This window comes from Cellulomonas algicola, assembly GCF_019024305.1.
Lineage (GTDB): Bacteria > Actinomycetota > Actinomycetes > Actinomycetales > Cellulomonadaceae > Cellulomonas > Cellulomonas algicola.
Map to the genome: position 1 here is coordinate 1 of NZ_JAHKSJ010000031.1, position 57671 is coordinate 57671.

At 74.6% G+C, this 57671-nt stretch carries 47 protein-coding genes (1 of these 47 running past the window's edge); 33 read left to right on the plus strand and 14 right to left on the minus strand.

The window, feature by feature from the left end:
* On the minus strand, window positions 1-1171 hold a 1171-nt coding region (locus KOV94_RS18405; RefSeq protein WP_218052828.1), incomplete at its 3' end, for a hypothetical protein.
* Window positions 1172-1328: 157 nt separating this feature from the next.
* On the opposite strand from KOV94_RS18405, the gene uvrC reads away from it, so the two are divergent.
* From uvrC to KOV94_RS18450, 9 genes are all read left to right on the plus strand, one after another.
* Complete coding sequence (gene uvrC, locus KOV94_RS18410) at window positions 1329-3425, plus strand: excinuclease ABC subunit UvrC (RefSeq protein WP_218052829.1); 2097 nt, start codon at window positions 1329-1331, stop codon at window positions 3423-3425.
* Window positions 3422-4366, plus strand: coding sequence for an RNase adapter RapZ (gene rapZ / locus KOV94_RS18415; RefSeq protein ID WP_124343933.1), 945 nt, complete (start codon window positions 3422-3424; stop codon window positions 4364-4366). The genes uvrC and rapZ overlap by 4 nt, the downstream gene beginning before the upstream one ends.
* Window positions 4363-5364, plus strand: coding sequence for a gluconeogenesis factor YvcK family protein (locus KOV94_RS18420; RefSeq protein WP_124343934.1), 1002 nt, complete (start codon window positions 4363-4365; stop codon window positions 5362-5364). The genes rapZ and KOV94_RS18420 overlap by 4 nt, the downstream gene beginning before the upstream one ends.
* 48 nt (window positions 5365-5412) lie before the next feature.
* Window positions 5413-6393, plus strand: coding sequence for a DNA-binding protein WhiA (gene whiA / locus KOV94_RS18425; RefSeq protein WP_124343935.1), 981 nt, complete (start codon window positions 5413-5415; stop codon window positions 6391-6393).
* A 238-nt stretch (window positions 6394-6631) separates the two neighbouring features.
* On the plus strand, window positions 6632-7636 hold the full coding sequence (gap, locus tag KOV94_RS18430) for a type I glyceraldehyde-3-phosphate dehydrogenase (RefSeq protein WP_124343936.1): 1005 nt from the start codon (window positions 6632-6634) through the stop codon (window positions 7634-7636).
* Between the two features lie 134 nt (window positions 7637-7770).
* The gene (locus KOV94_RS18435) at window positions 7771-8970 is read left to right on the plus strand and encodes a phosphoglycerate kinase (RefSeq protein WP_162351949.1); all 1200 of its coding nucleotides are present in this window, start codon (window positions 7771-7773) and stop codon (window positions 8968-8970) included.
* A gap of 2 nt (window positions 8971-8972) precedes the next feature.
* Window positions 8973-9767 (plus strand): triose-phosphate isomerase, encoded by a 795-nt coding sequence (tpiA, locus tag KOV94_RS18440; RefSeq protein WP_162351950.1) that lies wholly within the window; start codon window positions 8973-8975, stop codon window positions 9765-9767.
* A 172-nt stretch (window positions 9768-9939) separates the two neighbouring features.
* Window positions 9940-10185 carry a preprotein translocase subunit SecG gene (gene secG, locus KOV94_RS18445; protein ID WP_124342187.1) on the plus strand — a complete coding sequence of 82 codons (246 nt, stop codon included), beginning with the start codon at window positions 9940-9942 and terminating at the stop codon, window positions 10183-10185.
* Between the two features lie 12 nt (window positions 10186-10197).
* Complete coding sequence (locus KOV94_RS18450) at window positions 10198-10560, plus strand: RNA polymerase-binding protein RbpA (RefSeq protein ID WP_162351951.1); 363 nt, start codon at window positions 10198-10200, stop codon at window positions 10558-10560.
* 100 nt (window positions 10561-10660) lie between these two features.
* On the opposite strand, the gene pgl is transcribed toward KOV94_RS18450, so the two are convergent.
* From pgl to tkt, 5 genes are all read right to left on the minus strand, one after another.
* Window positions 10661-12118, minus strand: coding sequence for a 6-phosphogluconolactonase (gene pgl, locus KOV94_RS21375; protein WP_218052830.1), 1458 nt, complete (start codon window positions 12116-12118; stop codon window positions 10661-10663).
* On the minus strand, window positions 12115-13032 hold the full coding sequence (locus tag KOV94_RS18460; protein WP_218052850.1) for a glucose-6-phosphate dehydrogenase assembly protein OpcA: 918 nt from the start codon (window positions 13030-13032) through the stop codon (window positions 12115-12117). The genes pgl and KOV94_RS18460 overlap by 4 nt, the downstream gene beginning before the upstream one ends.
* Window positions 13029-14570 carry a glucose-6-phosphate dehydrogenase gene (zwf, locus tag KOV94_RS18465; protein ID WP_124342190.1) on the minus strand — a complete coding sequence of 514 codons (1542 nt, stop codon included), beginning with the start codon at window positions 14568-14570 and terminating at the stop codon, window positions 13029-13031. Before zwf ends, KOV94_RS18460 begins: the two co-directional genes overlap by 4 nt.
* Complete coding sequence (tal, locus tag KOV94_RS18470; protein WP_218052831.1) at window positions 14567-15709, minus strand: transaldolase; 1143 nt, start codon at window positions 15707-15709, stop codon at window positions 14567-14569. Before tal ends, zwf begins: the two co-directional genes overlap by 4 nt.
* 69 nt (window positions 15710-15778) lie before the next feature.
* Window positions 15779-17947, minus strand: a complete 2169-nt coding sequence (tkt, locus tag KOV94_RS18475) for a transketolase (protein ID WP_124342192.1) — start codon at window positions 17945-17947, stop codon at window positions 15779-15781.
* A gap of 418 nt (window positions 17948-18365) precedes the next feature.
* Here tkt and KOV94_RS18480 point away from each other — a divergent pair, with 418 nt between their 5' ends.
* From KOV94_RS18480 to der, 10 genes are all read left to right on the plus strand, one after another.
* Entirely contained in the window at window positions 18366-19280 is a 915-nt protein-coding gene (locus tag KOV94_RS18480; protein ID WP_124342193.1) for a heme o synthase, read from the plus strand.
* Between the two features lie 7 nt (window positions 19281-19287).
* A complete protein-coding gene (locus tag KOV94_RS18485; RefSeq protein WP_124342194.1) occupies window positions 19288-20250 on the plus strand; it encodes a tyrosine recombinase in 963 nt (320 codons plus the stop codon).
* Between the two features lie 73 nt (window positions 20251-20323).
* Complete coding sequence (locus KOV94_RS18490; protein WP_124342195.1) at window positions 20324-21190, plus strand: ParA family protein; 867 nt, start codon at window positions 20324-20326, stop codon at window positions 21188-21190.
* Complete coding sequence (locus KOV94_RS18495) at window positions 21174-22139, plus strand: segregation and condensation protein A (RefSeq protein ID WP_218052832.1); 966 nt, start codon at window positions 21174-21176, stop codon at window positions 22137-22139. Before KOV94_RS18490 ends, KOV94_RS18495 begins: the two co-directional genes overlap by 17 nt.
* Window positions 22132-22809, plus strand: a complete 678-nt coding sequence (gene scpB, locus KOV94_RS18500; protein ID WP_218052833.1) for an SMC-Scp complex subunit ScpB — start codon at window positions 22132-22134, stop codon at window positions 22807-22809. Before KOV94_RS18495 ends, scpB begins: the two co-directional genes overlap by 8 nt.
* A 206-nt stretch (window positions 22810-23015) precedes the next feature.
* Window positions 23016-23762: a pseudouridine synthase gene (locus KOV94_RS18505; protein WP_124342198.1), complete on the plus strand. Its 747-nt coding sequence runs from the start codon at window positions 23016-23018 to the stop codon at window positions 23760-23762.
* Window positions 23759-24868, plus strand: a complete 1110-nt coding sequence (locus tag KOV94_RS18510) for a prephenate dehydrogenase (protein ID WP_124342199.1) — start codon at window positions 23759-23761, stop codon at window positions 24866-24868. The genes KOV94_RS18505 and KOV94_RS18510 overlap by 4 nt, the downstream gene beginning before the upstream one ends.
* Window positions 24850-25578, plus strand: coding sequence for a (d)CMP kinase (gene cmk / locus KOV94_RS18515; protein ID WP_124342200.1), 729 nt, complete (start codon window positions 24850-24852; stop codon window positions 25576-25578). Before KOV94_RS18510 ends, cmk begins: the two co-directional genes overlap by 19 nt.
* The gene (locus KOV94_RS18520; RefSeq protein WP_308160651.1) at window positions 25575-26258 is read left to right on the plus strand and encodes a lysophospholipid acyltransferase family protein; all 684 of its coding nucleotides are present in this window, start codon (window positions 25575-25577) and stop codon (window positions 26256-26258) included. Before cmk ends, KOV94_RS18520 begins: the two co-directional genes overlap by 4 nt.
* Before the next feature lie 59 nt (window positions 26259-26317).
* A complete protein-coding gene (der, locus tag KOV94_RS18525) occupies window positions 26318-27823 on the plus strand; it encodes a ribosome biogenesis GTPase Der (protein ID WP_218052834.1) in 1506 nt (501 codons plus the stop codon).
* Between the two features lie 72 nt (window positions 27824-27895).
* On the opposite strand, the gene KOV94_RS18530 is transcribed toward der, so the two are convergent.
* Both KOV94_RS18530 and KOV94_RS18535 read right to left on the minus strand, forming a co-directional pair.
* Window positions 27896-29809 carry a DUF4914 family protein gene (locus KOV94_RS18530; RefSeq protein ID WP_218052835.1) on the minus strand — a complete coding sequence of 638 codons (1914 nt, stop codon included), beginning with the start codon at window positions 29807-29809 and terminating at the stop codon, window positions 27896-27898.
* A gap of 103 nt (window positions 29810-29912) precedes the next feature.
* A complete protein-coding gene (locus tag KOV94_RS18535; protein WP_218052836.1) occupies window positions 29913-33050 on the minus strand; it encodes a beta-phosphoglucomutase family hydrolase in 3138 nt (1045 codons plus the stop codon).
* A 179-nt stretch (window positions 33051-33229) separates the two neighbouring features.
* Between KOV94_RS18535 and KOV94_RS18540 the strand changes: the two genes are divergently transcribed.
* The 8 genes from KOV94_RS18540 (at window position 33230) to KOV94_RS18575 (ending at window position 41060) form a co-directional block, all read left to right on the plus strand.
* On the plus strand, window positions 33230-33874 hold the full coding sequence (locus KOV94_RS18540) for a type IV toxin-antitoxin system AbiEi family antitoxin (RefSeq protein WP_124342934.1): 645 nt from the start codon (window positions 33230-33232) through the stop codon (window positions 33872-33874).
* Window positions 33871-34629, plus strand: a complete 759-nt coding sequence (locus KOV94_RS18545) for a nucleotidyl transferase AbiEii/AbiGii toxin family protein (RefSeq protein ID WP_218052837.1) — start codon at window positions 33871-33873, stop codon at window positions 34627-34629. The genes KOV94_RS18540 and KOV94_RS18545 overlap by 4 nt, the downstream gene beginning before the upstream one ends.
* A 113-nt stretch (window positions 34630-34742) precedes the next feature.
* On the plus strand, window positions 34743-36221 hold the full coding sequence (locus KOV94_RS18550) for an NAD(P)/FAD-dependent oxidoreductase (protein WP_218052838.1): 1479 nt from the start codon (window positions 34743-34745) through the stop codon (window positions 36219-36221).
* The gene (locus KOV94_RS18555) at window positions 36218-36976 is read left to right on the plus strand and encodes an SDR family oxidoreductase (protein ID WP_124342931.1); all 759 of its coding nucleotides are present in this window, start codon (window positions 36218-36220) and stop codon (window positions 36974-36976) included. The genes KOV94_RS18550 and KOV94_RS18555 overlap by 4 nt, the downstream gene beginning before the upstream one ends.
* A 32-nt stretch (window positions 36977-37008) precedes the next feature.
* Complete coding sequence (sigJ, locus tag KOV94_RS18560; RefSeq protein ID WP_124342930.1) at window positions 37009-37932, plus strand: RNA polymerase sigma factor SigJ; 924 nt, start codon at window positions 37009-37011, stop codon at window positions 37930-37932.
* Window positions 37933-37987: 55 nt separating this feature from the next.
* Window positions 37988-39724, plus strand: coding sequence for a DUF885 domain-containing protein (locus KOV94_RS18565; protein ID WP_218052839.1), 1737 nt, complete (start codon window positions 37988-37990; stop codon window positions 39722-39724).
* Window positions 39721-40782, plus strand: coding sequence for a hypothetical protein (locus KOV94_RS18570; protein ID WP_308160653.1), 1062 nt, complete (start codon window positions 39721-39723; stop codon window positions 40780-40782). Before KOV94_RS18565 ends, KOV94_RS18570 begins: the two co-directional genes overlap by 4 nt.
* A gap of 110 nt (window positions 40783-40892) precedes the next feature.
* Window positions 40893-41060: a hypothetical protein gene (locus KOV94_RS18575; RefSeq protein WP_160142880.1), complete on the plus strand. Its 168-nt coding sequence runs from the start codon at window positions 40893-40895 to the stop codon at window positions 41058-41060.
* 5 nt (window positions 41061-41065) lie between these two features.
* Here the strand turns inward: KOV94_RS18575 and KOV94_RS18580 are convergent, their stop codons facing one another.
* The 4 genes from KOV94_RS18580 to KOV94_RS18595 are packed head-to-tail and all read right to left on the minus strand — an operon-like array spanning window position 41066 to window position 48570.
* Entirely contained in the window at window positions 41066-43801 is a 2736-nt protein-coding gene (locus tag KOV94_RS18580) for an FtsX-like permease family protein (RefSeq protein ID WP_218052840.1), read from the minus strand.
* A complete protein-coding gene (locus KOV94_RS18585) occupies window positions 43798-46968 on the minus strand; it encodes an FtsX-like permease family protein (RefSeq protein WP_218052841.1) in 3171 nt (1056 codons plus the stop codon). The genes KOV94_RS18580 and KOV94_RS18585 overlap by 4 nt, the downstream gene beginning before the upstream one ends.
* Window positions 46961-47662 (minus strand): ABC transporter ATP-binding protein, encoded by a 702-nt coding sequence (locus KOV94_RS18590; RefSeq protein WP_124344161.1) that lies wholly within the window; start codon window positions 47660-47662, stop codon window positions 46961-46963. The genes KOV94_RS18585 and KOV94_RS18590 overlap by 8 nt, the downstream gene beginning before the upstream one ends.
* The gene (locus KOV94_RS18595) at window positions 47659-48570 is read right to left on the minus strand and encodes an ABC transporter ATP-binding protein (RefSeq protein ID WP_218052842.1); all 912 of its coding nucleotides are present in this window, start codon (window positions 48568-48570) and stop codon (window positions 47659-47661) included. Before KOV94_RS18595 ends, KOV94_RS18590 begins: the two co-directional genes overlap by 4 nt.
* Before the next feature lie 337 nt (window positions 48571-48907).
* Here KOV94_RS18595 and KOV94_RS18600 point away from each other — a divergent pair, with 337 nt between their 5' ends.
* Window positions 48908-49093, plus strand: coding sequence for a hypothetical protein (locus KOV94_RS18600; protein ID WP_124344159.1), 186 nt, complete (start codon window positions 48908-48910; stop codon window positions 49091-49093).
* 138 nt (window positions 49094-49231) lie between these two features.
* Window positions 49232-50074, plus strand: a complete 843-nt coding sequence (locus KOV94_RS18605; RefSeq protein ID WP_124344158.1) for an SDR family oxidoreductase — start codon at window positions 49232-49234, stop codon at window positions 50072-50074.
* An 83-nt stretch (window positions 50075-50157) separates the two neighbouring features.
* Here KOV94_RS18605 and KOV94_RS18610 read toward each other — a convergent pair whose 3' ends face one another.
* The gene (locus KOV94_RS18610) at window positions 50158-50370 is read right to left on the minus strand and encodes an alpha/beta fold hydrolase (RefSeq protein ID WP_218052843.1); all 213 of its coding nucleotides are present in this window, start codon (window positions 50368-50370) and stop codon (window positions 50158-50160) included.
* Between the two features lie 10 nt (window positions 50371-50380).
* On the minus strand, window positions 50381-51106 hold the full coding sequence (locus KOV94_RS18615; RefSeq protein WP_218052844.1) for a hypothetical protein: 726 nt from the start codon (window positions 51104-51106) through the stop codon (window positions 50381-50383).
* A gap of 197 nt (window positions 51107-51303) precedes the next feature.
* Between KOV94_RS18615 and KOV94_RS18620 the strand changes: the two genes are divergently transcribed.
* The 4 genes from KOV94_RS18620 to KOV94_RS18635 all read left to right on the plus strand — a co-directional run.
* Window positions 51304-52437 carry a hypothetical protein gene (locus KOV94_RS18620; protein ID WP_218052845.1) on the plus strand — a complete coding sequence of 378 codons (1134 nt, stop codon included), beginning with the start codon at window positions 51304-51306 and terminating at the stop codon, window positions 52435-52437.
* On the plus strand, window positions 52434-53339 hold the full coding sequence (locus tag KOV94_RS18625; protein WP_124341230.1) for an endonuclease/exonuclease/phosphatase family protein: 906 nt from the start codon (window positions 52434-52436) through the stop codon (window positions 53337-53339). Before KOV94_RS18620 ends, KOV94_RS18625 begins: the two co-directional genes overlap by 4 nt.
* Window positions 53340-53650: 311 nt before the next feature.
* Window positions 53651-56770 carry a hypothetical protein gene (locus KOV94_RS18630; protein WP_218052846.1) on the plus strand — a complete coding sequence of 1040 codons (3120 nt, stop codon included), beginning with the start codon at window positions 53651-53653 and terminating at the stop codon, window positions 56768-56770.
* A 492-nt stretch (window positions 56771-57262) separates the two neighbouring features.
* Window positions 57263-57671: the 5' portion of a DUF4236 domain-containing protein gene (locus tag KOV94_RS18635; RefSeq protein WP_218052847.1), read on the plus strand. Its footprint extends 593 nt past the window's final position; 409 of the gene's 1002 nt are visible here — the first part of the coding sequence; the start codon lies at window positions 57263-57265; the stop codon falls past the right edge of the window.

Sequence of the window (57671 nt, forward strand, 5' to 3'; positions counted from 1 at the left end):
ACGGTGCGGGCTGCGCGTGCTGTGCGGGCTGCGCGGACGGTGCGGGCTGCGCGTGCTGTGCGGGCTGCGCGGACGGTGCGGGCTGCGCGTGCTGTGCGGGCTGCGCGGACGGTGCGGACGGTGCGGACGGTGCGGGCTGCGCGTGCTGTGCGGACGGTGCGGACGGTGCTGACGGTGTGCCGGTCGGTGCGGGCCGGTCGCGCTCGGGGCCGTGACCCGCGGCGAGCAGCGACCGTCGCAGCAGCTCGAGCGACGGCGGCAGGTCGAGCGGCGGGACGGTTCCGGGCGGCGTGTGCTCGGGGAGCAGCGAGTGCGGGACGCGCTCGGGGTGCGCGGCGAGGTGCCGGCGCAGTGCGCGCACGCCGCGGGCGTACGCGCGCTCGATCCCGCGGGTCCGCAGCGGCAGGCCGGGCGGCCGCGCGGTGCCGTCGGCGTCGCGCAGGCCGTGCGCGGACACCCACAGGGCCTGCACGGCTCCGCCGTCGAGCGACGCGACGAGCTCGTCCCGGACGCCGAGCCAGGTGCGGAGGGCGGTCGTCGCGGCGGGCGAGAGCTCGAGCGCCCGGCCGTCGCTCGGGGCGCGCAGCGTGCGGGTCTCGAGCGTGAGGTCCCGCACGTCCATCGCGGCCAGGGCCGTGGGGCCGACGGGGTCGGCGGCCATGACGGCGAGCATCGCCAGGAGGCGGGCGCGAGTCGCCGTGGGCCGCGGTCGGTGGCCCTCGAAGGCGCGCAGGAGGTCCTCGACAGGCCGGCGCTCGATGACCGTGCGGAGCTGCGGGGTTCCGTGGGTGTGGTCGGGCGGGGGCAGGCCGACGTCGGCGGCGAGGGCCCGCAGCGCGGCGACGCGGGCACGAGCCGCGGCGGGAGACCGCCCCGCGGTGGGCCGCTCGGGGTCGGTGAGCCCGCCGTCCGCCGCCCACGGCAGGTACCAGCCGAGGAACGCGGGGGACAGCAGATCCGCGACGTCGACGCGTCGCTCGGCGGCATCGAGGGTGTCGGGCGCGGTGGCCGCGACGTCGTGGGGGAGGGGGGAGGGGCCGTGCACGCCGGCCAGAGCGGCGGCGGTGAGCGCGTGCCGGAGCGCCCAGCGGCGCTGGCGGTGGAGAGATCGCGACGCCCCGGCGTCCACGAGCCGTTCGAGGTGCCGGTCGACGGCGTCGGTCGCACGCATGAGTGATGATAACAGGCCATCGCGACGCAGCGCGGCCCCCACCCCCGCAGGGGAACCTCGCAATCGCGGTCCCACCCTCGGCGTCGTGGAGCCCTGACACACGGCTCCAGCAGGGCGGCGAGCGAGGGTGTCGGAACGAGCGCCTAGGCTCGACGGCATGGCCGATCCCGCCACGTACCGCCCCGCGCCGGGGGAGCTGCCGGACTCCCCGGGCGTCTACCGCTTCCGCGACGAGCACGGTCGCGTCATCTACGTCGGCAAGGCCAAGAGCCTGCGTTCCCGCCTGTCGAGCTACTTCCAGGACGTGCACAACCTGCACCCGCGGACGCAGCAGATGGTCACCACCGCGTCGTCCGTCGAGTGGACCGTCGTGCCGACCGAGGTCGCGGCGCTCGCGCTCGAGTACACGTGGATCAAGGAGTTCGACCCGCGGTTCAACGTGAAGTACCGGGACGACAAGTCGTACCCGTACCTCGCGGTCACCATGGCGGACCAGTTCCCGCGGGTGCAGGTCATGCGCGGCGCCAAGCGCAAGGGCACGCGTTACTTCGGCCCGTACGCGCACGCGTGGGCGATCCGGGAGACGGTCGACCTCTTGCTGCGCGTCTTCCCGGTGCGCACGTGCTCGGCGGGCGTCTTCAAGCGCGCCGCCCAGCAGGGACGGCCGTGCCTGCTGGGCTACATCGACAAGTGCTCCGCACCCTGCGTGGGGCGCATCTCGCCCGACGACCACCACGCGCTCGCGCAGGACTTCTGCGACTTCATGGCGGGGGACACCGCGAAGTTCACCAAGCGGCTGACGGCCCGCATGAAGGAGGCCGCCGCGGAGCTCGACTACGAGCAGGCGGCGCGGCTCCGCGACGACATCGCGACGCTGGAGAAGGCGACCGAGCGCAACGCCGTCGTCCTCAAGGACGGCACCGACGCGGACATCTTCGCCCTGGCCGGCGACGAGCTCGAGGCCGCCGTCCAGGTGTTCCACGTCCGCGACGGGCGCATCCGCGGCCAGCGCGGCTGGGTGGTCGAGAAGGTCGAGGACGTCACCGACGCCGAGCTCGTGGAGCACCTGCTGCAGCAGGTGTACGGCACCGAGGAGGACACGGGCACGGCCTCGGTGCCGCGCGAGGTCCTGGTCCCGGTGCTGCCGCCCGACGTCGAGCAGGTGCAGGACTGGCTGTCCGGCATGCGCGGGTCCCGCGTGCAGGTCCGCATCCCGCAGCGGGGAGACAAGCGCGAGCTCGCGGCCACCGTGCTGCGGAACGCCGAGCACGCGCTGGTGCTGCACCGGACGCGCCGGGCGGGCGACCTCACGACGCGCAGCCAGGCGCTGCGCGAGATCCAGGAGGCCCTCGACCTGGCGTCGGCGCCACTGCGGATCGAGTGCTTCGACGTGTCGCACAACCAGGGCACGTTCCAGTCCGCGTCGATGGTCGTGTTCGAGGACGGGCTCGCGCGCAAGAGCGAGTACCGCCTGTTCAACCTCCGCGGTCCGGACGGTGACGGCGCGCGCGACGACACGGCCGCGATGCACGAGGTCATCACGCGCCGGTTCCGCCGCTACCTCGCGGAGCGCTCCAACGCGGGCGACGTCGAGCTGGGGCTGGGGGAGGACGACGACGAGCCGCGTCGCTCGGGGCCGGTCGACGAGACGACGGGCCGCCCGCAGCGGTTCGCCTACCCGCCCAACCTGATCGTCGTCGACGGCGGACAGCCGCAGGTCGCCGCCGCCGCTGCCGCGATGGCCGAGCTCGGCATCGACGACGTCGCGCTCTGCGGCCTCGCGAAGCGCCTCGAGGAGGTGTGGCTGCCCGGCGAGGACTACCCCGTGATCCTCCAGCGGTCCTCGGAGGGCCTGTACCTGCTCCAGCGGCTCCGTGACGAGGCGCACCGGTTCGCGATCACCGCGCACCGCCGTCGTCGCTCCAAGGGCATGACGGTCTCCGTCCTCGACGACGTGCCCGGGCTCGGCCCCGCGCGACGGGCGGCGCTGCTGCGCCACTTCGGCAGTGTCAAGCGCCTGCGGGCGGCGTCGGTCGAGGAGATCGCGACCGTCCAGGGCATGGGCGAGCGGACCGCGGCGGCGGTCGTGGCGGCCCTGGCGGGCGACGCCGCGCAGACGGGAGCGCAGGGCGGGACCGTCGTCGTCCCAGCCGCCCCGAGCCCCGCGGACGACGCGTCGACGGTCGACGCGTCGGCCGACGCGAGCCCCGCGTCGGCCGAGGAGGCGTCCGGGTTTGGCATGCTGAGGTCATGACCGACGAGCCGTCGCCGATCACCGTCCCTGCCGGCATCCCGGCGCTCGAGGCAGCGGCGGAGGGGCCGCGCCTCGAGGCACCGCAGCTCCTCATCATCACGGGCATGTCCGGCGCCGGCCGGACACGTGCCGCCGCCGTCCTCGAGGACCTCGACTGGTACGTCGTCGACAACCTCCCGGCGCAGATGCTCACGCACCTCGTCGGCATGCTGACGAGCGGCCCGACGGGCCAGCGCGCCCAGCGGCTCGCGGCGGTGGTCGACGTGCGCGGGCGCGAGTTCTTCGCCGACGTCCGCGAGGTCCTCGACGGCCTGCGGGCCGCCGGTGTCGACCACCGGATCCTGTTCCTCGACGCGTCCGACGAGGTGCTCGTCCGCCGGTACGAGCAGGTCCGGCGCCCGCACCCGCTCCAGGGCGAGGGGCGCATCCTCGACGGCATCGCCGCGGAGCGCGCGGTCCTGGGCGACCTGCGTGAGCGCGCGGACACCGTGATCGACACCTCCGAGCTCAACGTGCACGACCTCGCACGCGAGGTCCGCTCGGTCGTCGTCGGCTCGACGGCGGACGTCCTGCGCGTCTCGGTGCTGTCGTTCGGGTTCAAGTACGGGATCCCGCTCGACGCGGACCACGTGGTCGACGTGCGGTTCCTCGCCAACCCGTACTGGGTCACGGAGCTGCGCCACCTGACCGGCCGGGACGCACCCGTACGTGACTACGTCCTCGGGCTCCCCGGTGCCGTGCAGTTCGTCGACCGGTACGTCGACGCGCTCGAGCCGGTGCTCGCGGGGTACCTCAACGAGGAGAAGCGCTACGTGACGATCGCGGTGGGCTGCACGGGCGGCAAGCATCGCTCGGTGGCGATCAGCGAGGCGGTCGCGGCACGCCTGCGCGAGCGGGGTCACCAGGTCGCGGTGTCGGCGCGGGACCTCGGCAAGGAATGAGCGTCCCGCCGTCCCAGCGTGCCGCCCGCGGGTCCGGTCCGGCCGTCGTCGCGCTCGGCGGCGGGCACGGGCTCTCCGCGACGCTGTCGGCGCTGCGGCTCATGACCGACCGCATCACCGCGGTCGTGACCGTCGCGGACGACGGGGGCTCGTCGGGGCGCCTGCGCGACGAGCTCGGCGTCCTGCCGCCGGGCGACCTGCGGATGGCGCTGGCCGCCCTGTGCGACGACTCCGAGTGGGGCCGGACGTGGCGCGACGTGCTCCAGCACCGGTTCGCGTCGCAGGGCCCGCTCGACCGGCACGCGGTCGGGAACCTGCTGATCGTCGCGCTGTGGGAGCTGCTCGACGACACCGTCGAGGGGCTCGACTGGGTCGGACGGCTGCTCGGGGCGCGCGGCCGGGTGCTGCCCATGGCGGCGGTCCCGCTGCAGATCGAGGCCGATGTGGTCCACGCCGACGGGACGGCGGACCGTGTGCGCGGCCAGGTGTCCGTCGCGACGACGGGCGGCCGCATCGAGCACCTGCGGCTCGAGCCGACCGACCCGCCCGCCTGCCCGGAGGCGGTCGCGGCGATCGAGGAGGCCGACTGGGTCGTCCTCGGCCCGGGCTCCTGGTACACGTCCGTGATGCCGCACCTCCTCGTCCCCGGGCTGCGGGACGCCCTGCAGCGGACCCAGGCGCGCACCATCGTCACGCTCAACCTGTCGCCCGAATCGGGGGAGACGGAGGGCATGCGCGCCGAGGAGCACCTCGAGGCGCTGCACGCGCACGCGCCCGGGCTCCGGGTGGACGCCGTGGTCGCGGACCCCGGGGCGGTCGACGACGTCGACGTGCTCAGCGACACGACCGAACGGCTCGGTGCGCAGCTGCTGCTGCGTCAGGTGGGACGCGGCGACGGCACGCCCATGCACGACCCCCTGCGCCTCGCGGCGGCCTTCCGGGACGTCGTCGAGGGCTTCCTCGGGGACGTCGGCACACGTGCGGGCGGCGCGGGCTGACCTCCCGGACCGGACCCGGACGCTCGTCCCAGATGGCAGGATGACGCCATGGCGTTGACGGCACAGGTCAAGGACGAGCTCGCGCGTCTGAAGGTGGACCGCACGTCCGTCCGCAAGGCCGAGGTCTCGGCGACGCTGCGGTTCGCGGGCGGGCTGCACATCATCTCGGGGCGGATCGTGATCGAGGCGGAGCTCGACACGGGCATCGCCGCACGGCGGCTGCGGCAGGCGATCTCCGAGGTCTACGGGCACGAGAGCGACATCATCGTCGTCTCGGGGGGCGGTCTCCGCCGGGGGAGCCGGTACGTGGTGCGCGTCGTCAAGGACGGCGAGTCGCTGGCCCGGCAGACGGGTCTGCTCGACAACCGCGGCCGCCCCGTGCGGGGTCTGCCGCCGCAGGTCGTGTCGGCGGGCGTCGCGGAGGCGGAGGCCGCGTGGCGCGGTGCGTTCCTCGCGCACGGCTCGCTCACGGAGCCCGGCCGGTCGTCGGCCCTCGAGGTGACGTGCCCCGGCCCGGAGGCCGCGCTCGCGCTCGTCGGTGCGGCACGTCGGCTCAGCGTCGCGGCGAAGGCGCGTGAGGTCCGCGGCGTCGACCGCGTGGTGATCCGCGACGGCGACGCGATCTCGGCGATGCTCGCCCGCCTGGGCGCGCACGAGACGATGCTGGTGTGGGAGGAGCGGCGCGTGCGCCGCGAGGTGCGCGGCACCGCCAACCGGCTCGCGAACTTCGACGACGCGAACCTGCGTCGCTCCGCGCGTGCCGCGGTCGCCGCCGGCGCCCGCGTCGAGCGCGCGTTCGAGATCCTCGGCGACGACCTGCCCGAGCACCTGCGCGAGGCCGGGGAGCTGCGCCTCGCGCACAAGGAGGCGTCGCTCGAGGAGCTCGGCAAGCTCGCCGAGCCGGCGCTCACCAAGGACGCCGTCGCGGGCCGGATCCGACGTCTGCTCGCGACGGCCGACAAGCGCGCCCAGGAGCTCGGGATCCCGGACACCGAGGCGGGGCTGAGCCCCGACCTGCTCGACCTCTGACGCGGTCCGTGGGCTGACCTGCGCGGACCCGCGCGCAGGCACCCGGACGGGTGTCCACCCTGGGACCTCCGACCCCCGTGGCCTCCGTCACGGGTATAGGGTTGCGTCATCCGATCGTCACACGACCGTCACGTGCTGCGCATGAGTCGGTCGAGGGCGAGCGGAACGCACATCGGCGTGCGTTGACCCCAACACCCATTGTGTGCGCCGACCTCGTCGGCGCTGCCGAGGAGGGCAAGTGACCATCAAGGTCGGCATCAACGGCTTCGGTCGTATCGGTCGCAACTTCTACCGGGCCATCGTCGCGTCGGGCGCGGACATCGAGATCGTCGGTGTCAACGACCTGACGGACAACAAGACGCTCGCCCACCTGCTCAAGTACGACACGGTCCTCGGCCGCTTCCCGCTGAGCGTGGAGTTCGACGACGAGAACATCATCGTCGACGGCAAGAAGATCCGCGCCCTCGAGGAGCGCGACCCGGCGAACCTCCCCTGGGCGGAGCTCGGCGCGGACATCGTCATCGAGTCGACCGGCTTCTTCACGGACGCCACCAAGGCGAAGGCGCACATCGACGCCGGTGCCAAGAAGGTCATCATCTCCGCCCCGGCGAAGAACGAGGACGGCACCTTCGTCGTCGGCGTGAACCACGAGCAGTACGACGCCGCGACGCAGCACATCATCTCGAACGCGTCGTGCACCACGAACTGCCTCGCCCCCGTCGCGAAGGCCCTCAACGACGCCATCGGCATCGAGCGCGGCCTCATGACGACGATCCACGCCTATACGGGTGACCAGAACCTGCAGGACGGCCCCCACCGCGACCTCCGTCGCGCCCGCGCCGCCGCGCAGAACATCGTCCCCACCTCGACCGGTGCGGCCAAGGCCGTCGCCCTCGTGCTCCCCGAGCTCAAGGGCAAGCTCGACGGCTTCGCGCTCCGCGTGCCGACGATCACCGGCTCGGCCACGGACCTGACCTTCACCGCCTCGCGCGAGGTCACGGTCGACGAGGTCAACGCCGCCGTCAAGGCTGCCGCCGAGGGCCCGCTCAAGGGTGTCCTGGAGTACGTCGAGGACGAGATCGTCTCGAGCGACATCGTCACGAACCCGCACCAGAGCATCTTCGACTCGAAGCTCACGAAGGTGATCGGCGACCAGGTCAAGATCATCGCCTGGTACGACAACGAGTGGGGCTACTCCAACTCGCTCGTCACCCTCACGCAGTACGTGGGCGACCGTCTCTGACGAACCCCGCTCAGCACACGTCATGCGTCCGCGTGCGCCCCGGCCACGGCCTCGGCGCACGCGGACGCTGTCGTGTGAGCACCCCTCGGACCCCCGACCGACGTGAGCCGGCCGGTTCTGCAAGGTAGGAGACCATGAAGACCATCGAGGACCTCGGCGACCTGCGCGGCAAGCGCGTGCTCGTCCGCTCCGACTTCAACGTGCCGCTCGACGGCACGACGATCACCGACGACGGCCGCGTCCGCGCGGCCCTCCCGACGCTGCAGGCGCTGCTCGGCGCCGGCGCGCGCGTGATCGTGACCGCGCACCTCGGCCGCCCGAAGGGCGCCCCGGAGGACAAGTACTCGCTCGCGCCCGTCGCCGCGCGCCTCGGCGAGCTGCTCGGCCAGCCCGTCGCGCTCGCGAAGGACACGGTCGGCGAGTCCGCGAAGGAGACCGTCGCCGCGCTCGAGGACGGCCAGATCGCGCTGCTCGAGAACATCCGCTTCGACGCGCGCGAGACGTCCAAGGTCGAGGAGGAGCGCGCGTCGCTCGCCGACGACCTGGCTGCCCTCGCCGACGTGTACGTCTCCGACGGCTTCGGCGTCGTGCACCGCAAGCAGGCGTCGGTCTACGACGTCGCGCTCAAGCTCCCGCACGCCGTCGGCAAGCTCGTGCTCAACGAGGTCGAGTCGCTCAAGAAGGCGACCGAGAACCCCGAGCGCCCCTACGTCGTCGTGCTCGGCGGCTCCAAGGTCTCCGACAAGCTCGGCGTCATCTCGAACCTGCTGACGAAGGCGGACCGCCTCGTCATCGGCGGCGGCATGCTGTTCACGTTCCTCGCCGCCAAGGGCTACTCGGTCGGCAACTCGCTGCTCGAGGCCGACCAGATCGACACCGTCAAGGGCTACCTCGCGCAGGCCGAGGACGCCGGTGTCGAGATCGTGCTCCCGGTCGACATCCGTGTCGCCGACGAGTTCAAGGCCGACTCCCCGTCGTCCGTCGTCGCGGCCGACGCCATCCCGGACGGCAAGATCGGCCTCGACATCGGCCCCGAGTCGGAGCAGCTGTTCGCGTCGAAGATCGTCGACGCCAAGACGGTCGTCTGGAACGGCCCGGCCGGCGTGTTCGAGTTCGAGGCGTTCGCGGGCGGCACGCGCGCCGTCGCGCAGGCGCTCGTCGACGCGGGCGCGAACGGTGCCTTCACGATCGTCGGCGGAGGCGACTCCGCCGCGGCCGTGCGCACGCTCGGCTTCGACGAGGCGGGCTTCGGCCACATCTCGACGGGCGGCGGCGCCAGCCTGGAGTTCCTCGAGGGCAAGACCCTCCCCGGTATCGCTGTCCTGGAGGACTGAGCATGACGCAGCGCACCCCGCTCATGGCGGGCAACTGGAAGATGAACCTGGACCACCACCAGGCGACGCACACGCTGCAGAAGCTCGCGTGGACGCTCAAGGACGCCAAGCACGACTACGCCACGGTCGAGGTCGCGGTCGTCCCGCCGTTCACGGACCTGCGCAGCGTGCAGACGCTCGTCGACGCCGACAAGCTGCAGATCGCCTACGGCGCGCAGGACCTGTCGGCGCACGAGTCCGGTGCGTACACCGGCGAGATCTCGCCGCTGTTCCTCACCAAGCTCGGCGTGACCTACGCGCTCGTCGGCCACTCGGAGCGGCGCGAGTACCACGCCGAGTCGGACCAGCTGATCAACGCGAAGGTCAAGTCCGCGCTCAAGGCCGGCCTCGTGCCGATCCTCTGCGTCGGCGAGGACCTCGAGACGCGTCGTGCCGCCGCGCACGTGCAGCACACGCTGCTGCAGCTCGAGGCCGCGCTGGCCGACGTCACGGCCGAGCAGGTCCGCACGCTCGTCATCGCGTACGAGCCCGTCTGGGCCATCGGCACGGGGGAGACGGCGACCCCCGAGGACGCCCAGGAGATGTCCGAGGCGATCCGCGGCCGGGTCGCGGAGCTGTACGACGCCGAGACGGCCCAGGCCGTGCGCGTCCTCTACGGGGGCTCCGTGAAGTCGTCCAACGTCGCGTCGATCATGGCGAAGCCCGACGTCGACGGCGCCCTCGTGGGCGGCGCGAGCCTCGACCCCGAGGAGTTCGCCAAGATCGTGCGCTTTCAGTCGCACGAGGTCGGGCTCTGACCTGACAGGCACCGGGGCCCCGTGCACGCGCTCGACGCGGCACGGGGCCCCACGTCTGTGGGCGGTGGTGGCTTTTCCCGCCACGAGTCGCCTACCCTGTACCGCGGTCCACCGCAGCGTCGCCGCCATCCGGCCGGTCGACGCGCCCGTCCAGTGAGGAACCGACTCCGCCGTGAACGCCCTGCGCATCACCCTCCAGGTGCTGCTGGTCCTGTCCAGCATCCTGCTCATCCCGCTGGTGCTCCTGCACAAGGGCAAGGGCGGCGGCCTGTCCGACATGTTCGGCGGCGGCATCTCGAGCAGCGCCGGCAGCTCGGGCGTCGCGGAGCGCAACCTCAACCGGATCACCATCGGTGTGGCCCTGTTCTGGACCGTCGTGATCGTGCTGCTCGGCCTCATCGAGCGCACGGCGAGCTGAGAGGGGCTGGCGATGGCGAGCGGGAGCGCGATCAGGGGGTCGCGAGTCGGAGCCGGCCCGATGGGCGAGGCCGAGCGGGGCGACGCCGCACCGCGGATCTGGATCTCCTACTGGTGCGCGAACGGCCACGAGACGCGGCCGAGCTTCGCGGAGGAGGCCGCCGAGGAGGCGCCCGCCACGTGGGACTGCCCGCGCTGCGGGTTCCCGGCCGGCCAGGACCAGGAGAACCCTCCGTCCCCCAGCAAGAACGAGCCGTACAAGACGCACCTCGCGTACGTGAAGGAGCGGCGGTCCGACGAGGACGGCGCCGCGATCCTCGACGAGGCGCTCGCCGCGCTCCGCGCCCGTCGCGGCGGCCGGATGACCGGCGCCTGACCGGACCGTTCCGCGCACGACGAAAGGGCCCTGCCGCTGAGCGGCGGGGCCCTTCGTCGTTCCCAGGATGCGGGTGGACGGACGTCGCGCTCGTGAGGTGCTAACGCTCCGTGCGGCGCAGGAGGGCGAAGCCGTCGTACCCCTTGGAGCCGACCGTCTGGAGCACCGTGGCCTCCCAGCGGGCGTCCTGCGCGACGCTCGCGACGAACCGCTGCACGCCCTGCACGCGCTCGTCGGGGTGGTGCGGGTCGACGACCGCGCCGCCGCGCACGACGTTGTCCACGACGACGAGCGCACCCGGCCGGACCAGGCCGGCGACGCCGTCGACGTACGCGGCGAGCGCCTGCTTGTCCGCGTCGACGAACACCAGGTCGAACGGCTCCACGCCGTCCGCCGCGAGCCGCTCGAGCGTCTCCGTCGCCGGCCCGACGAGCACGTCGATCCGCTCGTCGAGGCCCGCGCGCGCGAACGTCTCCGACGCCACACGGGCGTGCTCGGGCGAGATCTCCAGCGTGACGACCCGGCCGCCCTCGGGGAGGGCCCGTGCGAGCCAGAGCGTGCTGTAGCCGCCGAGCGTGCCCAGCTCGAGGACACGCCGCGCACCGATGCCCTGGGCGAGCAGGTGCAGGAGCTTGCCCTGCAGCGCCGACACCGCGATGTCGGGCAGGCCGGCCTCACGCGCGCTGCGCCCCGCGTCGACCAGCGCGACGTCCTGCGGCGCGAGCTGCTCGAACCAGGTGTCGACGGCCGTCCACCGGGCCACGGGGTCGACGCCCTCGTCGCTTGCCGCGGCCGCCGCGGGGGCTCCGGGGGCCGCGTCCTGCGTCGCCGCGGTGTCCACGAGCCACAGCGTGCGCTCCGTGCCGAGCGCGCCCGACGCGGGCGTCTCGCGCACTGGCGCACCTGCGAGGGCGGAGGCGACCGCGGGCGCCTTCTCGGCACCCGCGGCGACGACCCAGACCTCGCGCGACGCGCGGATCGCGTCGAACGTGAGCGACACGCGCAGGGGCGGCGGCTTGGGGGAGTCGTGCACCGCGACCGTCGCGACCCCGGTCACGGACACGGTGTCGTGCCCGGGGAACAACGACGCGACGTGGCCGTCCGGCCCCATCCCGAACAGCGTGACGTCGAACCGCGGCGCGACCAGCCCGGGCGGCGCGTGCTCGGCGAGCGTGCGCGCGTAGGCCGCGGCGGACGCCTCGGGCGTCGGCACGTCGTCGGACAGCGCCGGCATGGGATGGACGTTCTCCGCCGGCAGGGCGTCGAGACCGTCGAGCAGCGCCTCGCGTGCCTGCGTCTCGTTGCGGTCGGCGTCCCCGTCGGGCAGGAACCGCTCGTCACCCCACCACAGGTGCACGCCCGACCAGTCGACCGCGTCGCGCAGCGGGCTGTGCGCGACCGCCGCGAGCGACCTGATCCCGACCGTGCCGCCCGTGAGGACGACGTGGACGGGGGAGCGGTGCGACTGCAGGTCGAGCAGCCGGGTGAGCAGCCGTGCGGCGACGGCCTCCGCGAGGACCGTGGCGTCCGGGTGGACGACGACGTCGCGGCGGCTCACGCGTCGATCCTCGCGAGGCCCTTCTGCAGGACGTCGCCGTAGACCTCGTCCGGGTCGAGCCTGCGCAGCTCCTCCGCGAGGCACTCGCGCAGCTGGCGGATCGGCAGCGCGATCCGGTGCTCCGGCTGCTCGGGCTGGCGCAGGGCCGCCGTCTTGCCATCGGGGCGGTCGAGGACGATGTCGCCCGACGCGCGCTCGAGGCGGACCTGCGTGATCGCGGGTGCGTCGGCGAGGCGCTCGACCTCGACCGGGCAGCGCAGCGACTCCGCGAGCCACGCGGCCATCAGGTCGACCGACGGGTGCGTGCTCTCGCCGGTGACGACGGCCTTGCGGACGGCCTCGAACGGCGGCTGGTCGAGCGTCGCGGCGATGAGCCCGCGCCACAGCGTCGCGCGCGTCCACGCGAGGTCGGTGTCGCCCTCGGCGTAGACCTGCGAGAGCTTGCGCAGCTCCTTGCCCGGTCGTGCGCACTGCGACGAGTCGGTGATGCGGCGCTGCGCCATGCGGCCGAGCGGGTGCTCGGAGGGCACGTCGGGGATCTCGTACGGCCACCACGTGACGATCGGCGCGTCGGGCAGGAGGAGCGGCATGACGAGCGTGTCGAGGTGCCGGTCGATGGCCCCGGACGGGCGCAGGACGATGACCTCGCTCGCCCCCGCGTCACCGCCGAGGCGGATCTGCGCGTCCAGGCTCGACGTGCGGTCGTGCGTGTCCTTGGCGAGCACGATGACACGGCACGGGTGCTCGCGGCTCGCGTCGTTGGCCGCGTCGATCGCGTCCTCGGGGTCGTGCGTGCCCGCGTCGATGAGGAGCGTGAGCACGCGGCCGAGCGCGACGGCGCCGCCCTCGTCGCGTTCCTTGAGCAGGCGCTTGTTGATGTCGCGCGTGGTGGTGTCCGGCAGGTTGATGATCACGGTCGCCTCCACGCGCGTCCGTCACGCGCCATCATCTCGTCGGCCGACGCCGGCCCCCACGTGCCCGCCCGGTACTCGTCGGGCTTCCCGCCCTTCGAGGCCCAGTGGTCGATGATCGGGTCGAGGATCTTCCAGGACAGCTCGACCTCCTGGTGCTGCGGGAACAGCGGCGGGTCGCCGAGCAGGACGTCGAGGATGAGCCGCTCGTACGCCTCGGGGGAGGACTCGGTGAAGGCGTGCCCGTAGCCGAAGTCCATCGTGACGTCGCGGACCTCCATCGCGGTGCCCGGCACCTTGGCGCCGAACCGCAGCGTGACGCCCTCGTCGGGCTGCACGCGGATGACGAGCGCGTTGTTGCCCAGCTCGGACGTCGCGGTCGACTCGAACGGCAGGTGCGGCGCGCGCTTGAACACGACCGCGATCTCCGTGACGCGGCGGCCCAGGCGCTTGCCGGTCCGCAGGTAGAACGGGACGCCCGCCCAGCGGCGCGTGTCGATGTCGACGCGGATCGCGGCGTACGTCTCCGTCGTGGAGTTCGGGTTGAAACCCTCCTCCTCGGCGTAGCCGACGACCTTCTCGCCGCCCTGGTAGCCCGCGGTGTACTGGCCGCGCGCCGTGTGCTTGCCGATGTCCCGCGGGTTGCGCACGGCCGAGAGCACCTTGATCTTCTCGTTGCGCAGTCCCTCGGCGTCGAACGACACGGGCTCCTCCATCGCGGTGAGCGCGAGGAGCTGCAGCAGGTGGTTCTGGATGACGTCGCGCGCGGCGCCGATGCCGTCGTAGTAGCCGGCGCGGCCGCCGATGCCGATGTCCTCGGCCATCGTGATCTGGACGTGGTCGACGTAGTTGGCGTTCCAGATGGGCTCGAACAGCTGGTTCGCGAACCGCAGCGCGAGCAGGTTCTGGACCGTCTCCTTGCCGAGGTAGTGGTCGATCCGGAAGATGTCGTCCGGCCGGAACACGCTCGAGACGATGTCCTGCAGCTCGCGCGCGCTCGCCAGGTCGTGGCCGAACGGCTTCTCGATGACGACGCGTCGCCACGTGCCGTCCTTGGGCTGCGAGAGGCCCGAGCGCGCGAGCTGCTTGCAGACGACCGGGAACGAGCTCGGCGGGATCGACAGGTAGAACGCGTGGTTGCCGCCCGTGCCGCGGGACACGTCGAGCTCCTCGACGGTGTCGCTCAGCCGGTCGAACGCGTCGTCGTCGTCGAACGTGCCCTGCACGAAGCGGATGCCCTCGGACAGCTGACGCCACGTCGCCTCACGGAACGGCGTGCGCGCGTGCTCCTTGACGGAGTCGTGCACGATCTCCGCGAAGTCCTGCGTCGCCCAGTCCCGCCGGGCGAACCCGGTGAGGGCGAAGCCCGGGGGCAGCAGCCCCCGGTTCGTCAGGTCGTACACGGCGGGCATGAGCTTCTTGCGGGCGAGGTCGCCCGTCACGCCGAAGATGACGAGACCGGACGGGCCGGCGATGCGGGGGAGCCGCCGGTCGCGTGGGTCGCGCAGCGGGTTGTGGCCTGCGGCGATCTTCGCGCTCACCGGGCCTCACCGGCCGCGACCTGCGCCTGCGCCTCGGACAGGCCGGTACGCACGGTCGACAGCAGCTGCTCCCAGCTCGCCTCGAACTTCGACACGCCCTCCTCCTCGAGCTGGACGGTCACCTCGTCGAGGTCGACGCCCAGCTCGGCGAGCCGGTCGATGACCTCGGCGGACGCCGCACCCGTGCCCGTGACGGTGTCGTGCGCGTCGCCGCCGTGGTCCGCGACCGCGCGCAGCGTGGCCTCGGGCATGGTGTTGACGACGCCTGCGACGACGAGCTCGTCGACGTACAGCGTGTCGGGGTACGCCGTGTCCTTGACCCCGGTCGACGCCCACAGCGGTCGCTGCGGGTGCGCGCCGGCGGCCGCGAGGGACTGCCAGCGCTCACCGCCGGCGACCTCCTCGTAGACGCCGTACGCGAGCCGCGCGTTGGCGAGGGCGGCCTTGCCGCGCAGCTCCGCCGCCTCGGGCGTGCCGAGCTCGTCCAGCGTCGGGTCGATCGCCGCGTCGACGCGCGACACGAAGAACGACGCGACCGAGGCGATCGGCGCGAGGTCGTGCCCGTTCTCGCGCGCCTGCTCGAGGCCCGCGAGGAACGCGTCGAGCACGGCGCGGTAGCGGTCGAGGGAGAAGATCAGCGTCACGTTGACGCTGATCCCCTCCGCGAGGACAGCCGTGATGGCCGGCAGCCCCTCGACCGTCGCGGGGATCTTGATGAACACGTTGGGCCGGTCCACGGTCGACCAGAGCGCCTTCGCGGACGCGATCGTGCCGTCGGTGTCCCGGGCGAGCCGCGGGTCCACCTCGATCGACACGCGACCGTCGACGCCCGCGGTCCGGTCGTAGACCGGGCGCAGGACGTCGGCGGCCGCGCGCACGTCGTCCGTCGTGATGCGGAAGACCGCCTCGTCGAGGTCGACGCCTTCGGCGGCGAGCTCACGGAGCTGCTCGTCGTAGGCGTCGCCCTTCGACAGGGCCGACGCGAAGATCGTCGGGTTGGTCGTCACGCCCACCACGCCGAGGTCCTCGACGAGGTCGGCGAGGTCTCCGGTGCGGAGGCGCTCACGGGACAGGTCGTCCAGCCAGATCGCCACCCCCGCCTCCGTGAGTCGTGCGACCGGGGTGCTGCTCGGTGCCATCGTGCTTCCCCTTCTTCCCACTGACGGCCCCGGGTGCACGGGACCGGTCGTCCGGTCGGACCCGCGTGCTCAGGCCGGGAGGTCGCCCGTCCCGCTCTGCGTCGGCGCCGCAGAGGCGGCGGACGGGGCCGCGTCCCCGCGGGCCGCGGCGAGCGACTCGTGGGCGGCCGCGACGACCGCGTCGGCGGTGATCCCGAACTCCTCGTAGAGCTTCTCGAAGGCCGCGGAGGCGCCGTAGTGCTCGAGCGACACCGACCGGCCGGCGTCGCCGACGATCTTGTGCCACGACAGGGCGATGCCGGCCTCGACCGAGACGCGGGCGCGCACGGCGGACGGCAGGACCGACTCGCGGTAGGCCTCGTCCTGCTCGGCGAACCACTCGAGCGACGGCGCCGAGACGACGCGCGTCGGGACGCCCGCGGCCTCGAGGGTCTCGCGGGCCGCGACGGCGAGCTGCACCTCGGAGCCGGTGCCGATGAGGATGACCTCGGGCGAGCCGTTGCTCGCGTCGACGAGCACGTAGGCGCCGCGCGCGACGCCCTCCGCGCCGGCGAACCCGTCCTCGCCGCGGGGGAACGTCGGGACGTTCTGGCGCGTGAGGATGAGACCGACGGGACCGTCGGTGTACTCGAGGATCGCCTTCCAGGCCTGCGCGGTCTCGTTCGCGTCGGCCGGGCGCAGGACCGTCAGGCCGGGGATCGCGCGCAGCGCGGTCAGGTGCTCGACGGGCTGGTGCGTCGGGCCGTCCTCGCCGAGGCCGATCGAGTCGTGCGTCCACACGTAGACCGACGGCACGCCCATGAGCGAGGCGAGACGGACGGAACCGCGCATGTAGTCGGCGAACTGCAGGAACGTGCCGCCGTAGGGCCGCGTGAGGCCGTGCAGCGTGATGCCCGACAGGATCGCGCCCATGCCGTGCTCACGGATGCCGAAGTGCAGCGTGCGGCCGAACTCGTCGCCGCCGAACTCGTGCGTCGAGCGCTTCGCGGGGATGAAGGACGTCGCGCCCTTCATGGTCGTGTTGTTCGAGCCCGCGAGGTCGGCCGAGCCGCCCCACAGCTCGGGGAGCTCGGGGCCGATCGCCGAGAGCACCTCGCCGGACGCGGCACGCGTCGCGACCGCCTTGCCCGCGGGGAACGTCGGCAGCGCCTGCTCCCAGCCCTCGGGCAGGCGGCGCTCGACGAGCCGGTCGAGCAGCGCGGCGTTCTCGGGGTTGGCCTCGCGCCACGCGTCGAACGACGTCTGCCACTCGGCGCGGGTCGCGGCGGCGCGGTCGGCGAGCGAGCGCGTGTGGGCGATGACCTCGGGCTCGACGGGGAAGTTCACGTCCGCGTCGAAGCCCAGCAGCTCCTTGAGGCCGCGGACGGACTCTGTGCCGAGCTTGGAGCCGTGCGACGAGTGGTCGTTCGTCTTGTTCGGCGTGGGCCACGCGATGAGCGTGCGGATGCCGATGAACGACGGCTTGTCGGTGACGGCCTTGGCGGCCTCGATCGCGGCGTGCAGCGCGTCGACGTCCTCGCGGTACTCGCCGCCGGCGGTCCAGTCGACGAACTGCACGTGCCAGCCGTACGCCTCGTAGCGCGCCAGGACGTCCTCGGTGAACGCGATCTCGGTGTCGCCCTCGATCGAGATGTGGTTGTCGTCCCACAGCACGACGAGGTTGCCGAGCTCCTGCGTGCCCGCGATGGACGAGGCCTCGCTCGTCACGCCCTCCTGCAGGTCGCCGTCGGACGCGATGACGTACGTGTAGTGGTCGAACGGGCTCGTGCCGGGCGCGGCGTCGGGGTCGAGCAGGTTGCGCTCGCGCCGCTGCGCCATCGCGAAGCCGACGGCCGAGGCGAGCCCCTGGCCGAGCGGGCCGGTCGTGATCTCGACGCCCGCGGTGTGCCGGTACTCGGGGTGACCCGGGGTCTTGGAGCCCCACGTGCGCAGCGCCTGGAGGTCCTCGATCTCGAGGCCGAACCCGCCGAGATAGAGCTGGATGTACTGCGTGAGGGCCGAGTGGCCCGCGGAGAGCACGAACCGGTCGCGACCCAGCCAGTGGGGGTCGGTCGGGTCGTGCCGGAGCACGTTCTGGTACAGCAGGTAGGCCGCGGGCGCGAGGCTGATCGCGGTCCCGGGGTGGCCGTTGCCGACCTTCTCGACGGCGTCCGCGGCCAGGACGCGCACCGTGTCCACGGCACGCAGGTCCAGGTCGGTCCAGCCGACAGTCTCCGCCAGGGGGGCCTTCGCGTTCACCGCACCTCATTCCCACCCGCACCGGCGGCCGGGTGTCGTCTCCGACGTACTGGTCGGGCACCCTCGACCGGGGTGCCGGCGGACCACGACACGACCCCGGGGGAGGCGGTCGTCGGTCCCTGCGCGTCGAGCCTATATCTCACCCGGCGTTCGGACGTCACCGTGCCCACGGCACGGGAAAGCGCCATCCCGGGTTGCCGCAGCGACCGATCTCACACCCCGACCCTGCCTGATCCAGCCGTCGCCGCCACCCGGGACGCACGACCAGGCCGTAGCATGGCAGCGCGACAAGCCCCCCGCCCGACCAGGAACGGAACCGCAGCGCGTGCGCCTCAGCAGTCCACTGTCAGTCGACGACGCCGGAGCGTCGGCCGCGGCGACCCCGCGCGCGCACCTGACGGCGGCGCCCGCACCGGCCGTGTCCACGACGCCCGCGACCCGCACCGCACGCGTCCGTCGTGTGCTCGGCGCGTACCTCGCGCTCACCAAGCCGCGCGTCATCGAGCTCCTGCTCGTCACCACGCTGCCGACCATGATCCTGGCGCAGGGCGGCTTCCCGAGCCTCGCCCTCGTGCTCGCCACGCTGGTGGGCGGCGCGGCCGCGGCCGGCTCGGCCAACGTCCTCAACTGCTACCTGGACCGCGACATCGACCAGGTGATGAACAGGACCAAGCGGCGTCCCACCGCGACGGGAGAGATCAGCCCGCGCGCCGCGCTGACGTTCGGTCTCGCGCTCGGCGTGGGGTCGCTCGCGTGGCTCTGGCTCGTCGTCAACCCCGCGTCCGCCTGGCTCACGGCCGGCGCGATCCTCATCTACGTGGTCGGCTACACGATGATCCTCAAGCGGCGCACGCCGCAGAACATCGTGTGGGGCGGCGCGGCCGGGTGCATGCCCGTGCTCATCGGCTGGTCCGCCGTCACCGGCGGGGTGTCGTGGACGCCGCTCGTGCTCTTCGGCGTCATCTTCTTCTGGACGCCGCCGCACTACTGGCCGCTGTCGATGAAGTTCCGGAACGACTACGCGGCCGCGGGCGTGCCGATGCTGCCCGTCGTCGCGAAGGACTCGAAGGTCGCGCGCGAGATGATCGCGTACACCCTCGCGATGATCGCGTGCACGCTGCTCCTCGTGCCCGTGGCCGGGATGACGTGGGTCTACGCGGTCGTCGCCACCGGGCTGGGCGCGTGGTTCCTGTGGTCGTGCATCACGCTGCTGCGCCGCGCGAACGACCCGGCCCGCGGCAAGCTGCGCGCGATGACCGTGTTCCACGGCTCCATCACCTACCTGACGCTGCTGTCCGTCGCGATCGCGGTGGACGTCTTCCTGCCGCTCTGAGCCCCCGGTGACGGACGACGCCCCGCCCGTACCGGCGAACGACCTGCGCACGTCGCTCGAGCGCTACCTGCGCCACCTGTCCGACCGCGGCCTGTCGGACAACACGCTCGAGGCCTACCGCCGCGACCTCGAGCGCTACGTGGGGTACCTCACGTCGGTCGGGCGGACCTCGCCGGCCGAGATCGTGGGCCCCGACGTCGAGGCGTTCGTCGACGCGGCGCGAGCCGGTGCCGACGGACGCCGGCCCCTGTCCGAGTCCTCGGCGGCCCGCCTGGTCGCCGCGGTCCGCGGCTGGCACCGGTTCCTCGCCCGCCACGGCGTGTCCGTCGACGACACGACGTGGTCGGTCCGCGCCCCCGCGCAGCCGCGGCGGCTGCCCAAGGCCATCTCGATCGAGGAGGTCGACCGACTCCTCGACGCCGCCGGACAGGGTGACGGGCCGCTGCCCGCGCGCGACCGCGCGCTGCTCGAGCTGCTGTACTCGACGGGTGCCCGCATCTCGGAGGTCGTCGGCCTCGACCTGCGCGACGTCGACCGCACCGAGCGGCGCGCCGCGGTGCGCCTCGCGGCCGGCAACGCCAAGCAGCGGGTCGCACCGCTGGGGCGCCGGGCCGTGCGCGCGCTCGACGACTACCTCACGGACTCCCGGCCGCTGCTGACCGCGGGTAGCCCGGGCACCGACCGCCTCGCGCTGTTCCTCAACACGCGCGGCGCGCGCCTCAGCCGGCAGAGCGCGTGGGCGGTGCTGCGCAGCGCGGCGCACCGCGCGGGCCTCATCGACGCCGACGGCATCTCTCCGCACACGTTGCGTCACTCGTTCGCCACGCACATGCTCGCCCGCGGGGCCGACGTACGGGTCGTCCAGGAGCTGCTCGGGCACGCCTCGATCACGACCACGCAGCTCTACGCGACGTCGCAGGACGACGAGCTGCGCGAGGCCTACGCGGCCGCGCACCCGCACGCCCGGTGAGCGGCCGCCCGAATCGTGTCGGCACGGGCCGTCCTCCGGTGATCGACCGCTCCGCTCGGGTAGGTTGTCCCGCGTGGTGAGCCAGGAGACGACCGAACCGCAGCTCGACGCCGTCGGACGACCGCTGCCCCTCTTCCCGGAGCCGGCTCCGCTCGCGTCGCACGGTCCCGCCCGCGTCATCGCCATGTGCAACCAGAAGGGCGGCGTCGGCAAGACGACGACCACGATCAACCTCGCGGCCGCGCTGGCCGAGTACGGGCGCCGGGTCCTCGTCGTGGACTTCGACCCGCAGGGAGCGGCGTCGGTCGGCCTCGGCGTCAACCCGCACGAGCTCGACCGCACGGTCTACAACCTGCTGATGGAGCGCGACGCGCAGATCGCCGACGTCGTGCGTCCGACGGCCACCCCCGGGCTCGACCTGCTCCCGGCGAACATCGACCTGTCGGCGGCCGAGGTGCAGCTCGTCGGCGAGGTCGCGCGGGAGTCCGTGCTCGCACGCGTGCTGCGGCCCGTGCTCGACGACTACGACCTCGTGCTCGTCGACTGCCAGCCGTCGCTCGGGCTCCTGACCGTCAACGCGCTCACCGCGGCGCACGGCGTCGTCATCCCGCTCGAGTGCGAGTTCTTCGCGCTGCGCGGCGTCGCGCTGCTCATCGAGACGATCGAGAAGGTGCGCGACCGGCTGAACCCGCGCCTCGAGGTCGACGGCATCCTCGCGACGATGTACGACTCGCGCACGCTGCACGCCCGCGAGGTCGTCGCCCGCGTGCACGAGGCATTCGGCGACACGCTGCTGCACACGGTGATCGGCCGCACCGTCAAGTTCCCCGACGCGACCGTCGCCGCCGAGCCCATCACCACGTACGCCCCGTCGCACGCGGGTGCGGCGGCCTACCGGCAGCTCGCGCGTGAGCTCGTCGCCCGTGGCGACGCCGCCTGACGAGCGCGCGCTCCCGCCCGAGCAGTCGACCGCCGGCCCGGCGCCGGCGGGCGCGCACGGCTTCGAGGTCCACCTCGACAACTTCAGCGGGCCGTTCGACGTCCTGCTGGGGCTCATCGCGAAGCACAAGCTCGACATCACCGAGGTCGCGCTCGGGCGCGTGACCGACGAGTTCGTCGGCTACATCCGCAACCACGAGCGCGACTGGGACCTCAGCCAGGCGAGCGAGTTCCTCGTCGTCGCCGCGACGCTGCTGGACCTCAAGGCCGCACGCCTGCTCCCGAGCGCCGAGGTCGAGGACGCCGAGGACCTCGAGCTGCTCGAGGCGCGCGACCTGCTCTTCGCCCGGCTGCTGCAGTACCGCGCCTACAAGCAGGTCGCCGGGTACCTCGCGGAGCGGTTCGCGACCGAGGGTCGCCGGTTCCCGCGGACCGTGACGCTCGAGCCGCACCTGGCGGCGCTGCTGCCCGAGCTCGTCTGGCAGGTCGGGCCCGAGGAGCTCGCCCGGCTCGCGGCGCGTGCGCTCGCGCCGAAGCCGGGGCCGCCCGCGGTCGACATCAGCCACCTGCACGCGCCCGCGGTCAGCGTGCGCGAGCAGGCCGCCGTGCTGGTCGACCGGCTGCGGCACGCGGGCGCCGCGTCGTTCCGCTCGCTGACCGCCGACGCCGACGCCACCGTCGTGGTCGTCGCCCGGTTCCTCGCGCTGCTCGAGCTGTTCCGCGAGGGAGCCGTCGCGTTCGACCAGGTCGAGGCGCTCGGGGAGCTGACCGTGCGGTGGACGGGTGCGGCCGAGGGGGACGTGCAGGTGTCCGACGACTTCGACCAGCTCGACACGACCGGGGGAGCGGTGGCGCCGGACGGGACCGTGCCCGACGGGGCCGTGCCCGACGACGACGTTCCGGGTCGCGAGGCTCGCACCCCGCTGACGATGGAGGTCCCGCATGACTGACGACCAGGCCGACCAGGACGTCCAGGTCGACGACGTCCAGGACGCCGCGGCGCCGGACGCGTCCGTGCCCGACGAGCTCGCGTTCGACGTCGAGGACCTGCCGGGCGGCGCGCTCGCGACGCTCGAGGCGGTGCTCATGGTCGCCGACGAGCCGATCCCGGCCGTGCGGCTCGCGTCCGTGCTCGCGCTGCCCGTCGCGGACGTCCAGGCGCTGCTCGCCGAGCTCGTCGCCGAGTACCGCGGGGAGCGCGGCGGCCGGCCGCGCGGGTTCGAGCTGCGACCCGTCGCGGACGGCTGGCGGATCTACTCGGCACCCGCGTACGCGGACGTCGTCGGACGCTTCGTCGTCGACGGGCAGACCGCGCGGCTCACGCAGGCGGCGCTCGAGACCCTGGCCGTGGTCGCGTACCGGCAGCCCGTGACGCGCGGCCAGGTGTCGGCGGTGCGCGGGGTCAACGTGGACGGCGTCGTGCGGACGCTCACGGCCCGCGGCCTCGTGGCCGAGGTCGGCACCGAGCCCACGACCGGCGCGGTCCTGTACGGGACCACGGGATACTTCCTGGAGCGCATGGGGGTGTCCAGCCTGGACGAGCTGCCCCCGCTCGCCCCCTACCTGCCGGACATCGACGCGCTGGAAGGCGTCGACCAGGCGATCGGAGAGACCAGATGAGCCCGCAGGAGCGGCGTGGCGGCACGCCCGGCAAGGCGTCCGGCGGACGCGGCGGCGGTGGCGGTACCGGCGGCGGCCGGCCGTCGCGCGCCGGAGGGACCGGGAAGCCCGCACGGTCGGGCGGCACGGGGCGCGGCGGTGCCGGTGGTCGCGCGACGCAGCGTCCGCAGCGACCGTCCCGTCCGCGTCCGGCGCGCGAGCCCGAGGTGACGATCGACGTCCACGACCCCGAGGGCGTGCGCCTGCAGAAGGTGCTCGCGTCGGCGGGCCTGGGGTCCCGACGCGCGTGCGAGGAGCTCATCGCGACCGGGCGGGTGACCGTCGACGGCGCGACGGTGCGGGAGCTCGGCGTGCGCGTCGACCCGGTGCGCGCGGTCATCCACGTCGACGGGCTGCGCGTGCAGCTCGACTCGTCGATCGTGACGCTCGCGCTCAACAAGCCCAAGGGCGTCGTGTCGACCATGCACGACCCGGAGGGGCGCCCGTCGATCGCGCAGTTCGTCGCGGACCGCAACGAGCGGCTGTTCCACGTCGGCCGGCTCGACGCGGAGACCGAGGGCCTGCTGCTGCTGACGAACGACGGCGAGCTCGCGAACCGGCTGTCGCACCCGTCGCACGGGGTCGCGAAGACGTACCTCGCACACGTCGAGGGGCGCGTCGCCGGGTCGCTGGCCGGGCGGCTCACGCGCGGGATCGAGCTCGAGGACGGCCTGGTCAAGGTCGACAAGTTCCAGGTGGTCCAGACGACGCCGCAGGCCAGCCTCGTGGAGCTCGTGCTGCACGAGGGCCGCAACCGCGTCGTGCGCCGACTCCTCGAGGAGGTGGGCCACCCCGTCACGCGGCTCGTGCGCACGCAGGTCGGTCCGATCCGGCTCGGGGACCTCAAGCCCGGCCGGACGCGGGTCCTGTCGAAGACGGAGGTCGGCTCGCTCATGACCCAGGTGGGTCTGTGAACGTCGCGACCGCAGGGCCGGTCCGGATCGTCGGGACGGGTCTGCTCGGGACGTCCGTCGGGCTCGGGCTCGCGACACGCGGGGTCGAGGTGCTGCTGCACGACCCGTCGCGGACCGCGGTCGCGCTGGCCCGCGACGTCGGCGCCGGCCGCCCCGCGTCGGCCGACGACCCCGAGCCGGCGCTCGTCGTCGTGGCAGCGCCGCCCGACGTGACGTCGGACGTCGTGCTCGCCGAGCTCGAGGCGCACCCCGGCGCGGTCGTGACGGACGTCGCGAGCGTCAAGGGCTACGTGCTGTCGGAGCTGCGCGCGTCGGGCGCGGACCTGTCGCGCTACGTCGGCTCGCACCCGATGGCGGGCCGGGAGCGTTCCGGTCCCGTCGCCGCCGTGCCGGACCTGTTCCTCGGACGCCCGTGGGTCATCGCGGACTCGGGCTCGTCGCGTCCGGACGCGCTGCTCGCGGTGCGGTCGCTCGCCGTCGACCTCGGCGCGGTGCCGGTGACGATGGACGCCGACGCGCACGACGCGGCGGTCGCGGCGGTGTCGCACGTGCCGCAGGTCGTGGCGAGCCTGGTCGCGTCGCGGCTGCGGGACGTCGACGAGGCGGCGCTCGGGCTCGCAGGGCAGGGCCTGCGCGACGTCACGCGGATCGCGGGTTCGGACCCGGCGCTCTGGACGTCGATCCTCGCCGCCAACGCGGCCGCGGTCCGCGACGTGCTCGTCGACCTGCGCACCGACCTGGACGGCGTCATCCACGCGCTCGGCGGTGCCGCCGCGGCGACGGGCCCGGAGGACGTCGCGCCCGGCGCGCTGTCGACGATCGCGCAGGCGATCGCGGACGGGAACGCGGGTGTGGCCCGCGTGCCCGGCAAGCACGGCGGCGTGCGCCGCGACTACTCGGTCGTGACGGTGCTCGTCCCGGACGCCCCCGGTGAGCTCGCCCGGCTGCTGACGGACGTCGGCGAGGCGGGCGTCAACCTGGAGGACCTGCACCTGGAGCACGCGGCGGGGCGTCCCGTCGGCATGGCGGCGATCTCGGTGCTGCCGAGCGCGGTCCCGCACCTCGAGGCGGAGCTCACGCTCCGCGGATGGAGACTGGTGAGTTGAGCACGATCCCGGCGCCCTTCGTGGTCGCGATCGACGGCCCGTCCGGGTCGGGGAAGTCGAGCGTGTCGCGTGCGGTCGCGCGCGCCCTCGGGCTCGCGTACGTCGACACGGGGGCGACCTACCGGGCCGCGACGTGGTGGTGCCTCGCGCAGGGCGTCCCGCTGACCGACACCGACGCGGTCGCCGCGGCGGTGCGGACCCTGCCGCTCGACCTCGGCGTCGACCCGGACGCGCCGACCGTCGTCGTCGACGGGACCGACGTCTCGGCGGACATCCGCGAGACCGCGATCTCGGCCGCGGTGAGCGCGGTCGCGACGAACCTGGAGGCCCGCGCCGAGCTGGGCCGCCGCCAGCGTGCGCTCATCGAGGCCGAGCGCGAGCCGGGCTCGTTCTCGGGCGGCCGCGGCGTCGTCGCGGAGGGGCGCGACATCACGACCGTGATCGCCCCCGACGCCGACGTCCGCGTGCTGCTGACGGCGAGCGAGGAGGCGCGGCTCGCCCGGCGCGCGCTCGACGTGCACGGGACGGCGGACGCGCAGGCGGTCGAGGCGACGCGCGACCAGGTGCTGCGGCGCGACGCGGACGACTCGACGGTCGTCCAGTTCCACACCGCGGCTGACGGGGTCGTGACGGTCGACTCGTCGCACCTGGACTTCGAGCAGACGGTCGAGGCGGTGCTCGCGGTCGTGACGGCCGCGTCCCGGGCGTGACCGAGCAGCGCCTGCCGTCGCCGGCCGGCCCGGCGTGGTCGCGCTGGATCGGCCGCTTCCTCGCGCGCGGGGTGTGGGCGGCGGACGTCGTCGGTGCCGACCGGGTGCCGCGGACGGGGCCCGTGCTGCTCGCGGCCAACCACACGGGCGTCGTCGACGGGCCGATCCTCATCGGCGTCGCGCCGCGGCCGACGCACATCCTCGTCAAGGAGGAGATGTTCCACGGGCCGGTCGGGCTGCTGCTGACCGCCGCGGGTCAGATCCCGGTGGACCGGCAGGGTGGCCGGGCGGCGCTCACGACCGCGCTCGGCGTGCTGCGCCGCGGCGGTGTCGTCGGCATCTTCCCCGAGGGCAACCGCGGCCGGGGCGACGCGACGAGCGCCCGGGCGGGGATCGCGTGGCTCGCGCTCAACGGGCACGCTCCCGTCGTGCCCGTGGCGATCCTGGGGACCCGGCGCACGGGGGAGTCCGTCGGGCACGTGCCGGGCTTCCGCCGCCACCTCGTCGTCGAGTTCGGCGAGCCCGTCGTCGTCGAGCGTTCCCCGGGCGTCTCCGGACGGGCCGCCCTCGTCGACGCCAACGAGGCGGTGCGGGTCGCGCTCTCGGACCTCGTGACCCGGGCGAGCGCCCGGTCGGGCCTCGTCCTGCCGACGGACGGCCCGGACAGCGAGGCCGTCTGACCGGCGACCCGCGCGTCGCGGGGTCACGGCTGCTCGCCCGACAGGGGAGAATGGTCGGCATGACGGACACCGACCCCGCCCTGGAGCTCCCCGAGGAGGACGGCGACGCCCTGGAGCTTCCCGACGAGGCAGGCGACGCCGACCGTGAGCGCGCGCTGCGTGCCGGGCTCGCGGAGTACGCGCTGGAGGACGAGGACCTCGCGCTGATCGACGGGCGAGACGAGGACGAGGAGGGCGGTGCGGCGGCGACCGCGCTGCCGGTGCTCGCGGTCGTCGGGCGGCCGAACGTCGGCAAGTCGACGCTGGTGAACCGGATCATCGGCCGCCGTGAGGCGGTCGTGGAGGACCAGCCGGGCGTGACGCGCGACCGCGTGAGCTACCCGGCCGAGTGGGCCGGTCGCCGGTTCACGGTGGTCGACACCGGTGGCTGGGAGGTCGACGTCGCGGGCATCGAGGCGCGCGTCGCCCAGCAGGCCGAGGTCGCGATCGCGCTGGCCGACGCGGTGCTGTTCGTGGTCGACGCGACGGTCGGTGCGACGGACACGGACGAGCAGGTCGTGCGGCTGCTGCGGCGGGCGGGCAAGCCGGTCGTGCTGTGCGCGAACAAGGTCGACGGCCCGGCTGTCGAGGCGGACGCGGCGGCGCTGTGGGCGCTCGGGCTCGGCGAGCCGTACCCGGTCTCCGCGCTGCACGGGCGCGGCACGGGCGACCTCCTGGAGGCCGCCGTCGACGCGCTGCCGGAGGTGTCGGCGCACGCGAAGCCGCTCCCGGACGGTCCGCGCCGGGTCGCCCTCGTGGGCCGCCCGAACGTCGGCAAGTCGTCCCTGCTCAACAAGGTGCTCGGCACCGAGCGCGTCGTCGTGGACGCCACCGCGGGCACGACGCGCGACCCGGTCGACGAGCTGGTCCTGCTGAAGGGCGAGCCGTGGGTGTTCGTCGACACCGCGGGCATCCGCAGGCGGGTGCACCAGACGTCGGGCCCGGACTTCTACGCGTCGCTGCGCACGCAGGCGGCGATCGAGAAGGCCGAGGTCGCGGTCGTGCTCGTCGACGCGTCGACGACGATGACCGAGCAGGACACACGCGTGATCTCGCAGGTCGTCGACGCGGGCCGTGCGCTGGTCATCGCGTACAACAAGTGGGACCTGATGGACGAGGACCGTCGTCCGTTCCTCGAGCGGGAGATCGAGAAGGACCTCGTGCAGGTGCAGTGGGCGCCGCGCGTCAACATCTCGGCACGCACGGGGTGGCACACGGACCGGCTGGTGCCCGCGCTCAAGCGGTCGCTCGAGTCGTGGGACACGCGCATCTCGACCGGTCGGCTCAACGCGTTCCTCGGTGAGCTCGTCGCGGCGCACCCGCACCCGCTGCGCGGGGGGAAGCAGCCGCGCATCCTGTTCGCGACGCAGGCGTCGACGCGTCCGCCGCGGTTCGTCATCTTCACGACGGGCTTCCTGGACCCGGGGTACCGCCGCTACATCGAGCGTCGTCTGCGCGAGACGTTCGGGTTCGAGGGGACGCCGATCTCGATCTCGGTGCGGGTGCGCGAGAAGCGCCGCCGCTGAGCAGCCGCATCACGCGAGAGGCCGGTCCCTGGACGTCGGGACCGGCCTCTCGCGTGTCGGGGCGCGGGCGCGTCAGTGCGCTGTGGGGGTGAGCGCCTCGTGCTCCTCGACGGTGCCGTCGGCGAGGACGGTCTCGATGATGCGGCGGCCCAGCGGGTCGAGGTCGGGCGTGAGGAACTGCGCGAGCTCGGACCGGAAGAACGCCGTGAGCACCGCGGCGCCCTGGTCGTAGGCCTCCTCGCCGACCTGGGACTGCAGCTCGGGCGCGAGGTACGACGGGCGGATCGTCTGGCCGTCGATCCGCAGCTCGCGCGGCGTCCAGCCGAACAGCGGGCAGCGCGCGGGCTGGAGCGACTCACGCCGGATGCGGGACGTGCCGCGCCGGGCGAGGTACTCGCGCGTGAGCCACTCGGCGGCGAAACCGACGTGGTACGAGCCGATGTGCTGGTTGGGCGTGAGGACGTACCGCGTCCGGGGGGCGGCGACGATCTGGCGCAGCAGCAGGTTGGCGGCGCCGACCTTGGTGCCCGTCGAGAACGGCCAGTACGACCCGACGCCCTCGGCGACCAGCCCACCGTGCGCGAGCCGCTCGGTGTCCGCGGCTGACTCGCCGATGGACGGGTTCTTGTCGCCGCGCGGTGCGACGAGCCGCCACACCCACGCGAGCGACGGCGGGACGAGGTGCATGAGACCCATGACGCCGTAGGTCGGGGCGTCGCGCGTGCACGCGGGCATGCGGACGCCGAACGTGCGCACGTCGACGGGCTCGGCCTCGTCGACGACGTGCCGGAACTGCGAGCGCGCGACCACGACGCGCGGGTTCGGGCACCGTGTCCCGTTCGCGTCGAGCGTGTGCTCCCACGGCAGGAGCGTCGCGTCGGGCAGGCCGCGCATGTTGTAGAAGACGAGCGGCTGGTCGGGGTGGATGACGGCGCGCTCGAGCGTCGCGTCCTGGCCGTACTCGGTGAGGTTGTCGACGCGGACGAACCAGCCGGCCTCGGCGTCGGCGACGACGAGGCGGCCGTCGGTGCCCTGGATCGCGGGGTGGCACAGGGTCATGTCGTCGGTGACGGGCGCGAGGGCGGACGACTCGGCGAGGGTGATGGTGTCGGTCGTGCCCGTGACGACGTTGGTGCCGAGCAGGATGCGGCCGTCGTCGAGTCGGCGGAACTCCTGGCACATCTCGGACTTGCCGCCGCCGGACGCGCCCTCGTGCATGACGACGGTCTCGTTCTCGTACGGCGTCGTGACGCGCACCGAGGACGCGTGCGCGGTGAGCCAGCCCTCCTGCTCGCCGATGTCGAGCAGCACGGAGAAGATGCCCTTCTTCGCCGACGGCCCGGGGTAGAGGTTGTAGGCGAACACCTCGTGCAGCGTGGTGGACCGGTCGTGCACGACGACCTGCCGGCCGTCGAAGTGCGTGTGCCGGAACGGGGGAGCGACGTACAGGATCGAGCGGGGGGTGAACGGCCCGAGCTCGTCGAACGTGACCCAGCCCTGCAGGTCGGCGAGCGTGAGGGCGAAGAACGCGGCGTTGGCCGGGACGATCGCGAGCGACGGGTACCCGTGCACCGGGCCGCCGGCGCGGAAGGGGAGCACGACGAGGCGCTGCCCGGCGAGCCAGTCGAGGGTCTCGGTCTTCACGGGCGCGAAGTCGGCGCCGTAGACGTCGCGGTAGCGCGGCTTGTCGGTGGGCAGGTCGTCGGCGATCCGCATGCAGTCGGGGTCGCGGCGGCGCAGGTAGTCCTCGGGGTAGTTGATCGCGAGCCCGTTGGCGCAGCGGACGACGTCCGCCTCCTTCACGGGCTCGCCGTGGACGTCGTAGACGACGTCGAACCGCGGGCCGCCGTCGGGTCCGAGGGCGAGCGCGTAGAGCTCGTCGCGCGTCGCGGGGACGATCACGTCGGCCGCGTCGAGGACGTCGCGCACGGCGGCCGGGAGGCCGAGCGTCCGCAGGGCGTCAGGGGTCGTGACGTCGACTGTCATGGGAGCTCCCGTCCGTGCGCGTCTGCGGGACGCATTGCCCGCTCTTGACGCCGAGACTAGGAACGGTGGAGAAACCGCAGTAGGACCTTTGGTCCTGCCGGCATCACCGGTCGCGCGTGTGGTACTCCCCGGGGAAGGTCGCGGGCTCGCCGGGCTTCGCGGTGAACGGCGTTCCGCGGTGCTGCCCGCTCACCGGCCCGCCGCTGCGCACGGTGTAGGTCACGAGGTCCTCGCACACGTCGACCTCGAGCACCGACCCGCGGATCTGCAGCGGGAACCGCATGCGGCGCGCGCGCGTCGGGAGCATCGGCGCGAACTGCGTGCCGCGCCACCGGTAGCCCGCGAACCCCTGCACGAGCGCCATCCACATGCCGCCCGCCGACGCCGCGTGCACGCCGTCGCGCAGGTTGCCCGCGCGGTCGGCGAGGTCGACCGACGCGGCGTCGACGAGGTACTCCTCGGCGGTGCGGAACTTGCCCACGTCGGCCGCCGCGATCGCCTGCATGCACTCGGACAGCGACGAGTCACCCGTCGTCAGCGGGTCGTAGTACTCGAAGATCCGGCGGCGCTCGGCGGGCGTGAACCGCTCGGGCAGCATCACGGTCGCGAGGACGACGTCGGCCTGCTTGATCACCTGGTGGCGGTAGATGACGAGCGGGTGGAAGTGCAGCAGCAGCGGGTACATCTCCGGCGAGGTGCCTGCGAAGTCCCAGCGCCTCAGCCGGGTGAACGCGTCGTCCTGGAGGTGCACGCCCGCGGTCTCGTCGAACGGCACGTACATCAGCTCGGCCGCCCGCCGCCACGTCGCGACCTCGCTGTCCAGCAGCCGCAGCCCCTCGATGAGCGCCGCGTGCTCCTTCGGGTGCTCGCGCGCCATCCAGTCGAGCGTGTCGGCGGCCGCGCGCAGGTTCTCCGCGGCCATGAGGTTCGTGTAGAGGTTGTTGTCGACGACGGTCGAGTACTCGTCCGGCCCGGTGACCCTGAGGATGACGAACCGGCCGTCGTGCCGGTCCGAGAAGAAGCCGAGCCCGGCCCACATGCGCGCGGTCTCGACCAGCAGCTCCGCACCGTGCTGGACCATGAGGTCGGTGTCACCGGTGACGGTCACGTACTGCTCGAGCGCGTAGGCCACGTCCGCGTCGATGTGGTACTGCGCGGTCCCCGCTGCGTAGTAGGCCGACGCCTCCTGCCCGTTGATCGTGCGCCACGGGAAGAGGGCTCCGTCGCACCCGACCTCCCGGGCCCGGGCCCGCGCCGCGGGCAGCATCCGCACGCGGTGCATGAGCAGGCTCCGCGCGACGCGCGGCGAGGTGTGGATGAGGAACGGCAGCAGGTACGCCTCGGTGTCCCAGAAGTAGTGCCCCTCGTACCCGGTCCCCGTGAGGCCCTTCGACGGCACGCCGTGGCCCTCGCTGCGCCACGTCGCCTGCAGCAGCGTGAACTGGCTGAAGTGCACGGCCTGCTGACCCGCCGACGTGCCGGGCAGCTCGACCTCGCTGCGCTCCCAGAACAGGTCGGCCTCGCGCTGGTGCGCCGCGCGGACCGCGGCGTACCCGGCGTCACGGGCGCGGTGGATCGTCATGCCGGCCCGGTTGAGCAGCTCGCCCGCGTCCTCGTCGCCGTGGTGGTAGGCGAGCCACTTCGTGACGCCGACGGGGACGCCGACCTGCGTCTCGACGTCGAACACGACGCGCGCGCGGGAGGGCTCGACGCGGGTGCCGACGTGGGTGACGCCGCCGTCGACCTCGTGGTCCATCGCGGCGGCGACGGTGAGGCCCGACCGGGTGGTGGAGTACGCGCGCACGACGCGCAGGCCGTCGGTGCGGTCCTGACCGGGCCGCAGGGCCGCGGTGACCTGGCGGGACTGGCGCGGGTCGAGCGTGACGTCCTCGCCGACGGCGTCGGTCGGGGCGACGAGCTCCGAGGACAGGACGACGCGGCCGGGCGCGTCGAGCGCGGTGATCTCGTAGCGCAGGACGGCGAGGTGCCGCTGGGCGAGCGACACGAGGCGTTCGCTGTGCAGGCGGAAACGCCGCCCGTCGGAGAGCTGCAGGACGACCGTGCGGGTGAGGACCGCGTGCCGCATGTCGAGCGTGCGCTCGAAGTGGCGGACCTCCGCGTTCTCGCACGTCACGGGCTCCTCGTCGACGAGCAGCCGCAGCGCGGTGCCGTCGGGCACGGGCAGGATCGTCTGGCCTGTCGTCGCGAACCCGTGCGCCGCCTCCGGGTAGACGATCGGCCACGTCTCGTGGAACCCGTTGAGCAGCGTCGCGGGGGAGCGTGCGGGAGCGCCCTCCTCGAACGCGCCGCGGATCCCGAGGTAGCCGTTCGACAGCGCGAACAGCGTCTCGGTCTGCTCGGTACGGTCGGGGGTGAACGCGTGCTCGACCATGCGCCACGGGTCGGGCGGGACGTCCGTCGACGTCGCGACGATGCGGCGGCCCGCGTCGCGCAGCCGGTGCACGCGCGGCCCCGAGCGGTGCACGTCCTCGTCGGGGTCGGCGAGCAGCTCCGCGAGGTCCTGCACGACGACGTCCGCGCCGTGCGCGGCGAGCGCCTCCGCGTGGTCGTCCCGGTCGACGCCGACGACGAGCCCGAAGCCGCCCGCGCGCCCGGCCGCGACCCCCGCGAGCGCGTCCTCGACGACGACGGCGCGGCGGGGGTCGACGCCGACGCGGCGTGCGCCTTCGAGGAACCCGTCGGGGGCCGGCTTGCCGGGGAGGCCGAGCTCGAGGATGGTCTCGCCGTCGACGCGCGCGTCGAAGAGGTTGGCGATGCCGGCGTGCTGGAGGACGGTGGCGCAGTTGCGGCTGCTGGAGACGACGGCCGTCTTGAGGCCGGCCTCGCGGACCTCGCGCACCCAGGCGACGGAGCCGGGGAACGCCTCGACGCCGGAGCGTTCGAGCTCCTCCTCGACGAGGAGCTGCTTGCGGTTGCCGAGGCCCCACCAGGAGTCCTCCTCGGGCGGGGAGCCGGGTCCGCCGGGGGGCAGGACGATGGCGCGGGACCGGAGGAAGTCGCGGACGCCTTCCTCGCGGGTCTTGCCGTCGACGTGGGCGGCGTAGTCGACGCGGTCGTCGAAGCGGGGGGTGTGCGTGCCGTGCTCGCGGTCCCACCCGTCGAGGAAGTCGTCGAACGCGCGCTTCCAGGCGGCGGCGTGGACCGTGCGGGTGGTCGTGAGGACGCCGTCGAGGTCGAAGAGGACCGCGTCGAAGTCCTGCAGGGCGACGGGCGACGGCATCGGGGACCTCCGGCGACGAGGCCGTCCGCCTCGTCGGCGGCACGTCCTTGACCTCGACTGTCCCGATCCTTGGGGTGTTCGGGCGCGTCGGCAACCGCGACGGCGGGTGACCTGCGGTGTCGCGCCCTGTCCGGTCCACAACGTGTCGGAAATGTAGCCTGGCGGGCTACGATGACGACATGACACCTCGCCAGCGCCCGCGGATCGCGACGCGACCGCTGCGCGCCGTGACGCCGGCGGACCTGACGGACGCGTACACCAACCCGCGGGCGGTCCTGGCGCAGAAGGCGCGCCGCGGTGAGGTGCACAAGGTCGCGCACGGCGTGTACGTCGCGGTGCCGGACGACGCGTACGACCCGCACCGGTGGCGTCCCGCGCTCGAGGCGGCAGCGGCGGCGGTCGCGACGACGGCCTACGCGCAGCGGCCGGTGGCGGTCGGGCTGACCGCGGCGCGGTTGCTGCGGGCGCTGCCGCGCGCGCACGCCCGGGCCACGTACGCGGTGCCGGCACGTCACGCCGACGTGCGGCTCGTGGACCGGCCCCACGGGGTCGTGGGCTTCGTCCGCCGTGACGTGGGCGCGCTGGCGACGACGACCGTGCGGACGGAGCTCGGGGACGTGCTGGTCACGACGCCCGAGCAGACGGTGCTCGACCTGGCGCTCAACCGCGCGAAGGCCGACCCGGGCGCGGCGCTGGAGGCGATCACCAACCTCGCGCCACGCGTCGACTGGGCGGTCGTCGAGGACCTCGCGCGCGCGCAGCGCGGCGGCCCGACCGCTCTGGCGAGGCTGCGACGCCTCGTGCCGGACGCGACGGCCGCATGAGGCTCGACCCGGGCGAGCTGTACGACGTCGCCGACGCGTTCGGCGTCGACCTCGACCAGGTGCGGCGCGACCACGTCATCTCGCACGTGCTGGCGTCGATCGCGCGCCGCGAGCGCGACCGCTTCGTGTTCTACGGCGGGACCGCGCTGAGCCGGACATGGACGCCGGACGCGCGGTTGAGCGACGACGTCGATCTGCTGGTGCGCGGGTCGCGGGCGGAGGCGGGCCGGGCGCTGGCGGCCGCGCTGGCGGCGGACCTGGGTCCGCACGTGCCGTCGCTCTCCTGGTCGAAGCCGCCGGGGGAGGCGCGCGACGCGGAGGCCGTCTTCCTCCTCGTGGGGGACGACGTGACGATCAAGTTCCAGCTCGCGAGCGTGTCGGGGCGGCCGGCGTGGCCGACGGAGCCGGTCGAGGTGGTGCAGCGGTACGGCGACGCGCCGCCGGCGCGGCTGCACGTCCCGACGCGCGCGGCGGCGGCGGCGATGAAGCTCGCGGCATGGTCGGACCGGCGGGCGGCGCGGGACCTGTACGACCTGTGGGAGCTGCAGCGCCGAGGGCTGGTCGACGCGGCCGCGGTGCACGCGTGGACGCACTTCGGGCCGTCGTCGCGGCCGCCGGGGGCGTGGATCTTCGCGTCGGTGCCGAGCGAGCGGGACTGGCGGGACCAGCTCGGTCACCAGACACGGCTCGACGTGACCGCGCGGGACGCGGCGCGGGCCGTCGAGGACGCCTGGACCCGCGCGGCGGGGGGCTGAGCGCCCGCACCGACGGGCAGTCCTGACCCGGTCCGGGACGCGGGTGTGGCGCACGTCACGTCACGAACGTCAGGGCTGCGCGGTCGACCTACCGAGAGCGATCGGAGGTCGTGATGCGACGGATCCTGGTGGTGGGCGGCGGTTACGCGGGCTTCTACGCGGCGTGGCGGCTGGAGAAGCGGCTGCGGCGGGGGGAGGCGGAGGTCACGCTCGTCGACCCGCGCGGCTTCATGACGTACCAGCCGTTCCTCCCGGAGGTCGCGGCGGGGTCGGTCGAGGCGCGGCACGTCGCGGTGTCGCTGCGTGCGCACCTGCGCCGGACGCGGCTCGTGACGGGGCACGTGACGGCGGTCGACCACGCGCACCGGACCGCGACGGTCCGGACGGTCGACGGGCGTGAGCGCGACCTGGCGTACGACGTGCTGGTCGTCACCGCGGGTGCCGTCACGCGGACGTTCCCGGTGCCGGGCCTGAGCGACGAGGGGATCGGCCTCAAGCACGTCGAGGAGGCTGTCGCGGTGCGGGACCGGGTGCTCACGGGGTTCGACGCAGCGGCGAACCTGCCGCCGGGGGCGGAGCGGGCGGCGCACCTGACGGTGACCGTGGTGGGCGGCGGCTTCACGGGTGTCGAGGTGTTCGGCGAGCTCCTGGCGCTGTCGGCGGACCTGCTGCGCCGTTACCCGGAGATCGACGCGGGCGAGCTGCGGTTCCACCTCGTCGAGGCGCGCGACCGGATCCTGCCCGAGGTGACGGACGGTCCGGGCCGCTGGGTGGTGCGCCACCTGACGCGGCGCGGTGGCCTGGTGCACCTCGGTGCGCAGGTGCTGTCCGCGACGGACGGGCACGTCGTGCTGTCGACGGGCGAGGAGTGGGACACCGGGCTGCTCGTGTGGACGGCCGGGAACGCCTCGCATCCCGTCGTCGCGAACCACACGGACCTGCCGGTCGACGGACGCGGGCTCGTCGTGGTGCGGAGCGACCTGCGGGTCGGCACCGAGGACGCGCCCGTCCCGGACGCGTGGGCGGCGGGCGACAACGCCGCCGTCCCTGACCTCGCGTCGGACGTGCCGGGCGCGCTGACCGTCCCGAACGCGCAGCACGCGGTCCGGCAGGGTCGCCTGCTCGCCGACAACGTGCTGGCCGAGCTGCGCGGTGGTCGCGTCCGGAGGTACCGGCACGCGAGCCTCGGCGTCGTCGCGACCCTGGGCCGCCACCACGGGGTGTTCCAGTACCGGCGCCTCGTCCTCACGGGGTGGCTCGCGTGGGCCGTGCACCGGGCGTACCACGTGCTCGCCGTCCCGACGTGGGAGCGCAAGGTCCGCGTCGCGCTGCTGTGGGCGTCGGCCGCGCTGTTCGGGCGCGACGTCGTGCCCCTGCCCGCGGTGGGCCGGCCGCGTGCCGCGTTCGTCGCGGGCGGCGACCCGGACGTCCTGGTCCCGCTGCGGCCGCCGGCGGACGGACGGTCGCGGCCCGCCCTCGTCACCTCGTCACCCGCGCGGCAGCCGTCGTCGGGTCCCGCCTTCGTCGCACCACCGACCGCACCACCCACCGCACCACTCACCGCAGCACCCACCCACAGGAGGTCAGCATGAAGATCGTCGTCATCGGCGGCACCGGCCGGATCGGCGCCCAGGTCGTCGAGCAGCTCCGCGAGCGCGGTCACGACGCCGTGCCCGCGGCACCGAGCACGGGCGTCGACACCCTGACGGGCGCCGGCGTCGCGGAGGCCCTCGCGGGGGCGCACACGGTCGTCGACGTGTCGAACTCGCCGTCGTTCGCACCCGACGACGTGCTCGCGTTCTTCACGACGTCGACGCGCACGCTGCTCGCGGCCGAGGAGGCCGCGGGCGTGCGGCACCACGTGGTGCTGTCGATCGTCGGCGCGGACCGCGCGCCCGACAGCGGGTACCTGCGGGCGAAGGTCGCGCAGGAGCAGCTCGTCACGGCTTCGCCGATCCCGTTCACGATCCTGCGGGCGACGCAGTTCTTCGAGTTCCTCGCCGCGATCGCGGACGGCGCGACGCAGGACGGCGTGGTCCGCGCGACCACGGGAGCGATCCAGCCGGTCGCGGCGCGCGACGTGGTCACGGCCGTCGTGGACGTCACGCTCGCCGAGCCCGTCGGCGGGATCGTCGAGCTCGCCGGCCCGGAGCGGTTCCGCATGGACGAGCTGCTGCGCGCCGAGCTCGCCGCCGCCGGCGACCCGCGCGAGGTCGTGGCGGACCCGGAGGCGCGCTACTTCGGCACCCTCCTCGACGCCACGACGATCGTGCCGCTCGGTGACGGCGCGCGGATCGGCGCCACGACGCTCGCCGCGTGGAAGGCCGCGCAGGGGGTGGCCCGCTGACCGCCGGGGGTCCCGGCCCTAGGGTGAGTCTCGTGCCGCACGACACCGCGCACCCGGAGCCGGGACCCCCGTCCGTCGCGGACGACGACGTCACGGACTTCCTCGACGTCAGGCCGCAGCTGTTCGGCATCGCCTACCGCATGCTCGGCTCGGTCGAGGAGGCCGAGGACGTCGTGCAGGACGCGTGGATCCGCTGGCAGAACACCGACCGGCGCGGCGTGCAGAACCCCGCCGCGTTCCTCACGACGACCACGACGCGGCTCGCGATCAACGCGGCGACGTCCGCGCGCGCCCGCCGCGAGACGTACGTGGGGCCGTGGCTGCCCGAGCCGGTCGACACGAGCGCGGACCCGCTGCTCGGCGCCGTGCGGGCCGAGGCCCTCGACGCCGCGGTGCTCGTGCTGCTCGAGCGGCTCACGCCGACCGAGCGGGCCGCGTACGTGCTGCGCGAGGCGTTCGACTACTCCTACCGGCGGGTCGGGGAGGTGCTCGACGTGACCGAGGCGCACGCGCGGCAGCTCGTCCGGCGGGCGCGCACCGCGCTCGGCTCCGGTCGTCGCGCCCCGGCCGACCCGGCGCGGCGGCGAGAGCTCGTGACCGCGTTCCTCGCGGCCGCACGCGCCGGCAGCGTCGCCGACCTCGAACGCCTCCTCGCCGACGACGTCCACGCGCGCTCCGACGGCGGCGGGGTCGTGCATGCGGCGAAGGTCGAGATCGTGGGTCACGACCGCGTCGTCACGCTCCTCGACAACGTGATGCGCAAGTACTGGAGCGACGTGCTCTTCTCGGAGGTCGAGGTCAACGGCGGGACGGGCGTGCTCGTGCACCGCGCCGACGGCGAGGTCGGCGCGCTCGTCCTGCTCGAGACGTCCGACCGGGGGATCGAGCAGCTCATGCTCGTCCTCAACCCTGAGAAGCTGAGCCGGCACGGGCGGACCGCCGACGTCACCGCGTGAGCGCGGCGTCTCCCGCACGGCGGTCGGGCGACGGCGCGCGGGTTAGCGTGCAGGGATGGTCCCCGCGCAGCCGCCCGTGCCACACCCGACCGACCCGACCGACTCGTCGGTCCGGACCGCACGTCAGGTCGCCGACCGCTGGGTCGACACGCTCGCCGACCTCGACCCGTCGGTCGGCACCGCGCTCGGGACCCGGCCTGACGACCGGCGCATGCCCGACCTGTCGCCGGCGGGCGCACGCGAGCGCGCCGAGGCCGCCCGCGCGGTGCTCACCGAGCTCGACGGCGCGCCGGTTCTCGACGACGACGACCGCCGCTGCGCGACGCTCCTGCGCGAACGCCTCACCGCACGCCTCGCCGAGCACGACACCGGCGAGGACCTCGCCGCGCTGCGGCCGATCGCGTCGCCCGTGCAGACCCTCCAGTCGATCTTCCTGCTCATGCCCACGGCCACCGAGCACGACTGGCACGTCGTCGCGGGTCGGCTGGCGCAGGTCCCCGACGCCGCGGACGGGTTCCGCGCGACGCTCGAGGAAGGGCTGCGTCGGGGTGTGCGGAGCGCACCCCGCCAGGCGGACGCCGTGGTCGGGCAGCTCGGCGAGTGGATCGCGGCGGCCGACGGCCGGGGCTGGCACGCGGGGTTCGCCGACCGGGCCGACGCGGTCGGCGTGCCGACGTCGCTGCGTGGCGAGCTCGACGGGGCCGCGCAGGCCGCCGCCGCGGCCGTGGACCGGTTGCGCCGGTGGATCGCCGACGAGTACCGCCCGGCGGTCGACGACGTGCCCGACGCGGTGGGTCGCGAGCGCTACCTGCTGTCCGCGCGTCTGCACACGGGTGCGGACCTGGACCCGCAGGAGGCGTACGCGTGGGGCTGGGAGGAGCTCGCGCGCATCGAGGCGGACATGGCCGAGGAGGCGGACCGCGTGCTGCCCGGGGCAGGCCCGCAGGAGGCGCTCGCGCACCTCGACGAGCACGGCGAGGCCGTCGAGGGCGTCGAGGAGGTGCGGGCGTGGCTGCAGCGCATGATGGACGACGCGATCGCGGAGCTCGACGGCACGGTCGTGGACGTCGCCGACCCGGTGCGACGCGTCGAGGCGATGATCGCGCCGCCCGGTGCCGCCGCCGCGCCGTACTACACGCGCCCGTCGCTGGACTTCTCGCGTCCGGGACGCACGTGGCTCCCGACGCTGGGTCGTGACCGGTTCCCGACGTGGGACCTCATCAGCACCTGGTACCACGAGGGCGTGCCCGGGCATCACCTGCAGCTCGGCCAGTGGGCGTACCGGGCGGGGGACCTGTCGGTGTTCCAGACGTCGGTCGGGTCGGTGCCCGCGACGACGGAAGGCTGGGCGCTGTACGCGGAGCGGCTCATGGACGAGCTCGGGCACCTGCGCACGCCCGGTGCGCGGCTCGGGTACCTGGACGGGCAGCGGATGCGCGCGGTCCGGGTGGTCGTCGACATCGGCATGCACCTCGGGCTCGCGATCCCGGAGTCGCACGTGTTCCACCCGGGGGAGCGGTGGACGGCCGACCTCGGCGAGGAGTTCTTCCGGCAGCGCAGCGGGTCGCCGGCCGCGTTCGTGCACAGCGAGATCGAGCGGTACCTCGGGTGGCCGGGGCAGGCGATCAGCTACAAGCTCGGCGAGCGTGCGTGGCTGTCCGGGCGTAGCCGCGCGCGCGAGCGGCGGGAGGCGGCGGGGGAGACGTTCGACCTGCGCGCCTGGCACACCGCGGCGCTCGGGCTGGGCTCGCTCGGCCTGGACGACCTCGAACGCGAGCTCGCGGCCCTGTGAGCACCGCGTCGCGCCCCGGCACGTCGTCGCCCGTGCACCTCATGCTGCGGCTCGGGCTGCCGCGCGACCCGCTCGCGACGCGCAACCTCGGCACGTTCCTCGTCGTCACGGCCCTCACGGTGCTCGTCACGCGCGCCCTGCTGGCCGCGTCCGGGTACCCGCAGCTCGGCGGCGGCGGGCTGCACGTCGCGCACGTGCTGTGGGGCGGGCTGCTCATGGCGCTCGCCTTCGTGCTGCTCCTGTCGTTCATGGGGCCGGTGCTGCGGCCGTTCGGGGCGATCGTCGGCGGGATCGGGTTCGGGCTGTTCGTCGACGAGGTCGGCAAGTTCGTCACGTCCGACAACGACTACTTCTACGAGCCGACCGCCGCGATCATCTACGCCACGGTCGTCGCCCTCGGGCTCGTCGCCGAGGCGCTGCACGGGCGCCGTGCGCTCGACCCGCGCGAGGCGCTGGCCGGTGCGGTCGACGACGCGGTCGCGGGAGTCGTCGGCGGGTTCACGGGACACGCCCGCGCGCGGGCCGAGTCCCGTCTCGAGGCGGCCGGGGACGTCGCCGGGGCGAAGGAGACGCGGGCGCTGCTGCGGTCCGTCGTCGACGACCACGAGGAGCTGCCGGACGTCGTCGAGGCCGTCTCGCGCGGTGCCGTGCGCGTCCTGCACCTGCTGGTCCGAGCCCGCTTCGTGCCGCTGCTCGCGGTCGTCCTGCTCGTGGCGACCGCGACCGTGTCCGTCATGCGCGGCCTGCTCGCGTGGGGCGACCTCGGCGGGCTGTGGTGGGTCGCCGCGGGGGCGGTCGTCAGCGGGCTCGTGGGTGCCGCGTTCGCCGTCGTCGGGCTGCTGCAGGTGCGGCACGACGCCGTCGAGGGCTACCGCTGGTTCCGTCGTGCCGTCCTCGTGAGTCTGCTCGTCACGCAGTTCTTCCTGTTCCGGCTGTCCGAGTGGGACGCGAGCTGGGGGCTGCTCGTCGACCTGGTCGTGCTCGGCGTCGTCAGCGCGGAGCTCGAGGTGCTGCGCCGCAACCGCGAGCGGTCGGGACGGACGGACGCCGCCGCCTGACGACCCGAGCGCGGACGGCCCGGGCTGCCGACGGCACGTATCCCTCGTCGTCGACGTCCCTCCTCTCCTGACAGACGCGTCGCCGCGCGCCCTCGAGGGGGAGGTGGGTCATGGAGCTCGTCATCGGCGTCATCGTCGTCGTCGGGATCATCCTGCTGATCGGCCGGCTGGCGGACCGGATCGAGAACCGTTCGTTCGTCGGCTGGCTCGTGCTCTACCTCGTCGGCGGCGGTCTCACCATCATGCTGTTCGCCGGCGCGCGGTCCGTCGGCCCTTGAGGGGGTCAGCGGACGCGCAGGACCTGGCCCAGCCGCTCACGGCGGCGCGTCGAGGACTCGACGGCGACGACGACGAGGACGGTGAGCGCGAGCAGCGCGACCGGCGCCGCCGCCCACCACGCGGGCGCGACGGCGGGATCGTCCGCCTGGCCGGTGACCAGCCGCAGCGCGAGGGGTCCCACGAGCACGCCGACCAGGAGGACGCCGAGCGCGACGCCCCCGACAGCGCCCACGAGGGTCGGCGGGAGCAGCTCGCCCGCCGCGACGCGCGCGGCGGCCCGCCCGCGCAGCCCGAGCACCCGTGCGCTGGCCAGCGACCGGGCCCGACCGGGTGCCGACGCGGCCGCGTCGAGCACGACGACCGTCGCCGCGAGCGCCGCGCACACCAGCGCGACGAGGACGACCAGGCCGACGAGCCCGCTGGTCAGCGGGTCGGACCGCCGGTCGGCGAGCCACTGCGCACGGGACAGGTCGCGAGCCCCGACGGTCGCCGCGGCGGTGTGCGCCGCCGCCGGGGCGCCGGGTCCGACGGCCCACACGGTGTTGCCGTCCGCGACGCCTCGGTCGGCGCCGGCGGGCCGTGCGCCGCTGCGGTTCTCGCGCGCGTCCGCGAGGGCCTCGGCGACCGCGGTGAGTGCGGCGCGGTCGACGACGACCGTCGGCACGCCGGCCTCGGCCTGCGGGGCGGGCAGCGCGGGGGTCTCGCCGACCGGCTGCAGGTCGATCGTCACGTCGCCCCAGCGCAGGGCGGCGTCGGCGTCGAGCAGGGACGCCGTGACGAGCGCGGGGAGCGCCCGCACCCCCGTCCCGGCTCGTGCGGCGTCGGACGCGTCGGCGAGTGCCCCGAGCTGGGGTGCCGGGCCCGTCGGGGTGCGTGCGAGCAGGTCGGCGTAGGGGAGCGGGTCGACCGCGAGGACCCGCACGGTGCCGACCCGGGGGACGCCGAAGAGCTGCGTGTCGTCCTGGACGCGAGCGACGGCGACCGCGTCGACACCGTCGGCGCGGGCCAGCGACTCGGCGACCTGCTCGACCGAGGTGTCCGGTGACGTCGTGCGGACGACGACGTCGGCACCGACCGCGTCCCACGCGCCGTCCTCCTGCCCGGCGCGGGCGGTCCCGGCGAGCGCGGCGCACAGCGCGACGAGGGTCGTGAGCACGACGAGCGCGACGAACGGCATGACCGCACCCGTGGTTCGTGCGCGGGCCATCGCGAGCAGGGGGCCGGCCTTGCGGGACCGTCGTGCGGCGCCGAGCGCCGCGCCGACGAGCGGCGGGACGCCGCGCCAGAGCAGCAGCGCACCGGTCACCGCGACGAGGACGGGTGCCGCGGCGAGCAGCAGGTCGGCCGCGCCGGACAGGGACGCCGCCCCCCGGCGGACCAGCGCGGAGGTCGCCCCGACGGCCACGACCAGCAGCGCCGCCTCGAGCGACACGCGCCGCACGGTGCGGACACGCTGCGCGAGCCGCCGGCGGTGCCGGTCGGTGGGGACGCGGCGCGGCTCGACGTGCCGCGCCGCCACGGTCGCGAACGCCGCGGGCGCGAGCACCCCGACGGCGACGACGCCGACGACCCACGGCCACGTCACGGGTCCGGGCGCCACGACCGCGCCGAGGACGAGCCCGGCCGCCGCGCCGGCGCCGACCACGACGGCGGACTCGGCGGCCGCCGCGCCCGCGACTCCCGCGAGCGAGGTCCCGCGTGCCCGGACGGTTCGCAGGGCGGTCGCGCGACGCCGCGCGAGGAGGTCGCCCGCGACGAGCAGGACCAGCGCGCCACCGGCCGCCAGCCCGGTGAGCACGACGACGGCCTGCGACCAGGTGGCGTCCACGCGCGCCCCGACCTGCGTGAGCAGGAGGTCCAGGCGCGACGTCACCCGGACGTCGGACCCGGGCACGGTGAGGACGTCGGGGGACGCCTCGAGCGCGGCGACCTGGCGCACGAGGTCGCGCGCGGCGGCGTGGTCGAGCGCCTGCGGGTCCACGGCGAGGCGGAACGTGCGCGTCACGCCGTCGGGCTCGAGCGCGGCGCGCGCGGCGGGCAGGGAGGCGGCCGAGAGCAGACCGGCGACGACCGTCGTGCGGGCGTCCTCGCGTCCGTAGGCGCGCGGCCCGAGCAGCTCGGGGCGGGCGGTCCACGCCGCGTCCTGCGGGTCCTGCGCGACGAATACGCCCGTGACCAGCAGGGGGACCGTGGTCCGGTCGGCGGTGGTCGCGGCGACGGTGTCACCCGCTGCGACGCCGAGCACGTCTGCGACCGCCTCGGAGAGGCCCACCTGGACGGCCAGGTCGGGCCCTGGACGACCGGGGGCGACGCCGTCGCGCCACCGGACCGCGGGCTCCTGCCCGGCCCACACGTACGCGAGCCGGAGCAGCCCGCCCGTCGGCAGCCCCGCGGTGCTGAGGTTCAGGTCGGCGCTCGCCGCGGACGCGACGGGCGGGTCGAGGACGGCGCTCAGCGACGCAGGCAGGGCGGCGTCGAGCCCGCGCGCCACGTCGTCGACGCCGATCGTCGTGTCGGTCCCGCCCGCGGTCGCGTCCGACGTGCCCGCTCCGTACCGGCTCGTGACCACGAGGTCGGCGGCCGGGTCGGCCCGCGCGACCGCGGTGCGCACCGCGGTGTCGGCCCGCGCGGTCAGCAGCCGCGGGACGGCGTCGGTCACGGCCACCAGGAGCGCGACCACGACCGCGATGACGAGCAGCGGCCACAGGTCGGCGCGGGCCCGGCGCCATGCCGCGCTCATGCGGCCGGGTCCGTGCGCAGGCGCGCGATCGTGGAGCGTCGCACGGCGCGCGACGCGAGCGGCACGACGACCGCCGCGCACCCGAGCAGCAGCAGCACGAGCGCCGCGGTCTGCGCGGACCACGGCCACTGCGGCGCCGCGGCGGGCACGGGGACGAGGCCCTCGGGCGACACCGCGAGCAGCGGCCCGACGGCCCAGCACGCGAGCAGGCCCAGCAGCGCGCCGAGCAGCAGGGGAGCCGCGACGAGGAAGCCCTGCTCGGCGAGCACCGACGCGAGGACCGTGCGGCGCGGCGCGCCGAGGCCGCGCAGCCGCGCGACGTCGAGCTCGCGCGCCTCGAGCGCGGCCGTCGCGTGCAGCGCGGTCCCCGCGAGCGCGAGCACGAGGGCGGCGACGACCAGGAGCGCCGCGGCGGCCCGCTGCGCGGCACGCAGGGGACCGTCGACGGCCTCGCGCACCACGGTCGCTCGCTCGACGACGGGCGTCATGCCCAGCCCGCCCAGGGTGGCGGCCGCGTCGGCACGGATCTCGCCGCCCACCCACCACGCGTCGGTGAGGGGGGCGAGGTCGCCCACGCTGAGGGCGGCGCGGGACAGGGTGTCCACGTCGGCGAGCAGCGCGGGTCCGCGCGGCTGGGACGGCACGTACGGCGTCACGCGCTGCACGACGGCCTCGACGCGCGTGAGGCCGAGCGACACCTGGACGCCGTCGCCGACGCCGATCCCCAGGTCGTCGGCGAGGGGCTCCGACAGGACGACGGGCACCTCGGTGACGGGTGCGAACGCGAGCGCGGTGAGCGCGCCGTCGGTCCAGTACAGGCCGGGCAGGTCGAGGCTCCCCGCGAAGGTCACGCGCACCCCGTCCGGCACGGCGTCGCCGGTGACGTCCGTGAGGGTCACGACGCCGAAGTCGTCGTGCGGTGGTGCGGCCGCCGACCACGAGCCTCCGGGTGCGGGCGTCGCGGCGCGCAGGGTCACGTCGATCGTGAACCGGGGGGACCGCTGCCGGTCGGGGTCGCTCCCGACGGCCGAGAGGCGTGCGTCGACCGCGACGACGCGGGCGTCGGCCGGGACGTCGACGGGTGTCGTCGTGGTGGTGCCGTCGAGGGTCGCGGTGCCGACGGGGACCGCGGCCCGGGCACCGTCGGCGTCCTGCACGACGAGGGTCAGCGCGGCCTCGACCGTGACGTCGTCCCCGTCGACCTGGCCCGTCACGACGACGTCGGTCCGATCGCCGGCGACCTCGGCCCCGCCCGCGTCGTCGGCCGGCGCGAGCCCGGACGTCGCCTCCTCCCAGCCGCCCGACGGCAGACGACCGCGCAGCAGCGCGTCGGCGTCCCGGGTGTCGACCGCGACGAGCTGCACGGGCTCGTCGCCGCTGTTCGCGCGCGAGCCGAGCACGGTCGGACGGGTCGTCACGGGGCTGACCCACCCTCCGGTGGCGTCCTGCACGACCGCCCCGGAGCCGAGGACGTCTCCCGACGCGGGCACCGACAGGTCCGTCCCGACCCGCGCGGCGGCCTGGTCGCGCTGCGACTGCGTCCACGTCGCGGCGAACCCCACGCCGAACGTCGCGCAGGCGGTCGCGAGCACCAGGAGGAACGCCGCGGCGGCGCCCTGCCGGCGGCGGGCGACGCCCCAGGCGGCGAGCGGCAGCGTGAGGGTGCGGGACGCACCGGCCCGGGCGTCGACCCGACGCGAGAGCAGCGCGAGGGGACGCAGCAGGAGCGCCGACCCCGCCAGGAGGCACACCACGGGGGCCGCGACGAGGACGGGGTCGACCACGGTCCCGGTCGCGACCCGGTGCGCGCGCAGCTGCAGGAACGCGAGGGCGGCGAGCGCGAGCAGCAGCAGGTCCGCACCCGAGCGGGCGACCACGCCGACACGGTCCTCCCGGCCGCGCGGCGACGCGGTGCGCAGCCACGGCAGCACGAGCAGCGCGCCGAGCACGACCGTCACGACGGCGACGCTCGCGACGAGCGGCACGAGGTCACGCTCGGGGACGGCGGTCGGCCCGAGACCGACGGCGTCGGCGAGCGCGCGGTAGAGCACGAGCGCGAGGATCGTCGCGGGGACCACGGCGAGCAGCGCGAGCGCGGCCGCCTCGACCGCGGCCTGCGCGACGAGCCGGCGACGCCCCATGCCGCGCGCGGCGAGCAGCGCCGCCTCGGGTGCGCGGCGCCCGGCGACGAGCCGGGCGGCGAGCGTCACGGTCGTCGCGGCGAGGGCGGCCCCGAGCAGCGCGACGGCGAGCACGCCCGAGCCCGTGACGCGCCCCTGCTCGCGTGCCGCGCCGAGCGTGCGCGCGAACGGCCGGTCCACGACGACGTTCTGCGCGCGTTCCTCGAGCGTGGTCTCGAGCTCGCCGGGCAGCGCGTCGACGGCGGCGCCCGCGCGCGTGAGGTCGACGGCGTCGGCCCGGGCCAGGTCGGGCTGCACGACGAGCGCGACCCGGCGCAGCGGGATCCCGCTGGCGTCGACACCGCCGGGCGCGACGACGAACGGGCCGTAGGCCGCGAGGTGACCGCGGAAGTCGGGGCCGACGCCCGACCCCCGCAGCGGGTCCTCCTGCCAGGACGCGCCCGGACGGGGCGCGAACGCGCCGACGACGGTCACGGCGACCCCGGACCCGCCCGCCTCGGCCGCGAGGGTCGTCGTGCTGCCGACCTCGAGGTCGAGCGCACCGGCCGCCGCGACGGGCAGCGCGGCCTCCCCGGGGGCGGTGGGCCACCGGCCGGCGACGACGGTCCCACGCGCGTCCGGGTCGTCGAGCTCGGCGAGGTAGCCCAGCCGGACCGGGCCGCCGTCCGCGGGCAGGTACTGCATGACGCTCGACGTCCACGTGGTCCGCGTCGTCGGGAGGTCGCCGAACGGTGCCGTGAGCAGCGCGGCCGCCGTGGCGACGGCGTCCGACGCGTCGCGCGCGGTCGCGGCGACGAGCGGGTCCGCATCAGGGTCGTCGGCGTCCTCGGGGAAGCCCAGCGCGACCCCGACCTGCACGTCGGGCGCGGGTGCGTCGGACATCGCGAGCTGCAGCGCACGCTGCGGCGCCGCGGTCGTGAGCAGCACGCACACGCCCACGAGCGCCGACCCCGCGACCATGACGGCGAGGACGGCGGCGAGCACGGCCGCCTGCGCGCGGCCGCGTCGCCAGACGTGCTCACCCACGCGCGTCCGCCTCGACCACCCGGCCGTCGACGAGGTGCAGCGCGCGGTCCGCGAGCGCGATCATCACAGGGTCGTGCGTCGAGACGATCGCGGTCATCCCCTCGGCCTCGACGACGCCGCGGATGAGCGCCATGACGGCCAGGCCGGTCTCGCTGTCGAGCTGTCCGGTGGGCTCGTCGGCGACGAGGAGACGGGGCGAGGAGGCGAGGGCGCGGGCGATGGCGACGCGCTGCTGCTGGCCGCCGGACAGCTCGTCGGGCCGCTGCTCGGCGTGCTCGGCGAGGCCGACGAGCTCGAGGAGCATCGCGACGCGACGCTCGCGCACGTCGACGGGAGCCTCGTGCAGCCGCAGGGGGACGCCGACGTTCTCCGCGGCGGTCAGGGCGGGCATGAGCCCGAACGTCTGGAAGACGAACGCGACCCGGTCGCGGCGCAGCGTGGCCTGACCGTCGTCGTCCAGCCCCGCGACGTCGACACCGTCGACGTGCACGGTGCCCTCGTCGGGGCGGTCGAGGCCGCCGACGAGGTTGAGCAGCGTCGTCTTGCCCGATCCCGAACGTCCGACGAGCGCGACGAGCTCCCCGGGAGCGACGTCGAGGTCGACGCCGCGCAGCGCGTGCACGGCGGACCGACCGCTCCCGAACGTGCGGTGCGCGCCGCGGACCTGGACCGCCGCGCCGGGGGTGGGGCTCACCGGGCACCGCCGTCGCGCCAGACGGCCAGGTGGTCGGCCTCGAGCACGAGGCGCACGCGGCTGGTGAGCGCGAGGGCCTCGCGGTACTCGCGGGGCACCTGCAGCCGGCCCGCGCGGTCCATGACGGCGTACTCCTCGTGCACGACGTCGCCGTCGGTCTCCCGACGCAGGACCTCGCTGCTCGTGCGGCCGTCGCGGATCGCGACGGTCCGCTCGACGAGCGAGCTGACCGCGGGGTCGTGCGTGACGACCACGACGGTGGTGCCCGCATCGTGGTTGACGGTGCGCAGCGTCTCGAAGACCTCCTGCGTGGTGGTCGTGTCGAGCTCGCCCGTGGGCTCGTCGGCGAGCAGGAGCTGCGGTGCGTTCGCGAGGGCCGTGGCGATGGCGACGCGCTGCTGCTCACCGCCCGACATCTCCTGCGGTCGCCGGTCGGCGACGTGACCGACGCCCACGAGGTCGAGCAGCTCGTCGGCGCGGCGGCGCCGCTGCCGGCGGGGGACCGTCGTGATCGGCAGCGTCACGTTCTGTCGCGCGGTCAGGTAGGGCAGGAGGTTGCGGGACGTCTGCTGCCACACGAACCCGACCGTCCGGCGGCGGTAGACGACGCGCTCCCGAGCGGGCATCGCCATGAGGTCCCATTGCCCGACCCGCACGCGGCCGGCGGTCGGCGCGTCCATCCCCGAGAGCACCCCGAGCAGCGTCGACTTGCCCGACCCGCTCGCCCCGACGACCGCGACCATCTCGCCCTCGTGCACGAGCAGGTCGAGCCCTTGCAGCGCCTGCACCTCGACGCTGCCGGACTGGTAGATGCGGACGAGGTTGTCGCACACGACGAGCGCGTCGTGCCCGTACTGCGCCGGGCGCGGGGCGCGGCCGCCCAGGGCTCCGAGCGTGCTCTCGGACACCGGCGGCTCCTCCCGTCATCGCGAACGTCCACCGCGCACAGTAGGCGTGTTCACGCTCACACGGGGCACGGACGCGCGCGTGACCCGCGGACACCTGAGGCCCGCGACGCGCAGGGCCGTCACGGTGCGGTGCGCACGGGCCGCATGCTCGGCGGATGACGTCCGTCCCGACCCCCGGCGGCGCGCGCGCCCCGCAGCGCGGTCTGGCGCCTCGACCCCGACGAGCCCCGGGTGCTGCACGTCGAGGGGGACGTCGACGTGCTCGCCGTCCTCCGCCTCACTGAGGCGCACGGCTCCGACCCGCCTGACGCTGGGACGCGACCTCGCGGCCGCGGGCGTGCGCGAGGCGGACCTCACGCGCGCGACGTTCGTCGACTCGTCGGTCGTCGCGCTCCTGCTCGCCGTGTCGTCCCACCAGCCGCACGGGCGCCTGCGCGGTGCGAGCGGCAGCCCGCTCATGGCGCTCGAGGCGTCCCGGGTCCAGCCGATGTTCGACCTGGTCGACGTCGGCCCCGCGCTCTGAGCGACCGTCCGACCCTGGCCGACACCTGCCGACACCGTCGGGAGCGGGCGTCGCGGGGCGTCGCGCCCTGGTTCCCGTGCGGGATGCGCCGCTAGCGTGGCGACCACCGAGGTCCACGCCGAGCGGGAAGGGCCGCCCATGCGATCCGTGCTCGTCACGGGCGCGTCGACCGGTATCGGCCGCGCGACCACTGCGGCGCTCGTCGCCGCGCGCTTCCACGTCTGGGCGACCGTCCGCCGGCCCGACGACGCCGCGAGCCTACGGGCCGACCACGGCGACGCCGTCACCCCGCTCCTCCTCGACATCACCGACGACGACGCGGTGCGTGCCGCGGGCAACGAGGTCCGCGCCGCCGGACCGCTGTACGCCCTCGTCAACAACGCCGGTGCCGCGCTTCCCGGGCCGCTCGAGCACCTGCCGCTCGACGTGCTCCGCCGCCAGCTCGAGGTCAACCTCGTCGCCCAGCTGGGGGTGACGCAGGCGATGCTGCCCGCGCTCCGCGCGAGCCGGGACATCGGGCAGGACGCACGGATCGTCATGATCGGCTCGATCGGGGGGCGGATCGCCGGGCCCGTGCTGGGCGCGTACAGCGCGGCGAAGTTCGGCCTCGTCGGCCTGACCGGGTCGCTGCGCGCCGAGCTCGCACCGTCGGGCATCCGGGTGCTGCTCGTCGAGCCGGGAGCGATCGCGACGCCGATCTGGTCGCGCGGCGCGTCCGCGGGCCAGGAGGTCGCCGACGGGATGCCGCCCGAGGCGCTCGCGCGCTACCGCGCCCAGATCGACCACGCGCTGGAGAACGCACGCCGCAGCGCGGTCCGCGGCGCCCCGCCGGAGCGGGTCGCGGACGTCGTCGTGCGCGCGCTCCTCGACCGGAACCCGGCACCGCGCCGCGTGGTCGGCCGGGACGCCCGGATCGCCGCCGCGATGGTGCGGGTGCTGCCGCACCGCGCGGTCGCCCGCCTCACCGCGGCGCGGCGCTGAGCGCGCCCGCCTTGAAGCGGCGGACCGCCCTCGCGCACGACGGACGCACGCCGCGCCATGCCACGGACGGCTGCCGCGACGCGCTACCGCGGCGTCCGCGGCCGTCCGACCAGGAGGTCCAGGGCAGCACGGCTCACCGCGGCGGGATCGCGCCAGATCACGAAGTGGTCGCAGTCGAGCAGCCGGACGTCGGCCACCCGGTCCGCCGCCAGGCGCTGCTCGGCCTCGGCCGTCAGGACGTCCTGCCGGCCGAGGAGCACGGTCGTCGGCGTGCCGGCCGCCCGCGTCGGGTCCACGTCCGGCCGTTCAGTGCCGGTGCCCCCGCAGCACCGTCAGGACGTACGTCACGTCGACCGAGAAGCTGCCGACCGGGGGAGCGGCGTCCACCGCGCCCTCGATGCGCACGGTGTGCGCGCCGGGCCGGAGCGGTCGCAGCGTCACGTAGTACCCGGCGTCGACCGTCGGGGAGACGACCGTCCCGGCGGGGGCGCCGAAGACGTTGCCGTCCGGCAGCGTCACCGAGAACACCACCGAGTCCTCGTACCGGATCCGCGACGCCGGCAGCGCCGTGCCGTCGACCGTCACGCGCAGGTCGTGCGCACCGGCGCGCAGTCCCGCGACCTGCTCCCGCACGAACGCGACCGTGCTCTGCTCGGGCGGGTCGCCCGGCGTCGCGCCGTAGAACGCGTTGACCACGGGGAAGACGAGCGTCGTCCCCGCAGGGACCGTGCACGTCCGCGTGATCGGCCCGCCGGTGTACCCCGCGAGGAACCACGTGCGGCCGCGCTGACCCTCGTCGCAGAACGCACCGGTGGTGTCGAACAGGGGGCTGGTCGCCGCCGGCTGGGTGAGACCCCACTGCCAGAACCGGGCCCCGGTCGTCCCGTACCGCGCGGCGTGGCCGTGGTGGCCGCCGTCCGTCGCCGTGGCCGTCGCCGCGCCGGCGGGCGCGACGAGCACGAGCAGGACGAGCGCGAGCACCACGCGCAGCCGCCCGCGGGGACCGGGACCGTGCGGTCGTGTCGTGCGCATGAGGAGCACCTCCGAGGGTCGCGTCGTCGGGACCATCGCCTGGTGCCAGGCTTCTCGCGGCGCGGGACGTCGTCAAGGGGCGCCGAGAGGACGTTCAGGGACGCGCGACGAGCGACCCGGCCCTCGGGGGCGGGTCACCGCACGGCGGGAGGTGCCCTGATTGTCAGCATGCTGCGCGCGCTCGTACTGTCGGCTCCATGGACGGCGGAGTGCCGGCACGGCGTCCAGGACCCGGGCGGCGGCTGCGCGCGGGCGCGTCGCTCCTGGGCGTGGCGACGCTGCTCGTGGCCTGCGCGACGCCCGTCGAGCCGGTGGCCTCGCGTCCCACCGGTGCGGCACGCCTCGACGGGACGCCGTTCGCCGGCCTCTCCGCGTGCGGCAGCCGGCCGTTCGTCGCCGTCGTCCGGGGATTCACGACCGCGGGCGAGTCGGCGGAGGGACCCGGCTCGTCGCCGTCGTCCGACATCCTCGGGGTCCGACAGGACGGCTCGGTGACGCCGGTGACGAACGACCTCGGCTCCTACGCGTTCGGCCTCGCCGACGACGGCGCGACCGTCTACGCGTCGCCGACGCCCGACGTCGCACCGGCCGCGCGTGCCGCTCCCGCCGACGGCGTGCTGGCGATCGACCTGGCCACGGGGCGGCGGACGCCCGTGCTGCAGGCGACGGACGTGGGCGAGGTCGCACCCGCCCCGGACGGGTCCACGCTCGCCCTCACGCTGCCCCCGGCCGACGTGCCGCCGGACACGGGGACGTCGAGCCCCGCCCTCGTGGACCTGCCCGCGGCGGCGAACCCGCGCCGCCTGGCGCCGCCGGCGACGAGCCGGGCGGCGACCGTCGCGACGGCGTCCCGTGACCTCACGTGGAGCCCGGACGCGACGCGGCTCGCGTTCGTGGTCACCCTGCCCGACGCCGCACAGGAGGTCCGCGTGACCGACACGACGTCCGGCGCGACCACGACACTGCACCACGTCGACGCTACCGTGGCGCTGCAGTCCCTGGACTGGTCGCCCGACGGGACCGCACTGCTGGCCGCCGAGGGGCGCGCGCCCTCGGCGTCGGGCCGGTCCCGCGACCGGGCCGTCGAGATCGACGCGACCACGGGACGCGCGACGGTCGTGCTGCGGGGCGTCGGCGGCGACCTCGCCTACTCGGCCGCCGACGGCTCCCACGTCACGGCGATCGACAACGGCGGGTCCGTGCCGGTCGCCCGCACGTGGGCGCGCGACGCGGGCGGGCGGTTCGTCCTGACGGCGTCGGCCGCGATCGGCGCCGCCGCGGAGCTCGTCGCCGCCGACCGCATCGACATCCCTCGGTGCGCGATGCGATGAACGCCCGACGCCGGCGCTCACGGCACCTCACCGCGCTCCTGGCGCTCCTCGCGCTGGCGGCCGGGTCGCTCGCCGTCGGCTCGGCCGCGGACGCCGCGACCGTGCGGACGAAGGTCTTCGAGCTCAACGCGTGCGACCAGTTCGGGCGTGACCCCGCCTGCGACTCGACCGCCGCGCAACGCGCGGACGTCGTCGCGAGCAGCGTGCTCACCGCCGGCAGCGATGTCGTGACGTTGCAGGAGGTGTGCCGCTACACCTACGACCGGCTGCTCCAACGGCTCGGCACCGCCTGGCACGGCACGTTCTTCCCGACGGTCACGATCGGCGACGACCGCTGCGCACCGGGCGCGCGCAGCTGGGGGGTTGCGCTGCTCGTCCGCGCCGCCGCGCCCACGAACGTGACCGCGACCCTGCTGCCGAACCCGCTCGGCGAGAGCGAGCGGCGGTACCTGCTGTGCGGCGACGTCGTCCTCGGCACCGCGGTGCGGGTCTGCAGCTCGCACTTCTCCGTGCAGAGCGCCGCGTCGGCCGAGCAGGTGACCGCGGTCGGCAGCCGCCTCGCGACGCACGCGTCCGGCGGCGGTGCCGCGATCCTCGGCGTCGACGCGAACATCGACGTCCGCGCCTGCGCCGCCGCCGCGGCGCTCCGGCCCCTCTACTCGAGCACGTTCGGCGGGACGTCGACCACCGGCTGCCAGACGGGCACCGGCGTCATGGTCGAGGCCGACCAGGCGCGCACGGGCGGGGACGGCACCTACGACGCGCCCACGTGCGGCACCCGCAAGTGCGACTACGTGTTCTTCACCAGGAACCGCTGGGCCGCCGACCACCGCGGCGTGACGACGTCCCTGTGGGTGTCCGACCACCGCGTGCTGCGCGGCCAGGCGACGCTGTCCTGGTAGGCCCGGGGTCCGGGCGAGGCTCGGTCCGTGACGGCCGCATGGCGACCGTCGTCGCGTCGGAAGACCGCGCCCGGGCGCGGGCCTCACGGCACCAGCACGACGGTTCTGCCCGCTCGGGCAACGTGCATGCGCGGTCCGCTGCGCGCGCGACCTGGACGCTCCCGCCGTCGCGCGCCGTGATGGTCCTCGAGGACCCAGGAGGGGGAGTGCCGGTCCACGAGCGCGGTGACCAGGGTGCGAAGCGCACGGAGGGCGCGACACCCGCGAAGCGGGCGACGCGCCGCCCGAGAGCGCCGTCGAGGGCTCTGTCGTTGCTGCGGCCCGAGGACGTCGTCGACCTTCAGCGGGGCGCCGGCAACCGCGCTGTCGCGACGCACGTCCAGCGCGAGCTCGACCCCGGGTCGCTCGCCGGTGTGCACGCGCGCGAGCCGATCCCGCAGGGTGGACCGGACATCCGGCCCGCGCTGCAGGCCAGGTACCCGGCCCTGCTCGGCGCCTTGACGGGCGAGCAGCTCGAGCGGTGGCAGAAGGTCGTCGACCACGACACGATCGCGTGGCACGTCGACGCGCGGCTGCGGCGGCTGTGGGACGACTTCGCGTACTACGGCGCGGTGCGTGAGCAGCACCCGGAGTACCTGAAGGAACGGCGGCGGCTGCTGCGTGCGGTGCCGCCGAAGCCCGACGAGCGCCTGTCGGTCGACGTGCGGCTGCTGCTCGCCGACGACGTGCGACAGCCGCCCGAGTGGGACGTCAAGGCGGAGACCGAGTTCCGGCAGTGGGCCGTCGACCAGATCACCAGGGAACCGCTCGAGCTGAACCTGCGCCCGGCGCCCGGGGAGGCGCTGGGGCAGCACCCGATGCCGGGGATCGTCCACAAGACGAAGGGCTTCGTGACGGCGGACGACCTGCGCAACGACTACCCGGAGGAGTACGCGAGGCGCGTCTCGGACCGGGAGGAGCTCGCGAAGCTGCGCGAGGCGCTCCGGGAGACGACCGAGGTGTGGCACGAGCTGCAGCCGATGCACGTCGAGCGGAGCGCCATCAACGCGCGGAGGATCGGGTTCGGCGCGATCCGGCACATCTCCGAGGCGCTCGGGGAGGGCAGCCAGGCGTACCCGTCGCTGCGCATCTGGGACCAGCCGCGCCGGCTCATCGAGCAGGCGTGGCCGCTGCTGCGGGAGCGCAGGTACGAGCTCGTGGTGCCGCTCATCGCCATGGCCGAGCAGTCGACCGCCGACGCGGCCACCCGGTTCTCGGCGTACGAGAACCGCGTCATGACGGGCGCGGGCACCGCCGTGAAGTGGCTCAACCGGCTCAAGACGACCGGGACGATCGCCGCGGGGATCGCCTCCGGCGGGCTCGGTCTGACGGGGTCGGCCCTCGTCGCCGGCGGGTACACGCTCACGCAGGAGGGGCTGGGCCGGGCCGCAGAGATGCACTACGGCCAGCGCAAGGACCTCGGGCTCGCGAGCCTCGTGCAGGCCGCCGGCGTGAGCGCCGTCATGACCTACCTCGGTGGCGCGCTGCAGGCCCGGTTCCAGGTCGCGATCAAGGCGCGCATCGACCGGATCCCCGACCTCGCGGGCACGAGGCTCGCCGAGCTCACCGCGAGCGCGATGGCGGCCGGCACCTCGTCGGTCTACATGACGGCGACCGAGACCGCGCTGAAGGCCGTCGTCGAGGGCAAGGCCCTGCCGAAGAACGCGAGCCAGCTCGCCGACCTCATCGTCGACGGTGTCGTCGAGAACGTCGCCATGGACCTCGGCCTGGCGCGCGTGAACAGCCGCGTGGCGAAGGAGTACGAGGCCTGGCGGGGCGGCTCGCGCGGGCCCGCGGTCACGGTGCCCGCGCCGACGGGTCGGGGTGTCGCGGGCGACGTCGCGCACGGCACACCCCGGGTCGACGCCCCGGGCACGGCCGGCACCGGCAACGGGAAGGTCCCGGCCGGCAGGCTCTCCGACGTCGCCGTGCGCTCGCTCCTGACCGAGGCCGGCGGGTGGCAGCGGCTCCACGCCGAGCTGCAGGGCGGGACGGGCCTCGGTGCGACGCTGCCGCTCCCGGAACGGCAGGCGCTCATCGCACGGTTCGAGGCGCATCGCGAGGGCCTCGCGCGCAACGCCGGCACGGTGTTCGACGGCACGGTCCTGATCGTCGAGACCGGCGCCGGCCGCCAGGTCGAGGTGCACTTCGCGGGCGACGACGCCGCGCAGCACGTGCAGGACGCGACCGAGTACCTCGACGCGAAGTCGCCCGGCTGGGCGAAGCAGACCGACGTGCGGCTCGTGGCCGACCCGGCGTCGACCAAGGCGCCCACGGCCACGACGAGCGGGCCGGGCGCGAAGGACGCCGCCCAGATCGTCGAGCGCCTCAGCCCGGAGGCGCGAGCGCTCGCCGCGGAGTTCGTCGCCGCCTACGACCGCTACCTCACGATGGATGCCCACGCGCGGTTCGACGTCCTGCTCGAGATCGCGAACCGGCGGCTCGTGGCCGCGGGTGCGCCGCCGCTCATCCCGAGCCACATCCACAACCCGAGGCCCGAGCAGTACGGCCGGCAGCCCGCCAGGGTGTGGGAGCTCCAGATCAACCTCAACCTGGTCTCGCAGAAGCGCCCGACGCCTCTTGAGTTCGCGGCCGCGTGCGACACGATCGCGCACGAGACGCGGCACGCGCTCCAGTGGTTCCGCATGGCCCGGCTGCACATCGAGCGCACGCTGCCGGGAGCGACGTACGCGCAGGTGCAGCACGCGTCCGCCCAGGGGGACCCGGTGCTCAGCCGGTTCGACCCGCAGACCGTGAAGGCCGCGTGGGAGGCGCAGACCGGCGGCCGGGCAGCGGAGTCGTTCACGGCGGGGCAGCTGCACCACCAGGAGGCGTCGGCGTTCTACGACAGCGTGTTCGGCCACAACCGGGCGCACCGCGACGACGTCTACACGATGCTCGACACGCGCGTGAACGAGGTCGACGTCGCGCTGCGGCGCCTGCGGCTCATGGAGGAGATGCGCCTGCCGGAGAACGACCAGCGCTTCGTCGAGGCACGGGACCGCTACCGGGAGGCCGTGGCGGCGCAGAGCAAGGCGCACGACGACTACGAGATGCTCATCGAGGAGATCGACGCCCGCACGCACGGCCAGGACGTCGCCGCCGCCGTGCTCCTCGACGCCCGCATGCTGCCGCACCTGCGTGAGGCCACACGCACCGCCTACCGCGCCTTCCAGGACGCCGACCGCGCGACCCTCAACGTCGCCCGCGTCGGACGGGGAGCCCGAGCGGACGCGCGGGCGACGGCGTTCCGCCGCTACGAGCAGGCCGTGGAGGCGCTGCACCGGCTCGAGAAGCGCATCGAGGCGGACGCGGACGCGGCCGCGCGTGCCGGCGGTGGCGGAGGTGCCGGCGGGACGTCCGGGGGTGGGCCTGGCTCCACACCACCGTGATCGTCGGCGGGGCGCAGTCCGTGGTGCTGCGCGCGGGCCGCGACGCTGACGCGCGCGCGACGGTGCTCGTGGGCCGGAGACTCGGGACGGACCATGTCCGGAGACGACTCAGGCCTGGTGAGACACCGTCTCACCAGGCCTGATCGGTCGGGCTGACAGGATTTGAACCTGCGACCCCTTGAAGCATCCAGGCGTCGCCGGTTGGATCTGCTGTCGTCTTGCACCAGTCAGCGAAACAGCGCGTGGTCTGCGAACTGATGAGGCCGGTGCCTCATCGAGGCCGTGCAGCGATCAGCACCTACGACCGCTGTCATTCAGTGAATCCGTGGGGAAAACGCGGGCGTCGAGTGGGGGGCCCGGGCCCGCCCGCGAGCCCTGAACCAGCATGCACCCGCAGGCAACCGAGTGCTTCGGTCTTCACCCGGCCGCCCGGTTCCGAACGGCTCACGGTCGCGCGCCGTCGGAGTAACTTCCGACCAAAGGAGGGCGAGCATGGGCTTTCGCGTCCGCAAGTCGTTCAAGGTGATGCCCGGCGTACGGATGACTGTCACGCCACGAGGCGTCTCCACATCGGTCGGGGTCAACGGCGCGCGCGTTCGAGCGCATTCGTCGGGCCGGGTGACGGGCACAGTCGGCATCCCGGGATCCGGGGTCTCGTATACGACCTCTGCGGGCGGCGCGAGCCGAGCCCGCACTGGTGCTCCACCCCGTGCGGTCGCCCCGGTGTCGGCACCGAAGCCTGGGATGCTGGCGCCGAGGTGGGAGAAGGCCCTGCACGCTGCGGCGGTGCTCCAGCGCGATCCCGGCGCTGTGCAGAGAGTGGCCGCTGGCCATTCCGAGGCGCAGCGGACTGCTGCTCTGCTTGAGGCCCTCCTGGGTGCGTTGCCGAGCAACGATGTCG

Coding starts and splice junctions, on each gene's coding strand:
- uvrC (WP_218052829.1), top strand. CDS start 1,329: ATGGCCGATCCCGCCACGTACCGCCCCGCGCCGGGGGAGCTGCCGGAC.
- rapZ (WP_124343933.1), top strand. CDS start 3,422: ATGACCGACGAGCCGTCGCCGATCACCGTCCCTGCCGGCATCCCGGCG.
- KOV94_RS18420 (WP_124343934.1), top strand. CDS start 4,363: ATGAGCGTCCCGCCGTCCCAGCGTGCCGCCCGCGGGTCCGGTCCGGCC.
- whiA (WP_124343935.1), top strand. CDS start 5,413: ATGGCGTTGACGGCACAGGTCAAGGACGAGCTCGCGCGTCTGAAGGTG.
- KOV94_RS18435 (WP_162351949.1), top strand. CDS start 7,771: ATGAAGACCATCGAGGACCTCGGCGACCTGCGCGGCAAGCGCGTGCTC.
- tpiA (WP_162351950.1), top strand. CDS start 8,973: ATGACGCAGCGCACCCCGCTCATGGCGGGCAACTGGAAGATGAACCTG.
- KOV94_RS18450 (WP_162351951.1), top strand. CDS start 10,198: ATGGCGAGCGGGAGCGCGATCAGGGGGTCGCGAGTCGGAGCCGGCCCG.
- tal (WP_218052831.1), bottom strand. CDS start 15,709: ATGGCACCGAGCAGCACCCCGGTCGCACGACTCACGGAGGCGGGGGTG.
- scpB (WP_218052833.1), top strand. CDS start 22,132: ATGACTGACGACCAGGCCGACCAGGACGTCCAGGTCGACGACGTCCAG.
- cmk (WP_124342200.1), top strand. CDS start 24,850: ATGGAGACTGGTGAGTTGAGCACGATCCCGGCGCCCTTCGTGGTCGCG.
- der (WP_218052834.1), top strand. CDS start 26,318: ATGACGGACACCGACCCCGCCCTGGAGCTCCCCGAGGAGGACGGCGAC.
- KOV94_RS18530 (WP_218052835.1), bottom strand. CDS start 29,809: ATGACAGTCGACGTCACGACCCCTGACGCCCTGCGGACGCTCGGCCTC.
- KOV94_RS18535 (WP_218052836.1), bottom strand. CDS start 33,050: ATGCCGTCGCCCGTCGCCCTGCAGGACTTCGACGCGGTCCTCTTCGAC.
- KOV94_RS18540 (WP_124342934.1), top strand. CDS start 33,230: ATGACACCTCGCCAGCGCCCGCGGATCGCGACGCGACCGCTGCGCGCC.
- KOV94_RS18545 (WP_218052837.1), top strand. CDS start 33,871: ATGAGGCTCGACCCGGGCGAGCTGTACGACGTCGCCGACGCGTTCGGC.
- KOV94_RS18550 (WP_218052838.1), top strand. CDS start 34,743: ATGCGACGGATCCTGGTGGTGGGCGGCGGTTACGCGGGCTTCTACGCG.
- KOV94_RS18555 (WP_124342931.1), top strand. CDS start 36,218: ATGAAGATCGTCGTCATCGGCGGCACCGGCCGGATCGGCGCCCAGGTC.
- KOV94_RS18565 (WP_218052839.1), top strand. CDS start 37,988: ATGGTCCCCGCGCAGCCGCCCGTGCCACACCCGACCGACCCGACCGAC.
- KOV94_RS18575 (WP_160142880.1), top strand. CDS start 40,893: ATGGAGCTCGTCATCGGCGTCATCGTCGTCGTCGGGATCATCCTGCTG.
- KOV94_RS18580 (WP_218052840.1), bottom strand. CDS start 43,801: ATGAGCGCGGCATGGCGCCGGGCCCGCGCCGACCTGTGGCCGCTGCTC.
- KOV94_RS18605 (WP_124344158.1), top strand. CDS start 49,232: ATGCGATCCGTGCTCGTCACGGGCGCGTCGACCGGTATCGGCCGCGCG.
- KOV94_RS18615 (WP_218052844.1), bottom strand. CDS start 51,106: ATGCGCACGACACGACCGCACGGTCCCGGTCCCCGCGGGCGGCTGCGC.
- KOV94_RS18620 (WP_218052845.1), top strand. CDS start 51,304: ATGGACGGCGGAGTGCCGGCACGGCGTCCAGGACCCGGGCGGCGGCTG.
- KOV94_RS18625 (WP_124341230.1), top strand. CDS start 52,434: ATGAACGCCCGACGCCGGCGCTCACGGCACCTCACCGCGCTCCTGGCG.